The sequence below is a fragment of the Variovorax sp. HJSM1_2 genome (assembly GCF_049316285.1).
In the GTDB taxonomy this organism is placed as follows: Bacteria; Pseudomonadota; Gammaproteobacteria; order Burkholderiales; family Burkholderiaceae_C; genus Rhodoferax_B.
Map to the genome: position 1 here is coordinate 1 of NZ_JBMOXA010000022.1, position 56,901 is coordinate 56,901.

Below are 56,901 nucleotides of genomic sequence, written 5' to 3' on the forward strand. Positions count from 1 at the left end.
AACGCCGGATCCGATCTGAAAGCAGCAGAACACACCTATAAAAACAAGGAAAAAGCCCTCATCTTTAAAATGGTTTCCTTCAAAACAACTTTAGGGCGCGCTTTATGCACTTGGCGCCCTTGCCATGGAAATAGCCATACTCTTCGCCCTCATCTGTCTCAACGGCCTGTTTGCCATGTCGGAAATCGCCCTGGTGACCGCACGCAAGGCGCGTTTGCAAAAGCTGCTCGATGAGGGCGACCACGGGGCCGCCGCAGCGGTCAAACTGGGGGAAGACCCGACGCGTTTTCTCTCCACCATTCAAATCGGCATCACCTCCATTGGTGTGCTCAACGGTATCGTAGGTGAGGCCGCCCTGGCCGCACCGCTGGCGCTGTGGCTCGAATCGCTGGGCGTGCCGCGCACCTACGGCGAGTATGCTGCCACCGGCCTGGTGGTGGTGTTGATCACCTACTTCTCCATTGTGGTGGGCGAGTTGGTGCCCAAGCGTATTGGCCAGTCGTACCCCGAAACCTTTGCACGCCTGGTGGCCCGGCCCATCAACTTCCTGGCGCTGGCGACCAAGCCTTTCGTGTTGCTGCTGTCCGCGTCCACGCGCACCTTGTTGCGCATCCTGGGCGTGAAGGAAACCAGCGGCAGCCCGGTCACCGAAGAAGAGATACACGCCATGCTGGTCGAAGGCACCACGGCTGGTGTGATCGAGTCGCACGAACACACCATGGTGCGCAACGTGTTCCGTCTGGACGACCGGCAAATCGGCTCGCTGATGGTGCCGCGTGGCGACGTGGTGTGTATAGACATTGATGCACCGTTTGCCGACAACCTGCAGCGCATTGAAAGCTCGGACCACGCGCGCTTCCCCGTGGTGCGCGGCAGCATGGACGAGATTTTGGGCGTGATCAACGCGCGCCAATGGCTGTCGCGCACGCTGCGCGACCCGGCCCACAGCCTGGCCCAGCAGTCGCTGCAAACCGTGCTTTACGTGCCCGAAACCATCACCGGCATGGAGTTGCTGGACAACTTCAAGCTGTCCGATGTGCACATGGCGTTTGTCATCGACGAATACGGCGAGGTGCAAGGCATCGTGACGCTGCAGGATTTGATTGAAGCCATCACTGGCGAGTTTCAGCCGCGCGACCCCGCCACTTCGTGGGCGGTGCAGCGCGACGACGGCAGTTGGCTGCTGGACGGCCACATTCCCGTGCCCGAATTGAAAGACCGGCTGGAGCTCAATGCCGTGCCCGAAGAAGAGCGCGGCCGCTACCACACGCTCAGCGGCATGATCATGCTGCTCACCGGCAAGCTGCCCAAGGTGGCCGACACCGTGCAATGGGAGAACTGGAAGCTCGAAGTGGTCGACATGGACGGCAAAACCATAGACAAGATCCTGGCCACCAAGATCGTTACCGCAGACACCGAGCAAACCAGCGAACCGGCTGCGCTGTGAGCCGGCTGACGTGATTCGCCTTAGGCCCGGCTCCTGAGCTGACGCCTGTGTAGCGGGGCCGCCAGCATAAAGAGCTTCTGTCTGCGGCCAAAGCTCGCCGTGTATGCCACGCGTGGTGGAGTACACCGGCTTGCGGTGCGAGCAGATGGTGCGGGCCGTCACCTAGGGTTGGGCGCTCATTTGTTTGCGCGAGTCCGCAGCGTTGGATGCGAGCGCAGGCGGAGCTTTCTGACGCCGTGTGTGTTCGTCTTGAGAGTCGTTGCTAAGCACACTTTGAATCTTTGATGTCAGCGGCCCGGACGGCAGCCGTTCCGCTATGATGCGCTCGTCTGGGTTGCTTGCTGCTGTGCTGCAGTGGCTTGGCAAGACGTGGTTGGCCTCTACCATCCGTGCCCGGTTATCTCTGGAATTTGACCCTTGTTAGTCACTCAGGAGGCATCTCATGACCGTGATAGTCGAGCTGGATTCCCAGCGTCAACTTAGCCAGATCAAGCCCCTGTTCGATTCAGCACTCGCGCCATAAGCTCGGCACCCCGGCCCGCCATGCGCTGCGAAAGCATGCCCAGTAAAAGACTCACGGGATTGGTTTGCGCCTGCATGTTGTTGCTCAGTGCCTGTACCACCCTGGGCCCTGATTTCAAATCGCCCCAGACACCAACCCTGGCGCCATGGGACGGTGGTTCACTGGCTCCTTTTGTTTCCGAGAAGCGCCCCCCCATGGCTGGACAGCAGCCGGATTGGTGGCGCAATTTCGGTGACCCGGTACTGAATGCTTTGGTGGATTCGGCGCAAAGAGTGAACCCGAACGTGCGCATTGCAGGCTTGCGCATCATGGAGGCGCGTGCGCAGTTGGGTATTGCCGACAGCAGCTACTTTCCGCAGGTCAAACAAGTCACGGCGGACGCTCTGAACGTGGGTGAGCGGCGTACAGGCGGTGGGCCAGACGTCAGCATGGGGAGCTTCAGTGCCGGTTTGCGCGCCAGCTGGGAGCTCGACTTCTGGGGAAAGTTTCGCCGAAGCATAGAAGCAGCCGATGCCGGTTACCAAGCCAGCATTGCGCAATACGACGACATGCAGGTATTGATGGCGGCGCAAACCGTGAGTTTCTATTGTGCGATTCGTACCCTGGAAGTGCGGTTGCGGATTGCGCATGAAAACGCCGCGCTGCAAAAACGCAGCCTGGACATTACTGAGCGCTTGTTCAAACACGGCAACGACTCCGAACTCGACGTGCAGCAAGCCAAAGCCCAGTATCTGGGAACACTCTCCACCATTCCCCAGTTGGCCATCAGCCTGCGGCAAACACAGAATGCGCTGAGCACGCTGTTGGGCCGGATCCCGGGGCCGCTGCCCGAGATGGATGCCGGAAAGGAGCAGATCCCGCAAGCGCCGCTCGCCGTGATTGCCGACATCCCGGCCGATCTGCTGCGCCGCCGTCCCGATGTGCGTGCAGCCGAGATGGCGATGGCGGCTCAATCGGCTTTGATTGGTGTGAGCGAGGCTGATTTATATCCATCGATCTCGCTGCTCGGATCGATTGGCCTCTCCGCCACCACGGCCAGCGGTGCGCCGCGTGTACTGAGTTGGGGCGTGGGTCCCAGCCTGGTCTGGAACGTGTTTGACCAGGGCCGTTTGAAGAATACCGTGCTCATCCAGGACGTGAAATTTCAGCAGGCGCACGAGGTCTACCAAGACGCGGTGTTGCGGGCCGCACGGGAGGTGGACGATGCCGCCGTGACCTTTGCCAAAACGGGTGAACAAATTGTGTTGCTCACCGATGCCGTCAAGGCCGCGCAACGCTCGCTCGCTATTGCCAACTTGCAATACCGTGAGGGCCTGGTCGACTTTCAGCGCGTGCTCGATTCTCAGCAAACGTTTTTTGCGCAACAAGAGCGCTTGATTTCCAGCCGTGGCACCCTGGCACAAGGGCTGATTGCCATCTACAAAGCCATGGGCGGTGGTTGGGAACAGGGGCGAAGGCGGCCGATTCTCGATGACACGCTGCGTACCAGCCTGGAGCAGCGCCAGGATTGGAAAGGCATGCTGGCCGAGCCACTGCCTCTACCCGGCGAAAACATGGTATCTCCCAGCATGAATGGCACAAAACATGAGTAATGAAACGGTTGCACCTGCACCTGCACCTGCACCTGCACCTGCACCTGCACCTGCACCTGCACCTGCACCTGCAGCGCCGCCCACATCCGCGCCAGGCAAGGGCAGCCGGGTGGGGGCAATCGTGGTGCTGTTGGTGATTGTGCTCAGCCTGGTCTGGCATTTCGTGGCCGACCGCGTCACGCCTTACACCTCGCAGGCCAGAGTGCAGTCATTTGTGGTGCCCGTGGCCGCCGAGGTGGCCGGGCAGGTGCTGAAGGTTTATGTCAAAGACAACGACGAGGTGCAAACCGGACAAGTCTTGTTCGACATCGATGCCAGCCAGTACCAGATCGCCTTGCAGCGCAGCCGCTCTGACTACGAATCTGTGCGGCGCTCGGTGAATGCGTCAACGGCGACTGTGGCCGCGGCGAGTGCCGCGCTGCAGGTTGCCATCGCCAACCATGCACATGCCAAGCAGGATGCCGAGCGACTGGAGCAAATTTACGCGGAAGACCCGGGCGCGATATCACTGCGGCGTGTGCAGTCCGCGCAGACCAGCCGTATTACCAGCTTGAGCCAGGTCAAAGCCGCGGAGGCCGATTTGGTTCGCGCCCAGGAGGGCGCGGGTGACAAGGGGGAAAAGAATGCGCAACTGCTGAGCGCCCGCGCAGCCATTGAAAAGGCCGAGCTGGACCTGCAGCGCACGAAAGTGTTGTCACCGACACGTGGCATGGTGGCAGACCTGCGCACCGACGTGGGGAAGTTTGCCCAACCCGGTGCTGCGGCCATGACCGTGATTGCCAACCACGACCTGTGGATCTCGGCCGACATGACGGAAAACAACCTGGGCAATATCAAACCCGGTGACCCGGTTGCCGTGGTGCTGGACGTGATGCCCGGGGAGGTTTTGCGCGGCAGGGTGCGCAGCCTGGGCAGTGGGGTCAGCTCGGGCCAACAGGCGCAAGCCGGCACGCTGCCAACCATAGAAAACAGCCGCGATTGGCTACGCCAGGCGCAGCGTTTTCCCGTGGCGGTGGAGTTTGATGCGTCTGAAATGGAACGTTTGCGCGGAGCGCGGGTAGGTGGGCAGGCTGAAGTGTTGGTCTACACCGGCGACCATGCGGTGATGAACCTGCTGGGAGGCTGGTTCATCGGGCTGATGAGTTATCTGTCGTATCTCTATTGACGGCCATGCTGCACCCCGCCGACAAAGCCGTCTTGCGCCTGACGCTCAGTCTGGGGCTGGCCGCCTCGCTGGCCTATGGGTTTGCCATGCCCGCGCCTTTCCTCGTCTGTGTGATGGCGGCAATGGTGGCATGCAAACCCGGGCCGCCGATTCCCTTGGGGCGCGGAGTGGTCGTGTCCGTGGTGATGGCGCTGCTGCTGAGCGCGGGCATTCTGATGGTGCCGCTGCTTGAGTATTACGCCACCGCGGGCGTGATGCTCACGGCGGCCATGCTCTACCTGGTGTTCTTCACGGGGGCATACCGTGCCAACCCTTTGGTGACGATGATTCTGGTGATCGCCGTGGCGGTGATTCCCGTGGTGGGCACGGCCGAGCAAATATTGGCCCCGTTGATCAGTGTGACCTTGGCTGTGGGGCTTGCGGTGGGCATTTTGGTCAGCGGCATCTCTCACGCTTTTTTTCCCGATGCTGCGCGGCCAAGTCCAGCCAAGTCCATCGGCTCGCCACGCCCCAGTCGGCAGGCGGCCGCATGGTTTGCGTTGCGGGCGACTCTCATCATGATGCCGGTTTTTGTGCTGGCCCTCACCAATCCGTCGTTTTACCTGGCGGCCGTGATCAAAACCATCACGCTGGCGCAGCAGTCGGGGACCACCACAGCACGCACCGCCGGGCGTGAACTGGTGGGCTCGACCGCCATGGGGGCCTGGATGGCGGTGTTGGCCTGGGGTGGTTTGTCGTTGTGGCCAAATTTGTGGATGCTGGTGTTGTGGTTGATGGCCGCTGGCTTGTGGAGCGGGGTGCGTCTGTTCCGTCTTAAAAACTCTTCCTTCCCGCCCAGCTTCTGGAGCAACGCCCTGGTCACCATGCTGATCTTGCTGGGGCCAGCCATCGAAGACAGCGCGAATGGCAAGGACGTCTACCAAGCACTGGTCGTTCGGGTGTTTTTGTTCATAGGCGTTGCGCTCTACGCGTGGGCCACGGTGTGGGTGTTGGAGCGCGTGCGTGTGTTGTGGCCGCTCGGTGTACGAGGCCGAGGTGGTGTCAGAGGGCTGTCGAGAACTGGTTAAATTTTGTAATCGTGGGTATAACGGGCTAGAGGGCCGGAGGCATAGCAGGGTTAAAAAATCGCGCGCCGCCAGTTGAAAAGTGGTTCGTCTTGCAATTCCAGTCGCGGGGCTTTGGCCCCGCTCTTAACCGATAAGAGAGGTCACATTCATGAGCAGTAAAGCCATCATGCCGGTGTTGGCGGAGCCGCCGTCGAACAAGCAGCGGCTCTTCATTCGCTACTTTTCAGGGTTTCTGATCGACTTGGTGGTGCTGAATCTCTTCGAGGAGTATTCGCCGAATGTCACCATTGACTCGTTCACCACGTCGTTGTTTGCTGCCGTGGTTTTGCAGTTGCTTGTGCAGTTGACCTTGGCTATCGAGCATAAGGTTGCGGCCTTTTTTGAAGGCAAACCCGGTGGGCTGATGACCTTTCTTAGGTTTTTCTTCGCCTGGCTGGTGTTGTTTGGATCGAAGTTTGTGATCCTGGAGGCGCTCAGCTTTGCCTTTGGTGAAAACGTGCGTTTCGGCGGCCCTTTTAACGGCATCGTCATTCTGATCATCATCATCGTTGTGATGTTAGTGGCCGAAGAAACCCTGGTTCGGCTTTATCGCAAGCTGGCAGACTAGCCGCCGCGCCAAGTCTGCAAGCCCGCTGTGTCAACACGAATCGAATGTACCGGGCTTCAGTTCCTTGGCGGGTTCAGCCTAGCTTAGGGTCAGGTGATCAAGCCGACTCAGATTGCCGTGGTCCCGCGGCACGATAGATTGCCGCTATCAAATCTCGCCCGGTGAATGGCTTCAAAAGCAACTCCGCTCCAAAGGCTGTCACCGATTGACGCGATTTCGACTCATCATGCGCGGTAATAAAAATCACCGGAAAAAACTGTCCTTTGTCGTGCATCTGGCGATAGGCCTCAATGCCGGTGCAACCGGGTAGGAAAATGTCTATCACCACACAGTAGGTTTTCTGCTCAACCGACATTGACGTCAAGGATTCACCATCCGGCAGCGCGATGCACTCGAATCCATAGGCCTCAAGAAGCTGCTGCAAAGCGTTTCTCATGTCGATGTCATCGTCAACAACGATCACAAGAGGAGCACTTTTTTCGGTGTTCACCATGGCCTCTGTATAAGTGATAACGAGGATGACATATGAGATGCACTCGTCTCGCCAAATCTAGGCCTTATTTGCTTTCGAGTAAATTCGATCTTGGGGAAATATGGGTTTCCCTTTTGGGAAATTTTGCTGACGCTTGCGCCGCCAAAAACTGCACCGCATCAGGGAAAGCATTCTGCGCAGAGCCAGGATCCCCAGGTTTGGGATGTGTGGCCGCTTCCATCATTCCAACCCGCTGGGCTGGCCGGTTTCAACCGGTCCCCTTGGATATGCTCAGGCGGGGGCTTTGTCCGGCCCCACCAACTTCCATTGGCCAGCGGGCTTCTCACAATACCGATAAACACCCGAACCGGTCTGTTGACGATAGTGATTCACAACACGCAGCCTGCGGCAGGCAAGGCCGTTTGCCTGAAAACGCGCTAGCGGGGTGACCTGGCCGCTGGCTCCGGTTTTTTCATTTTTCCAGTCAAGCTTCTCGCCATCCTTGTCGGCCTTCAAGGCCTGGTCGACTGTAGCCGTCATCAGCGCGAGATCGGACTCGTTGAACTTTGCGATCACCGAATCGGTTAACACCTTGCCAACAGCGGCCATCGCGCCGCCGGTGAACACGCCAAAGAGTAGTGTGAGGGCCATCAGTTTTTTCACATTGAACTCCACAAATCGGGGCGCGGGTCGCGCTCAAGGCAGAAACGATCAACCCGTCCCTCCGCTGATCTACGCCTCACAGGCTGCTGGGCTTGCGGCACAAGGAAGCGCATCACGAGGTTGGCGCTAACCATCTAGCCTGGGCTTGGCCGGATGCTGCCGACCAAGTTGTTAGCCCGTCAGCAGGCTGTACCTGCGCGTGTTTGGGACATTGGTGATCCCTGGCCCGATCTGCCAAGACGTGGCGGTGAACACACTACGCCACAGCGGCGCCGCGCCAACCGCCAGTCCGATTCACGACTTGATGGGGGTGGACTTCGCGGAAGGGTACTTCTTCTTGATCTCGGCCCTTGCGGTATCACGTTCCTTTTTGAGGCCCTTCAGTTTGCTATCGTAGTCGGCCTTGGTGGCGGACTTGACCTTGGCCTCGGCATTGCGTCGGGCCACTCCCTCCTCAGTGCCCTTGGCCTTGGCATCGGCAGCGGCTTTGTCACCAGCGGCATCGAGCTTGACCTTGCGCTCTTGGTCGAGCACCTTTTTCTTTTCTGAATAAACCTTGTCAACGGCGTCCCATTCGGTGCGCATCTGCACGATAGGGTCGGATGGGGCTGGAGCCTGCGCCTGCACCGAACCGCACAGCGCTGCCACAAGAGTGGCGATCAGGAGAGTGAACTTCTTCATCGGGTGCTTTCATTGAGTAAGAACGAAACTACAGCGTAGTGAGCACAGATTTGCTTTCGTCTGGCCCGGCTGCCTTAACCGAATCAGACCGAAGGGCTGGTCACAACGATTCAAGACCAATCGATGCCCGCCAATCAGCATAGCGCCGATCCGACTCGTCGAATAGCGGTTGTTGCGCTAAGGCCTCAGGTTCGTCAAGCGGGGTGACCAGCGAGGCATCTTCCGGTGCGGCTCACCACCCACTTAGTCAACTCTGAAAATCCTTCACAAGCCGAATGAAGGCCATTGAAGATTTTTCCGCCTCCATCTGTTGCTGCTGGCTTTGGACCGGCTATGGCAGGCAAATTGCGGCGTTGGCGGCACATCTGTTCGGTGGACGGTAGCTGCCGGAAAAAAGCGGCCTGGTTGGCGTTTCAGCAGCATGGCTTAGTTAAGTTCAGTGAAGCGAGATGAGGAGGGTGGCGTGACACACCGCAGCACCTCGACCAACTGGGCGACATTGTGGGAGGCCAGTTTCTGCATGGCGTGAGCCCTATAGATCTTCACCATTCTTTCCGAGACGTCCAGATCACCCGCGATCTGTTTGTTCAGCCGTCCAGCCACAACCCCCTCTACGACAATCCTTTCTCTGTCCGAGAGTAGGCTGAAGCGTCGCGCTATTTCGTCCCTGTGGACGCGCTCGCGATCACCTTGGCTATCGACAAAAAAAGCTTCGTTTACGGCAGAAAACAAATCATTTGCCGCAATCGGCTTGGTCAAGAAATTGATGGCTCCGGACCTTAAGGCTTGCACGCAGTGGGAAACGTTGCCAACTCCGCTGATAAAGACCACGGGCAATGAGCAACCCCGGGACAATAAGCCTCTTTGTAAATCCAGGCCGCCGACATCGGGCATGCTGAGATCCAGCAAAAGACATCCTCGAGCAGAGCTCAAGTCCATCATCAGAAACTCGCCGGCACTTGAGTATGTGTTCACTTCATATTCTTTGGCTCTGAGTAAATTCGCCAGACTTTCTCGCACGAGAACATCATCATCAATGATGTGCACACGCTGTACGACGTCGCCATTCATATGAGATCTCCTTTGTCGGGATCTTGATTTGTGTATGAAGTCATCAAGGTGAAGCGAACCACCGCACCTCCTTTTGCCGCATTGCCGATGTGAATGCTGCCGCCGTGCTGCGACACGATGGATTTCGCAATCGCGAGTCCCAAGCCCATGCCATCCTCTTTGGTCGAGAAAAAGGATTCAAACGAGTGCCTCAGGCCTTCTTCACTAAAACCTGGGCCGTTGTCGTCTATCCTCACTTCGACAAAGCTGTGATCCAGTCTTCGGGTCGTGATCAAAATGCGCCGATTTGAAATCTCAGCGCTATTGACGGCGTCAATCGAGTTCAGCAGTAGATTGAGGAGTACTTGTTCTATCTGTGTCTGATTTGCCAGAACTTTTGGCAGGTCAGTGGCTAGCCGAGTCGTACAAGTGGACCTTGAGCGTTCAAGATTGTCGACGCTCCACCCCACGACTTTGCCTATGACTGCGTTGATATCCAGCAAGGCTTTTTCCGTTGCCTGGTTTCTCACCAGCGAGCGAACTTTGTGAACCACATCGCTGGCGCGGATATCCGCATCTCTGATGTTCGAGATGATCCTCATGGCTCCACGGACATCTGGAGGGTTCTTCATCAACAGCATTTCAGCGGCATCCACGTTGCTGAGAATTGCGCTCAGCGGTTGACTGACTTCATGCGCAATGCTGGCGGTCATTTCTCCCAGAGCAGTCAGCTTTGAAGCGCGGTCTAGCGCTATGCGCTGCTGGCGTGTCGCTTTCTCCGCACGGAGTGCTCGTCGACGCTCCAGCAGCAGTCCTATCATCAAAGCAGTCTGAATTCCAACAACAATAGCCTTATTGAAACCTGGCATGGCTCCCCTCATGGATACGCTGCATTAACGGAAGTGCAAAACCTGTAGCCTCACGCGCTACCGTTTTCATACATTCAATTTCGCCCGACTCACTCGCGCTTTAGCCATGCATGCCCCTTGACAGTTGGGGCCCATGAGGATGAACGTACTTCTACAAATACTCAGCCGCAATACAAAACACGTTCAATCCAAAAAACTAAAGCTTGCCTTTTGGGGCAGCGATTCCATGGCGATAGAAAAAATCGAAAAAATACGTATGAACAAATACTATTGATCGCAATCTACCTGGCTTTAGGACTTATAGATTCTTCGCCGAGACACGGATGCTCTACTGGAGCATGGCGGTTGTTCTAAAGCTAAGCTAGCTTATCGATTAATGTTAAGTTGGGCAATATTCGGCTGTATTTGTTTTTTGATCACTCCGTGCGCGCTTTGATTTTCATCAAGCCCAGGGCGATTACATCGCCCATGGCTAATACCAGGCGTACCACGTTGAGAACTTGAAGTAGCCGTCATCCAACATTCGGCGCAGTCATCAGAATGCTTTGGATGCAGCACAAACATCCCAAGTCATGTGCCTGACATTCGGGAGCGGTTCAATTTACTTTTCTTGTTCGTTGGCGAGCAAAGCAATATTGTCTTGTCCGAGCACAACATTCTGTACCGTGCCGTATAGATCGCCAGATTGCAGCGCCGCTTGACCGGATGCGGACACACGTACTTCGACGGTCACTGAGTCAAAACGCGACAACGGTCGGTCGGACGTCATGGCGAGGCTGTCGTCGAGAACAAAGCGCGCCGGCAAGTCCTTGGCCGTCAGGCGCAGCACCGCCACCGGCATGCGCCCGCCTGAAGTTGCGCGCGCCAGCACAAACACGGTGGCCTGTGGTCCGACGCGGTTGCGCAGTTCCGGCGCGATCGCCACCGTGCCGCTGATGTGTGACGCGGCCATCGGAGGACTCGGCGTGGCCGGAGCGTCCAGTTGCGCCAAATTGGCCTCGATGTCACGCCGCCCCTCCGAGTCCGGCGGCAGCAGGTTGCGCACCGTCTCCCAACGCGAGCGCGCCTGGGCCGTATCGCCGCGCTGGTAGGCCAGCATGCCTGCCAGCGCGAGTGCCTTGGGGTGCTGAGGATCCAGCGCCAAGGCCGCATCAATCGCCTCTTGCGCCGGGCCACCAAGGTCGCCCTGGCGGGCCGAGCCGAGCGCATCGGCGTAGTCGGCCAGCAATTGTGCCTGGTCTGGCGCCAATGCAATCGCCTTGCGGTAGGCCAGTACCGCATCGTCATAACGCTGCATGACTTCGTAGGAACGTGCCAGCACCATCCAGCCTTCGAGGTCGGCGGGCTGGGCCTGCAATCGCGTTGCCAGGCGTGCCACGATCACGTCCATGTCGTCGCGCGTTTGTTCGTGCGAGCCCGGCGGGGCTGCGGCCAGCACGGCTGCGGCGCGTGGATCGCCCACCTGCTGGTAGAGCAAAAGTGCCGCCGTCGGCAATGCTAGGCTTAAACCAAGCGCCACACCCCAGCACATCCACGGCTTGACGGAGTGCGTCGCAGCCGCAGGCTGCGACGTTTCTTCCAGCAAGTCACGCTGCAGCTCTTCTATGGCCTGGGCCCGGTCTGGGGCATTTAGTGCCTGTGCATCCTGGTCGCGCTCGAGCTGGGCCAGTTGATCGGCGTAGAGGCGACGCGCTAACGCCTGCTGGCTCATGCCCGGCGCGCTGTGGCGGGTGAACAGCGGCGGCAGAATCAGTGCCAACGCCAGGGCGATGAGGGCGACCACCGTCAACCACAGGGCCGTCATGTCTGCTCGCCCTCCAGCAAGGCCTGGGCGCGTGAGCGCTCCGCTGGTGTCAAAGGCGGCAGCGGTGCTTGCTGGCGGCGGCGTACAAGGCGCGCCAACAGGACCAGGCCTAGCCCCAGAAGTACAAACGGACCCAGCCATAACAGCCAGGTGGAGGGTTTGAAGGGTGGGTCGTAGCGAACAAAGGAACCATAACGTTCCTCGAAGTAGTCGCGGATCTGGGCCTCGGTGCGCCCATTGGCCAACTGCTCGAGAATCTGCCGCCGCATGTCCAGCGCCAGGGGGGCATTCGATTCTGCGAGGGTCTGGTTCTGGCACACCATACAACGCAGGCTGGCGGCCAGAGCGGCCTCGCGTTCCGCGAGGTCGGGTGAGGTGGCGGGGGCGGCTTGGACCAGCCGCAAGGCGGCGAACAAGGCCAACCCGATCAGACCGCAGCGCATCATTGCAGACTCCGCACAAACGGAAGCAGTTCGTTTTTCCAGATGTCCTGCGTCACCGGTCCTGGATGGCGCAAGCGGATCATGCCCTCGCGGTCGATCACAAAAGTCTCCGGCACGCCATAAACACCGTAGTCGATGCCGATGCGGCCATCATGGTCCACCGCTGTGGCCCGGTAGGGATTGCCAAGGCGACGCAGCATGCTGCGCGCGGCCTCGGTCTTGTCCTTGTAGTTCAAGCCATAAAGCATGACACCATCGCGGCGAGCGGCCTCATGCAGCACCGGCAGCTCTTCCTGGCAAGGTGCACACCAAGAAGCCCAGACATTGAGCAACCAGACTTGGCCGCGCAAGCTACTGGTCTGCAGGCGACGCTGGGGGTCTTCCAGCAGCGGCAGGTCTATGGCCGGGGCGGGTTTGCCCACCAGCGCCGAAGGCAGGCGGCGGGGATCGCGGCTCAAGCCCGCCGCCAGCAGGATTGCCAGCACCAGAAAAATCGCCAGCGGCAGCTTGAAGCGCATCAGACGGTCTCCCGTGGCAGCGGTTGCAAAGGAAGCGGCTCGGGTGCCCTGCGCGGGGTGCGGACCAAGCGGTAGCGGCGATCGGTGGCGGCCAGCAATCCGCCTAGCGCCATCATCAGGCAACCGGCCCAGATCCAGGCCATATAAGGTTTCACATGCAGGCGCATGGTCCAGGCGGCAGTGCCTGCCGGTTCACCCAGCGCAACAAACAGGTCGCGTGTAGCGCTCACGTCGATTGCGGCCTGGGTCAGCGGCATTTGCTGCGCCCGGTAGTTTCGTTTTTCCGGATAAAGCGCCGCAACTTCGCGTCCGCCCTGGCTCACCACAACATGGGCCTGCAGCGCATCGTAGTTCGGGCCGCGCACCGGCCCTATGCTGGCGAAACGAAAGTCGTAGCCGGCCAGGGATACGCTCTCGCCGATGCGCACACTCAACTCGCGTTTGCTTTCAAAGCCATTGGCCAAGGTGGCGCCGAAGATGAAGATGCCAATGCCGGCATGGGCCAGCAACATGCCCCACCAGCCTCTGGGCTGACGACGTGCGCGTGTGCGCCAGTCGCCATCACCCTCATGCAGGCGCTGCCAGGCATGCACGCCCGCACTGCCCAGCGCCCAGCCGGCCAGAAGCAAGGCGAAGGTAGAGACCGGCGACCAGGCGCGCTGTTCAGCCGGCAGGGCAAACGGCCACAACAGTGCAGCCGCGCCGGCCACGGCAAGTGCCCAGCGCAGGCGTCGCGCGAGTTCGGGCATCTGGGCGTTCTTCCAACGTGCCACCGGGCCCACACCCATCAAAAAGATGGCCGGCGCCATCAGTGGCACAAACACCGCTTCGAAGTAAGGCGGGCCGACCGAAATCTTCTCGCCGCGCAGCACGTCCAGCGCCAGCGGGTAGAGTGTGCCCAGCAGCACGGCCATGGTGGCTGCCGTCAGCACCACGTTGTTGGCCAGGAGCAGCGACTCGCGTGACAGCAGCCCGAAGCTGCCCCCCATGCCTATGCGCGGTGCACGCATGCCAAACAGCAATAACGAGCCACCCACCACCGCCACCATGAAGGCCAGGATGTACAGCCCACGGCCCGGATCAACGGCAAACGCGTGCACCGAGGTCAGCACTCCCGAACGGACCAGAAAGGTGCCCAACAGGCTCAGCGAGAAAGCCAGAATCGCCAGCAGCACTGACCAACTGCGAAAGGCGCCGCGCTTCTCGGTCACGGCCAAGGAATGCAGCAGCGCGGTACCCGCCAGCCAGGGCATGAAGGAAGCGTTTTCTACCGGGTCCCAGAACCACCAGCCGCCCCAGCCGAGCACGTAGTAAGCCCAGGCGCTGCCGAGCAGAATGCCCAGGGTGAGAAACATCCAGGCTGCCGCCGTCCAGGGGCGCGACCAGCGCGCCCAGGCGGCATTTAATTCGCCCGACAGCAGCGCCGCGATGGCAAAGGCAAACGCTACCGAAAAGCCCACATAACCCATGTAGAGCATGGGGGGATGAATCACCATGCCCGGATCTTGCAACAGCGGATTCAAGTCGCGTCCTTCCAGCGCCGGTGGCATCAGGCGCTGGAACGGATTGGACAAGAACAAGATGAAGAGCAGAAAGCCCACACTGAGCCAAGCCATGACCGCCAGCACACGCGCCACGAAAGGCAGCGGTAGCTGGCGGCTGAAGCAGGCCACGGCCAGCGTCCAGCCCGACAGCATGCAAAGCCACAACAGCACCGAGCCCTCATGCCCGCCCCACACGGCGGAAAAGCGGTAGGCGGTGGGCAACTCGGTGTGCGAATTGGAGGCGACATAAAGCACGGAGAAGTCATTCTGCAAGAACGACGTCGCCAAGCAGGCAAAGGCCAGCATGGCCATGGCGAACTGGCCCATGGCGGCCGGACGCGCCACAGCCATCCAGCCGCTAACCCCCCAGTGTGCACCGGCTAGCGGCAGGCTGCCCTGGACCAGTGCCAACAGCAGCGCCAGCACCAGGGCGAAGACACCAAGTTCAGGAATCATGGTGCATCTCCCGCTGCCATGGGCCGCGCCTGTTCGAGCGCCGCTGCGGCCTCGGGCGGCATGTAGTTTTCGTCATGTTTGGCCAGCACCGTGTTGGCCATGAAGCTGCCATCCTCCTGCAGATGGCCGGCCACCACTACACCCTTGCCTTCACGAAACAGGTCGGGCAGCAGGCCCCGGTAGTGCACCGATACCCGTTGTGCCCGGTCGGTCACCACAAAGCGCAATGCCAAGCCGTCCGCGGCCTTTTGCACGGATCCTTCCTCCACCAGTCCGCCAAGCCGGAAGGCGCCACTGCGTGGTGCGGCATGGGTCGCGACCTGGCTAGGCGTGAAGAAAAACACCAGGTTGGACTGCAGCGCATTGAGCACCAGCCAGGTTGCCATGCTCAGCACCAGCAAACCGGCAACAACGAAAGCCAGGCGGCGGTTCCTAGGCTTCATGCTCTGCCTCCTCGGCGCGCGTTTGCCCTCTGCTGCGTCGCGCCAGTTGCCAGACCTCGAATGCCAACAACAGCGCCGGCACGGCGTAGGCCGCGAGAATGAAGAAGAAATGGCTATCGGCCTTGCTCATACACGCCTCGCCAATGTATCGCGCTCCGTGATCAGGCAGCGTACCCGCGCCAGGGCGACCGCTATCGAATAGGCCCAGCACGCAAACACCATCAGCAGCATGCCAAGCACCATGGTGCGCGCCATCGTCGGCGCTGCAGTGAAGCTGATCGAGGCGCCCTGGTGCAGCGTGCTCCACCATTGCACCGAGAAATAGATGATGGGAATATTGACCACCCCGGCCAACAGCAGGATTGCACCGGCCCGGTCGGCACGCCGCGGATCGTCTATGGCCGAGACCAGGCCGAGGTAGCCCAGGTATAGGAAGAGCAGAATCAATTCGGACGTGAGGCGAGCGTCCCAGACCCACCAGGTACCCCAGGTCGGTTTGCCCCAGGTCATGCCGGTCCACAGCGCAATCACGGTGAAGAGCGCGCCCGTTGGTGCCAGGGCGCGCGCCAACAGCGGTGACAGGCGGGTATTAAAGACCAGGCCCAGGGCCGCATGCAAGGCCGCGATCAGGTAGATGAACATCGACATCCATGCGGCCGGTACATGAATGAAGATGATGCGATAGACCTCGCCTTGCTGGTGGTCGGTTGGTGCCTCGACGAAGCCGACGTACAGCCCGGCAACTGCCAGCAGCGCCGCCAGCGCCGCAAACCAGGGCAGTGCGCGCCCGGCCCACTGATGAAAGACTGGCGGCGAAGCCAGGCGTCGCCAGCGATTGCGCAGGCTGCCAACCGTCTCGTGTGGCAGCGTGGTGTTGAGAGGGCGCAGGCCATCCATCGTGCGGCCTTTCATTCCAGTGCGAGCCGCAGCGCGGCCGCAGCCGCCCACGGGCAGAACAAGGCCGCCAGCAGCAGCCAGGCCGCCAGAATCGACAGGTGTGGACTTGCCGGCATGCCTTGCTGGCTGGCACTGACTGCGCCACTGCCAAACACCAACACCGGCACACACAAAGGCAACATGACCAGCGCCAACAAGGCATTGCCGCGCAGACCCAGGGTCAGCGCAGCCCCCAGTGCGCCCAGCAGTGACAAGGTTGGTGTACCCAGCAGCAACGAACACAACAAAATGCCTATGGACGATGCCGACAGTTCGAACTGCAGACCCAGCAGGGGCGCCACCAGCAGCAGTGGCAAACAGGTCACCAGCCAGTGCGCTGTAATTTTGGCCCAGACCAGCCCGAGCAAGGAGCGCGGGGACAACAACAACTGCTCCAGCACGCCATCTTCCAGTTCGGGCTGAAAAAGCCTATGCAGTGAAATCAGTAGCGCCAGCAGCGCCGCCACCCAGACCACCCCCGGGCCAATGGCGCGCAGCAGCGCCGGATCGGGCTCGATGGCCAGTGCGAACAGGGTTCCCACCACGACAAAAAAGAGCAGCGCGCCGAGCGCGTCCATAGGTCGCCGCGCCGCAGTGCGCAGTTCACGGCCAATGATGGGAAGCACGGCGAGTGGCATCTTAAAGTTCGTCCATGTCCAAGGTATAACCATCGCCGGCCCGGTGCGTCGCCACCACCGCCAGGCCGCCACTTTGCGCATGTTCGGCCAGGCAGTCCTGCAAAACATCTTCGCCGTCGGCATCCAGGCCGGCCTGCGGCTCATCCAGCAGCCACAGGGGGCGCTGGCTCAACAGCACACGCGCCAGTGCGAGACGGCGGCGTTGGCCTTGCGACAGAAGCCGCACCTGATCGTTCTCGCGTCCGGCCAATTGCAGGCGTGTCAGCACCTTGCGGGTAGCGGCCGTATCGGGGCGAATTCCGGCGACGTGCAGTGAAAAATCGAGGTTTTCGCGCAGGGTGAGCTCCCCGCGCAGGCCATCAGCGTGACCAAGGTAAGCCAGCTGGCGGGTGAAGCCGGCACCTTGCTGCGCAATCGAACGGCCTTGCCAGAGAACCTCGCCGCGCGCAGGTTGCAACAGACCGCACAACAGGCGCAGCAGGCTGCTTTTGCCGCTGCCGTTGGTGCCACGCACCTGCATGACCTGGCCGGCCTGGGCCGAGAAGTTGAGCTCCGAAAAAATGACGCGCCCGGCGCGGGTACACGCCAAGTCAAGACCGGACAGTAGGGACGGCAAGACTTCAGCCACCCTTCTTTTCATCGCCCGGCTGAGTCGCCGGTGCCAGCGCCTCGTCGCCTTGCTTGGGCACGACTTGCCCGGGAGAATCGGATGGACCTTGACCCGGTGGAATGTTTGGCAAGTGGTGCGCAATGCCCTTGTGGCAGTCGATACAGGTCTTCTCTTTATTGGCCAGGTAAGTCGTGTGCATGTTCTGCGCGCGCACGCTCTGGCGCGTGAAATCCATGGACTCGTAATTGTGGCAATTGCGGCATTCCAGCGAGTCGTTCGCCTTGAAGCGGGCCCACTCGTGCTGGGCCAATTCGAGACGCTTGTCGCGGAATTTCTCCTGGGTCGAGATGGTGCCAAAGATCTTGCCCCAGACCTCCTTGGAGGCCTGCATCTTGCGCGCGATCTTGTCCGTCCAGTTGTGCGGCACGTGGCAGTCGGAACAGACCGCACGCACACCGGAACGGTTGGTGTAGTGGATGGTGGTTTTGAGTTCGACGAAAACGTTGTCGCGCATTTCGTGACAACCGGTGCAGAACTTCTCGGTGTTGGTCAACTCCATCGCCGTATTGAAGGCACCCCAGAAGATGATGCCGCCAATAAAACCGCCGAGTGTCAGAAAGCCCAGGCTGTAATGCACGCTGGGGCGGCGGATGATGGTCCAGTAGCGCTTGAGGCGTTCAATCATGCTGGCCTACCTCTCATTTTCCGGTCGGCACAGCGACGCCTTCGAAGGCATTGCCGACGATGGGCTGCACCGGTTCCTGCGGCACGTGGCACTGCATGCAGAAATAGCGCCGTGTCGAGACCTGCGGCAGCACCTTGCCAGCGCGGTCCAGGTAATGCGTGGGACTGGCGGGAATGGCCAGGCTGAACTCCGTCTTGGTGCGCGCATGGCAGTCCAGGCACTTGTTGAAGTTCTTGTCGATCTGGTAGCCGTCCACCCGGTGCGGGATGGTTGGCGGCTGCATGTCGTAATTGCGCGGGCGGCGCACGTCGTCGTTGACCGCGTTGGTGAGCCGAGGCGGATGGCTGGGCTTTTCCACCGGCACCGGGCCGCGCGCCGGGTCCGACAGGCCAGTGCTGGGTTGTGCAATCGCCGCTAAGGCCAGCAGGCCCAGCAGGGGAAGGAGTTTGAGCAGCTTCATGGTGGCTTCGCGCTCGTCAAACCTTGGTGATCTTCACGGCGCACTTCTTGAAGTCCGTCTGGAAGGAGATCGGGTCGGTGGCGTCGAGCGTGACCTTGTTGATCAACTGGCTGGCATCGAACCAGGGCACGAACACCAGGCCCTGTGGCGGCTTGTTGCGGCCGCGCGTCTCGACCCGTGTGCGCATGCTGCCGCGCCGTGAAGAGATCTCCACCTCTATGCCGCGCCGCACACCCAGCGCCTTGGCATCCTCGGGATGCATGTAACACACAGCGTTGGGCACGGCCTTGTGTAATTCGGGCACACGGCGCGTCATGGAGCCCGAGTGCCAATGCTCCAGCACGCGGCCGGTCGAGAGCCAGAAGGGGAAATCCTTGTCGGGAACCTCCGGCGGCGGCTCATAGGGCAGAGCAAAAATCAGCGCCTTGCCGTCGGCGTTGCCGTAGAACTCGTAGCCCGTGCCGGCCTTGACATAGGGATCGAGCCCTTCCTTGTAGCGCCACCGGGTTTCCTTGCCGTCCACCACCGGCCAGCGCATGCCGCGGCTCTGGTGGTAGGCATCGAAAGGCGCCAGGTCGTGGCCGTGGCCGCGGCCAAAACCGGCGTATTCCTCGAACAGGCCTTTCTGCACGTAGAAACCGCAATCCTTCGCCTCGGTGTTCACATAACCCGCCTCGATCTGCGAGTTGGGATATTTGTCGACGTTGCCGTTGCGGAACAGCACCTCAAACAGCGTCTTGCCGCGCAGCTCGGGCTTTTTGTCGATCAGCTCTTGCGGCCACACTTCCTCGACCTTGAAGCGCTTGGAAAACTCCATCAGTTGCCACAGGTCGGACTTCGCCTCGCCCGGTGCGTCCACCAGTTGGTGCCACATGTGGGTGCGGCGCTCGGCATTGCCGTAGCAGCCTTCCTTTTCGACCCACATGGCGGCCGGCAGGATCAGGTCCGCCGTCAGAGCGGTCACGGTGGGGTAGGCATCGGAGACAACGATGAAGTTGTCCGGGTTGCGGTAACCGGGGTAGCCCTCGTTCATCAGGTTGGCGCCAGCCTGCATATTGTTGTTGACCATCACCCAGTAGGCATTGAGCTTGCCGTCCTTGAGCATGCGGTTTTGCAGCACCGCGTGGTAACCCACCTTGTCGGGGATGGTGCCCGGTGGAATCTTCCAGATCTCTTCGGTCTTTGCGCGGTGCTTGGGATTGGTGACCACCATGTCGGCCGGCAGCCGGTGTGCAAAGGTCCCCACCTCACGCGCCGTGCCACAGGCCGAGGGCTGGCCGGTGAGTGAGAACGGGCTGTTGCCGGGTGTGGAAATCTTGCCGGTCAGCAAATGGATGTTGTAGACCATGTTGTTGGCCCACACACCACGTGTGTGCTGGTTGAAGCCCATGGTCCAGAAGGACGTGACCTTGATCTTCGGATCCGCGTACAACTCGGCCAGCGCCTCGAGCCGGTTTTTCGGAACGCCGCTGAGCTTGGCGGTGTAGTCCAGGTCGTAGGTAGAGACAAACTTGGCGAATTCGTCAAAAGTGATGGGCTTGGCGCCGCCGGCATCGCCCGCATTTTTGGCGGCCTTCTGCAGCGGATGGTCGGGCCGCAGGCCGTAGCCAATATCCGCATTGCCCAGGCGAAAGGCCGTGTGTTTGTCGACGAACTCGCGGTTCACCCGGTTGGTCTTGATGATGTGGTTGGCGATGTAGTTGAGGATCGCCAGATCGGTTTGCGGCGTGAAGGTCAGTTCAATATCGGCCAGTTCGTAGCTGCGGTGCTCGAAGGTCGAAAGCACGGCCACCTTGACGTCGGGTTTGGACAGGCGCCGGTCTGTGACCCGGGTCCACAGAATCGGGTGCATCTCGGCCATGTTGGAGCCCCACAGCACAAAGGCATCGGCTGCCTCGATGTCGTCGTAGCAGCCCATGGGTTCATCCATGCCGAAGGTGCGCATGAAGCCGACCGCAGCCGAGGCCATGCAGTGCCGTGCGTTGGGGTCCAGGTTGTTGGAACGGAAACCCCCCTTCATCAACTTCAGCGCGGCATAACCTTCCCACACCGTCCACTGGCCTGAGCCGAACATGCCCACGGCAGTCGGCCCTTTTTCCTTCAGTACACGCTTGAACTGCTCGGCCATCACGTCGAAGGCCCGGTCCCAGGACACGCTGGTGAACTCGCCGTCCTTGGCGTACTTGCCGTTCTTCAAGCGCAGCAGGGGCTTGAGCAGGCGGTCTTCGCCATACATGATCTTCGAGAGGAAGTAGCCCTTGACGCAGTTGAGGCCGCGATTCACTTCGGCCTGGGGGTCGCCGTGTGTGGCCACCACGCGGTTGTCTTTGACTCCCACGGTGACGCCACAGCCGGTGCCGCAGAAGCGGCACGGCGCCTTGGACCACTTGATGCCGGGCGGGTGCGGATCCATGGTCGGCCCAGGCTGGCTCAGGCCGGGCAGGGGCACTCCCGCCACAGCTCCTGCCGTTGCGGCGGCGGTCTGGCGGATGAAGTCGCGTCGATCAATAGGCATCGGGCAGCTCCTCGTTCATTGCTTCCTCGGTGTCGGCGTATTGGTAGACCAGCGCGGCGGCGAGCACACCGTCGGTGCGCTGGATGTCAGCCACACGGTTATGCATTTCATCGGCGCTATCGGCATCCAGTGTGATCACCAGCTTGCCCGCGGGTGAGCTGCCGTGCACACGTGCGCCAGGCATACGCGCAATGGCCTCGGACACGCTCTGCATACGACGCGGTGTCGAATGCACAACCAGGCTGCTGATGTGAACTTCTGGTGACATGGTGGCTTCCCGTTGTATGGGTGGCTGTTGTCTAGGCACTCAGCTGCCGGGTGGGCCGGCGAGCAACTGGAACATCCAGACCATGAAGCCATAGCCTCCGACGATCATCACCGCAAGTACGGGGGCCATCACCACAGACAGGAAAAGGAAGCTGCGCAGCTCTTCTCCTTTGGTGAAAGACTTTATCGGTTCAATCGGACTTTTCACAGAGTACTCCGGTGAAAGGCAGACAGTCGGCGACGCAGGGCTCGGTATGAGGAACTGAATTGAATGATAGATACCGACCGATGTCAACAATTTGTAGGTGCTGTTGCGCTCTGCTAAATCGAACGTCATCGTACGGTCATGCAATCAACAAACGGCTGGCCAAGCCGTAGGCCTCACTCCCAAAGCGAATGGCGCGGCAAAAAACGGACACGCTGGTGGTGTTGCCAGCATCTGACACATGCAGCTGGATGTGCCGTTGCGTGCTTGCACCAGCGGTTCGGCCAAGTATCTGCCCAGGCCGCTGCCATCCTGTTTGATCAGGATCAGATGTTTGTCAAAAAGGCGCTCGTGCAGGGCTGGAGGCACAGCACCAGAAGTGGATAGTTGGCTGCACCAAGGGCAGGTGCGCCAACCGTTCTGTGGCGATTTGCCCCCAGCTTAGTGGGCAGCCGCCACATGCACTCCTGGCCGCTGCCCCGCATTCCACTGGCCGCCAATCGCCCGCTCAATCTGCGCCGCCAATTGCAGCAGCAGGCCATCGTTGGCTTGCCGTGCCTGCGCCTGAATGCCTAGTGGCAAGCCGTTTTCCTGCGCGGCCAGGGGCAGCGAGATACCGGGCATGCCGCAGAGGTTGGCCAGCGGCGTGTAGGCGAAGTTTTGCCAGAGGTTGTTGAACCAGTCGTAGACCGAGGGGTTGCTGCTGGTGGTGAGGTACTCGGCCGTGCCAACCTTGGGTGTGGGCTTGGCGGTGATGGGGGTGAGGATGATGTCCCAGTCCTCAAAGAACTGGCCGAAAGCGCGTGAGGTGGTGTTGAACACGGCTTGCATCTTGGCGCGCTCGGTGTACGAGGTGTGCAGGCCGGCTTCCCAGATCTTGATGTTGATGGGCTCGAGCAATTCAGCCGGTGGACGGGTGTGCCCCAGGCGGGCGATCTGGTTGGCGATGACCTGCGCAAAGTTGCTGATGTAGCAGGTGGTTTGGGCGGCAAAGGCGCCCTGGAAATCGAGCTGGGGCAGCGCCCATTCGACGTGGTGGCCCAGGCCTTCGAGGAAACGGCCTACGCGTTCCAGCTCGGCCACAAAATGCGGCGTGGCCTTGAAGTCGCCCCACTCGTGGGACAGCGCGATGCGCAGCTTGCCGGGGTCGCGCTTGATCAATTCGCTGTACGGCTCGGCGGGCGACCAGAAAGGCATGAACTCGCCGGGCGCGCCGCCACGGCATTGGTCGACAAAGGCCGCCGTGTCGCGCACCGTGCGGCTGTGGCAGCCCTGGATGGACACCAGGCCAGACAGGTCGGACAAACCGGGCGCCAGGGAAAACACGCCGCGCGAAACCTTGAGTCCTATGTTGCCGTTCACGCCCGCAGGAATGCGGATGGAGCCGCCGCCATCGGTGGCGTGCGACAGTGGCAATACACCGGCCGCCACGATGGCCGCCGTGCCGGCCGATGAACCACAGGTGGTGTAGGCCAGGTCCCAGGGGTTGCGTGTGAGGTGCAGGCTGTTTTCTGCCGAACTGCAGACGCCGAACTCGGGCGTGGTGGTGCGGCCCATGATGTTCAGGCCGGCCTGGCGGATCTGGCTGGTGAGGAAGCTGTCTTCGGCCGGTCGGTGGCCTTGCATCAGCAGCGAGCCAAACTCCTGCAGGCGGCCCTTGAGTGTGGGCCCCAGGTCTTTCATCAGATAGGGCACACCGGCAAAAAAGCCGTCGGTGTTGGTGCCGTTTTGTACCGGGTCGACCACGGCGTCGTCGAACACTTCGACCACGGCGTCGAGGCTGGGGTTGACCATGGTGATGGCGGCTTTGGCTTGTGTGGCCAGTTCTGCAGGCGTGACGTCGCCCTGGCGCACACGTTCCGCCAAGGCCACACCATCGTGGCTCGCCCATTCTTCCCAGTTCATCACCAGCGTCATTTCAAGCTTTCGTTTCGGTTAATAGAGGTGTAAAGGAGTAAATGCAAAACGGCCGACTTCTCAAGAGAAATCGGCCGTCTAGGCAACTAGAAGTAGCGTGAGCAGCTACTGAAAAGTGAGTGCCTGAACATCAGAGCAGTTGGCCCAGGTCGGGGCCAACGATGGGGAACGCACTCTCGTAGGCACGGGCCGCGCGCAGCACCAGCGCATCGCCAAACATCGGGCCGACGATTTGCAGGCCTATGGGCAGGCCGTCGCTGGTCAGGCCGCAGGGCATGCTGCAGGCGGGTTGCTGCGTCAGGTTGAAGGGGTAGCTGAAGGGCGTCCAGCCGAGCATGGCTTCGGGCGTCATGGCGCTGTGGCCGGCGGGCTTGGCGTCGAACGCCGGCACAGCAACGGCGGGTGTGATCAGCAGGTCGTAGCCTTGCATGAACTGGCGCATGTGGCTGCCTAACGCGCCACGGCGTTGGTGCAGGGCTTGCACGTCCTGCGCGGTGAGCTTGTTGCCCAGCGCAGCTTCGGCGCGGAAGTCGGGGTCGGTCACGGCCTGTTGGGCGGGCGTGAGGCCGTTCCACACGGTGGCCGCGCCCAGGAACCACAGGCCGGTGGTGATGTCCAGCGGGTCTGCAAAACCGGGGTCGACCTCTTCAACCACCGCGCCCATGTCTTGCAGCGCCACGGCGGCGGCCAGCACGGCGGCGGCCACTTCGGGGTGCACGTTCTTGGCGTAGCCCAAGGTGGGCGAGTAGGCGATGCGCAGGCCGAGCACGCCGTCGTTCAGTCCGACCATGTAGTCGCGTGGGTCGTAGGGCAGCGAAGTCCAGTCGCGCGCGTCGGGTTGCTTGAGCACGTTCATCACCAGCGCGGCGTCGATCACGCTGCGGGTGTGCGGGCCGAGGTGGGCCACGGTGCCGAAGGGCGACAGCGGATAGGCGGGGATGCGGCCAAAGCTGGGCTTCAAGCCAAAGTTGCCGCAGAAGGCCGCGGGGATGCGCACCGAGCCTGCACCATCGGTGCCCAGCGCGATCGCACCCATGCCGGCGCTCACGGCGGCGGATGCGCCACCGGACGAGCCGCCCGGCGTTTTGCTGGGGTTCCAAGGGTTGCGGGTGATGCCGCTGCGTGGCGAATTGGTTTCGCCTTTGCAGCCAAATTCAGGCGTGGTGGTTTTGCCAATGATCACGGCACCGGCGGCGCGCAGGCGGGCGGTGGCGGGCGCATCCACGTCCCACGGCTGGTTGGCATCCACCGTGTGGCTGCCGCGCAGCGTGGGCATGCCTTTGGTGAGGATGATGTCCTTGATGGAGACCGGCACACCGTCCAGCGGGCCTATCGGCGTGCCTTGTTTCCAGCGGGCCTCGCTGTCGCGTGCGGCCTGGGCCGCACCTTCGGGGTCCATGTGGCAGAACGCGTTGAGCTTGCCGTCCACGCGGTCCATGCGGCCAAACACGGCGCTGGCCGCTTCCAGCGGCGAAGCCTGGCCGGTGCGGTAGAGCTGGACCAGTTCGTGGGCGGTGCAATCGGCGAGTTCGTAGCGGCTGCTGCTATGAGAGGACATGGTGTCTCCAGGTTAAACGTGGCCTATTCTTAGACGAAAAGGCCTCGGACAATGGCTGGTAGTGAAGGGTTTGTGGCGGGCTGTTCAGGGCTTGGTACGCACGCCGGGATCCAGGTGCCTCCACGGCAGATCTGCCGGGTCGGCGGCCATGGGGCCAGCGGCTTTGGCGACGATGATTTGCGCCGCAATCGGCGTGAAGTCGGCGCGGAAGTGGTTCGAGCTTTTCACGGCGATGAGTTTCATGGCCTCGGGCTGTATGCCCACCATGCGCAGCAGTTCGCGGTCTAGCAATTGCTTCTTGCCGCTGGTCACGGCGATCAGCACACCGTCTATCTCCAGGCAGGCCGTGGGGCCCAGGTGCACGGTCAGGCCGGTCATCATCGGCCCCTTGAGCGTGACGGTGCCATCGCTCAGTGCGCGCACGCTGAAGCGGCCTTGCACCGGCGCATCACTCAAGCTGCCGGTGAAGGTGGGCACGGCGGTGCCGAGCGCAATTTCTATGCTGTTGCCCACGCCGGCCGCATGCGCGGCAGCGGCGGCGTGGCTGTCGAACATCAGCCCAAAAGCCACCTGGCCGGGAAAGCGTTTGCCCGCGCCGTGCTGCAGCAGCGCATGCAGCAGGCCGGTGGTGTTGCTGTCGCCACCGGCGCCAGGGTTGTCCTGCGTGTCGGCCAATACAACGGGGCGGCTGGCGCTGTCGGCCACGGCCAAGGCCCGGGCCACGGCGGGGCCGGCGTCCAGGTAGTCGGGACGCCATTGCGCGGGGGCGCTCACCAGGTCGTAGAGCGCACGCACGGCGACTTCAGCTTGGGCACCGTAGCCCCACACCATGGGCGCACATTCGTTGAAGTCGGCGGCGGGAAAACCCATGCAAAAACTCAGCACCGTGCCATAACGTTGGTCGAATTCGCGCAGCGCTTCGTAGAGACCTTTGGCTGGCTCCATCCAGGTGCTTTGCGCGTTCAGCGGAATCAGGAACGGCAGGCGCATGGCCTGTTGCGGCTCGCGCCGGCCGGCCTTCAGGCGGCGCGCCAGCAGCTCGGCGGCCAGCACGCCGGTGTCGGCCATGTCCACGTGTGGGTAGCTGCGGTAGGCCACCAACGCATCGGCCTCGCGCAGCATGCGGCGCGTGACGTTGGCATGCAAATCCAGGCTGGCAACAATCGGCACATCGGCCCCGACCACGGCGCGGATGCGGGCGATCAATTCACCTTCGCTGTCGAGTGCGTTCTCGGCCACACCGGCGCCGTGCAGATCAAGGTAGACGGCGTCAAAACCACCGGCGCGCACATCGCTGAGGATGCTGGCGCAGATGCGTTCGAACGCGTCCTCGGTCACAAAAGACGACGGGATGGCGCCGCACCAGCTGCTGGGCAGCAACTGCCAGCCGTGGGTGCGCGCCGCGTCTATGAAGCCGCCAATCGGCAGGTTCACCCCTGTGAGCTGGGCCAGCATGGCCGCGCCATGCACAAACGCCGGGAACGAGTCGCCCCGGTTGAAGGCGGCCCAGTCGGCGCGTGTGGGGGCGAAGGTATTGGTTTCGTGTTGGTAACCGGCGACGAGGACTTTGATCATGATGAACGAGCCGTGTATTGGGTTTCGGTCTTATGCGATGAACACCGTGGAACTGGCTTTGCCAGGCCACAGGTGTTGCCCCCTGCAAGGGGGAAGGCGTTGCGACACGCAGTGCGCGAAAACTGGGGGTGTTTCACAGATTTGGGGGAGCTGCGGCGAACAAGCTTTGGGTGTAGGCGTGTTGCGGGTTGGCGTACAACTCGGCGGTTCGGCCTTGCTCGACGATTTCACCCTGGTGCATCACGATCACGTAGTCGCACAGTTGGGCGGCCACGCGCAGGTCGTGGGTGATGAACAGCAGGCCCAGGCCCAACTCGTCGCGGATGTCGCGCAGCAGTGTGAGGATTTGCGCTTGCACACTCACATCGAGTGCGCTCACGGCTTCATCGGCCACCAGCACACGCGGCTTGCAGGCCAAGGCCCGGGCGATGGCGATGCGCTGGCGCTGGCCGCCGGAGAACTGGCGCGGGTAACGCTCCAGGCCTTCGCGCGGCAGGCGCACCTTGTCCATGAAATCGGCCGCCATGCGTTCTGCATCGGCGCGGCTGGCACCAAAATTCATCGCGCCTTCGATGATGGAGTCGCCCACTTTGCGGCGTGGGTTGAGCGAGCGGTTCGGGTCCTGGAACACCACCTGCACCTGCGAGCGCAGCGGACGCAAATGGCCTTCGCTGAAGTTGGCCACATCGGTGTCGCCCCACCACACCTCACCGCCACTGGGGTCTATCATGCGGATCAGGCAGCGTGCCAGGGTGGACTTGCCCGAGCCGGATTCACCCACCACACCCACGGTTTCGCCCGCGCGCACGGCCAGTGCGGCACCACGCAGCGCCTGGGTTTCGCGGCTGCGGCCCAGCCAGTCGCGGCTGGTGTAGGTCTTGACCACGTTATTGCCACGCAGCAGCGGTGCGCCCGTGGGCTCGGCACGTGCGGGTGGCGGCGTCATGCTGGGCACGGCGTCTAGCAGCATGCGGGTGTAGGCCTCAGCGGGGCGGTGCAGCACTTGGTCGGCCGGGCCGCATTCGACCACCTGGCCCTGGTTCATCACCAGCACCTGGTCGGCGATCTCGGCCACCACACCCATGTCGTGGGTGATGAACAACACGCCGCTTTGCAGACCGTCGGCCGAGCCACTGGCCTGCAGTTCGGCAATCAGTTTGAGGATTTCTTTTTGCGTGGTGACGTCTAGCGCGGTGGTCGGCTCGTCGCAGATCAACAGCGCCGGTCGCAGTATCACCGCCATGGCGATGACGATGCGCTGGCGCTGGCCGCCCGAGAGCTGGTGCGGGTAGCTGCGCACCATGCGTGCCGGGTCGGGCAGCTTCACACGCGCCAGGATGTCGAGGATTTCTTTCTGCCGCCGCGCGCCGTTCCAGTCGGTGTGTTCGCGCAGCAGTTCGTCGATTTGTTCGCCGCAGGTCATCACCGGATTCAGCGCGGTCATGGGTTCCTGGAACACCATGCCCATGGTTTTGCCACGCAGTTGGCGCAGGCGCGCGGGCGAGGCGTCGAGCAGCGATTCGCCTTGTAGTACCACGCGGCCTTGCGAGGGCTTGAGTTCCTTCGGCAGCAGGCCCATCACCGTGGTGGCCATCACCGATTTACCCGAGCCGGATTCACCCACCACACACACGGTTTCGCCGGGGGCGATGCGCAGGCTTACGCTGCGCACGGCGTGGCTGCGGTCGCCGCCTGCGGGCAGGGCGACGTGCAGGTCTTCGATCAACAGTACCGGCGGGCGGGCTGGGGTCTGGCTGGAGACCTGGCCGTTGGAGGCCATGAGCACTTCGCGGGCCGGGGCGACGGTGGCGATTTCGGCTTCGGCTTCCAGTTCGGTGGTATCAAGGGTGTTGATCAGGGCAGCGGGCGCGATGGCGGTGCTGAATGCAGTCTCTTCTGCCCGCACTGCTTCAACCGCGGCCTGTGTGGCAGCGGCGGCGTCTTCGCGGCGCTGCATGGCGCGCACCAGGCTGGAGGTTTTTTCGTCGTCGGTCATGCTGCGGCCTTCTTGGCAAATTTGGGGTCAAGCACGTCGCGCAGGCCGTCACCCAGCAGGTTGATGGCGAGCACGGTGGGCACCAAGAACAGGGCGGGGAACAACACGTTGCCGGGGTACTGGCTGAACTGCACCCGCCCTTCGGCCATGATGTTGCCCCAGGTCGGCACGTCGGCCGGCAGGCCCAGGCCGAGGAAGCTCAGAATGGCTTCGGTCAGCACCGCAGAGGCGGCGATGAAGGTGCCCTGGACTATCAGCGGCGCGAGTGCGTTGGGCAAGATGTGGCGCCACAAGATCACCGGTGTGGGTGTAGCCAGCGCACGTGCGGCCTCGACAAAGGGTTCTTCACGCAGGCTCAGCACCAGCGCACGCACCAGCCGCGTCACGCGCGGAATTTCAGGAATGGCAATCGCCACCACCACCGTCCACAGCTGTGCACCCAGGGCCGACACCAAGGCGATGGCCAGCAGAATTGCCGGGATGGCCATCAGGCCGTCCATCACGCGCATCAGCAGCGCATCGACGAGGCGGAAGTAACCCGCGAGCATGCCCAGTACGGCGCCAATTGCCACCGCCACCACGCCGGTGCACACGGCCACCATGAGGGAGGTGCGTGTGCCGTAGAGCACACGGCTGTAGATGTCGCGGCCGAAGTTGTCGCTGCCCATCCAGAACTTGTGGGCCACGCTGCTGCCGTCGAGCAAGGCAAAGTTGCCGCTGGTGCCGGCGGCGATGTTGACGTTGGCGTAGTCCATGGCGGCCGGGTCTACCGTGCCGAGATACGGGGCAATGCCGGCGATGAGCAGCAGCAGGGCCAGCACCACGGTGCCGAACTTGAAGGCGCTGTTGGCCCAGAGTTTTTTGAGTTGGCGCATGTGTGCAATAACCTCAATACCGAATCCGCGGGTCTAAGAAAAGGTAGCTCACGTCCACCAGCAAGTTCACCAGCACATACAACACGCTGAACACCAGCACCACACCCTGGATCACCGGGAAGTCGCGGTTCAGCACCGCATCCACCGTGAGCGAGCCCAGGCCGGGAATGGAGAAAACGGTCTCGGTGACGACCACACCGCCGATCAGCAGGGCAACACCGATGCCAATGACGGTGGCAATCGGCACGGCTGCGTTGGCCAGCGCGTGGTGCAGCAGCACGGCACGCTCTTTGAGGCCCTTGGCGCGCGCGGTGCGGATGTAGTCTTCGGTCAACGCCTCGGAAACGCTGGCGCGTGTGACGCGTGCAATCAGCGCCACGTAGATGGTGGCCAGCGACACCCATGGCAACACCAGTTGGTAGGCCCAGGCGCCGAGGTTCAGACCGTCGGGCCCCATGATGCGTTTGTAGCCTTGCACCGGCAGCCATTGCAGCTTGATGGAGAAGATGTAGATCAGCACGTAGCCGATCACAAACACCGGTATCGAGAAGCCCGCCACCGAGAAGCCCGAGAGCAGGCGGTCGAGCCAGCCGCCCATGCGCCAGGCGGCCAGGGTGCCCAGCGGCACCGCCACCAGCACGGCGATACACATGGTGCCTGCGGCCAGCGACAGCGTGGGTTCTATACGTTGGGCGATCAGCGAGGTGACCGATTTGTTCATGAAGAACGAGTAGCCCAGGTCGCCCTGCAGCACGCCGCTGAACCAGATCCAGAACTGCATCAGCAGCGGTTTGGTCAGGCCGAGCTGTTCGCGGATGCGGTCTATGTCTTCGTTGGTGGCGCTGTTGCCGGCGATCACCGCCGCAGGGTCGCCAGGGGTGAGGCGCAAGATGAGGAACACGATCACCGCCACCACCAGCAAAACCGGAATGACGGCTAAAAGCCTCTGAAGCAGGAAACGGAGCATGGTGGCGAGATCACTTACTTCTTAAAGAAAATAGGCCGCTTGAACAGATGAATGATGTGGCGGCAGCTATGGAAGTCATAGCATGGCAAAAGCAGAAGGCACGCCCGTGCACCGGGGTGGGGTGCAGCGGGCGAGAGTCCAAGCCGGTGGCTTAGTTCTTTTTCACGTTCCAGTAGACCTGCGCGCCGCCAGGCACGATGCCCGAGACGTTGTTGCGCACGGCGGCTGGGTTGTTGTATTGGCCCAGCGGCACGTGGGTCACGGTTTCAAAGGCACGCAGTTGGATGTCTTCTGCGATCTTTTTCTTTTCAGCATCGGTGCCGGCCTGGGCGAACTTGCCCTTCATCTCTTCTATGGTCTTGTCGTCTTGCCAGCCAAACCAGCCGTTGTCGCCCTTGGTGTTGAGCATGGACATGGTCAGCGGGTTCAAGATGTCGCCAGCGGTCCAGGCGGTCATGAAGGCGTTCCAGCCGCCCTTGTCGGGTGCGTCCTTCTTGGCGCGGCGGGCCACCAGGGTGGACCAGTCCATCTGCTGCATGTCGACCTTGAAGCCGGCGGCTTCAAGCTGCTGCTTGGCCACCAGGGGCAGCTTGGCGATGGAGGCCAGGTCTGTCGGGCGCATCAGCACCACGGGTGTGCCGTTGTAGCCGGCTTCCTTCAGCATCTGCGCGGCCTTCTGCGGATTCGCCGTGCCGGTGAAGATGCCGGTTTTTTCGCTGGCGAAAGGTGTGCCGCAAGGGAACATGCTCTTGCAGAACTTGTACATGCCAGGTGCGCCCACCTGGGTGCGCAGGAAGGCCTCCTGGCCCATGGCCACCATGGCGGCTTCGCGGATCTTCACGTTGTTGAAGGGCGCGTGTAAGTGGTTGAAGCGGAAGATGTATTGCAGGCCGTCCGGCTGTGCATCAACCAGCTTCACATTCGGCGTGGCCTTGAGCGTGGCGTATTGTTCAAACGTCGGTTGTTCAATGATGTCGACTTCACCCGCCACCAGTGCATTGAACTGGGTTTGCGGGTCGCGGATGATGACCCACTCGACGCGGTCTAGGTAGACGTTCTTGCCGCCGGTGGTGCCGTCTGGCGCTTCAGCGCGCGGTTTGTATTTCTCGTTCTTCACATACACCAGGCGCTCGCCCGGCTTGTATTCGGCGGTGACGAACTTGTAGGGGCCGGAGCCGATGTTCTCTTTGACCTGCTCGCTGCCAGGTGTGGCGGCAATACGTGCGGGCATGATGAAAGGCACGTTGGAAGAGGGTTTGCCCAGTGCTTCCAGCATCACACCGAAAGGTTTGTTGAGCTTGATGACAAAGGTCTTGGCATCGGTGGCGGTGTAGCTTTCCACGCTGGCGGCGAGCACGCCGCCAAAGGCATCGCGGCTGGCCCAGCGCTTGAGCGAGGCGATCACGTCTTCGCTGGTGACGGGTTTGCCGTCATGGAACTCCAGGCCGTCGCGCAGCGTGAAGGTCCAGCTCAGGTTGTCTTTGGAGACGCTCCACTTGTCAACCATCTGCGGCTTGACCTTGCCGGCCAAATCGGTGCCGAACAAGGTGTCGTAAATCATGTAGCCGTGGTTGCGCGTGACGAAGGCCGTGGTCCAGATCGGGTCCAGGATGGTGATGTTCGCGTGCGGCACGACCCGCAGCGTTTTATTGTCCTGGGCCTGACTCGCAAATGGTGCGAACAAGGCGGTTGCCAAAGTTGCGGCCATTGCGGCCTGGGCGATAAGGGAACGACGCTTCATCACTAAACTCCTCGGAAAAATTTCGAATGAGATAACCGTGAACCAACGGGACCAACCATTGCGCAATATAAAGGTAAACATGTCTATACCAAATGCCCCAATGCTGTGTTTACCCGCACATGCTGTATCAGCTGCGCTTCACTCAAAGCAGTTTTCATGCCGCGAACTCATGCAAGCCACTCTGGCGCGCATCGATGAGGTCAATCCGGCGGTCAATGCCATCGTCAGCCTGCGTGACGCGCAGCAACTGCTCGCAGAGGCAGATACACACGATGCCATGCTTGCGCGCGGGGCCTCCAAAGGCTGGCTGCATGGCATTCCGCAGGCCATCAAAGACCTATCGCCCACCGAGGGTTTACGCACCACCTTGGGGTCTCCGCTGATGCGCGATTTTGTGCCCAAGGCCGATGGCCTGATGGTGCAGCGCATGAAGGCGGCGGGCGCCATCGTCATCGGCAAAACCAATGTGCCCGAGTTTGGTTTGGGCTCACACTCCTTCAACGAAGTGTTTGGCGTGACGCGTAATGCGTATGACCTCACGCGCTCCGCAGGTGGCAGCAGCGGCGGTGCGGCCGTGGCGCTGGCCACGCATATGCTTTGTGTGGCCGACGGCAGCGACTTCATGGGCAGCCTGCGCAACCCTGCGGCTTGGAACAACGTGTTTGGCATGCGCCCCAGCCAGGGGCGTGTGCCGATGTGGCCCACCAGCGACGTGTGGGTCAACCAGCTCAGCACCGAGGGGCCGATGGCGCGCAGCGTGCGCGATCTGGCGTTGCTGCTCGACACCCAGGCGGGGCACGATCCGCGCCTGCCGCTTTCGCTCAACGATGGTGCACGTTTCAACGGTGAACTGGGCGGCTTTGACCCACGCGGCCAACGCATAGGCTGGCTCGGTGATTTGAATGGCTACCTGCCCATGGCACCGGGCATTCTGCAGGTCTGTGAAGAGGCGCTGGCGCGGCTCGCCGGTCAAGGATGTGGGGTGGACGCGATTGCGCTGGGCACTGCGCCCGAGCCCGTGTGGCAGGCCTGGCTGGTGTGGCGCCGCGCGTTGGTGGCCTCACGCATAGAACCGTTTTTGCTGCAGCCCAAGAACCGCGCGTTGATCAAGCCCGAAGCCTTGTGGGAATACGACCAGGCGCAGCAGTTGAGCGGCCACGAGTTCACGCGGGCTTCGGTGCAGCGCAGCCATTTCCATCAGCACATGCTGAGCCTGTTTGAGCACCACGATGTGCTGGCCTTGCCCACCGCGCAGGTCTGGCCGTTTGACGCGGCCGAGCGTTGGCCGCAGCATATTGGCAGCAAGGCCATGGACACCTATCACCGCTGGATGGAAGTGGTGATCTACGCCACGTTTGCGGGCTTGCCGAGCATCAGTGTGCCGGCCGGTTTCAGTGCCGACGGCTTGCCTATGGGGCTGCAGCTGATTGGCCGGCCGGGCGGTGATTGGGCGCTGCTGCAGTTGGCGCACGCCTATGAGCAGGCGGCGCAGCAGGTGCTTCGCAGAGCCCCGGCCTAGACGTCATGGGCTGGGGTCACAGCGCGCCTATCCAGCACGCGCGCTGTATGGCCGCCATCTTGTTGTCGGCGCGCAGTTTGCCCATGGCATTGGCCAGGTGAAAGTTCACCGTGCGCTCCGAGCAGCCGAGCTTTTGGGCGCTGGCCTGGGCCGTCATGCCTTCGAAGGCCAGCGACAGACACTGCACTTCGCGCGCAGTCAATGGGCTGTGCTGGCGCGTGATGGCCGCGCGCATGCTGGGCCAAATACTCAGCGCCGACCAACTCAGCAAGGCGGCTTCCTGGCGGTCATGCAATTCGTGGGGGCTGAACATATAGACTTCGAAAGCGCGTTGCCCCGGCAGTGGAAAAGCCACGCGCACCATGCTTTGAAAGCCGCGCCGCAACCACTGCGTGCGCCAGTTTTCGCTGCCCTGCGGATCTGACTTGCCAAGATGTTGCCACGCAACAAGTGAGGCATTCGATTGCCGCCAGGTCGCCCCAAAGTCATCACTTCGTGCCAGACTGTGTGCAGCATCCAAGATCGCCGCCGGGGCGGCTGCCAGGACGCGGCGATCATCAGCGCCGCCGAGGGGATTGGGGCCCAGCACCACAATGGCTGTGACCGCGTATCCTTCTATGGCCTCTAGCCAATCTTCGAGTAGGGTCGAGAGTTCAGCGCTGTCAGTTCTAGCAGGAGAAGACATGCGAAAACGCTCCTGTTGAACTGACAATGTGAACGTAATTTCTTCGAAACTTTGTATGCAATGAGTATCTCCCTGTTTCAGTGTCCTGGCTCCATCGTTGTCTTGGATGACGATCCGGACTATCTGTCCATGCTCTCCCTCGTGATACCGAAAGACTGGCACGTTCGTTTCTATGTAAACCCAAACGCCTGTTTGCATCAACTACAGCAAGAGCCGCCGTTGTGGGAAGCCGACGCCTGGGCCCAACAAGAGTTGGTGGACCGTTGGCGCCAATCTGGCACGCCGTTGATTCCACAGATTCTCGACTATTGGACCAAGCATTCGCGCAGACGTTATGGCTTGACGCAAGTTTGTGTTGTTGATTATTCAATGCCGGGAATGAATGGGCTTGAAATGCTGAGTGAACTGGTCGACTGGCCAGGCATGCGGGTGTTGCTCACGGGCCAGGCTGACGAACAGATTGCCGTGCAGGCGTTCAACCGCGGCCTGATCGAGCAGTTCATTCCCAAGCAGGCGACGGACGTTTCCAAACGTGTGGTCGATGCGCTGGTGCGCTTGCAGCGCCTGGCCTCCGGCCAGTATGCGCAGGTCTGGCGCAGTACCCTCACACCGATGCAAAACGCCTTGTTGCGCATGCCTTCCATCGCCCGCGCGTTGAGCCAATTGGTGCACGCGCATTGGGTCGAATACGTGGTGATTGGCGCGCCGTTTGGCATTCTGGGGCGGGACGAAAATGGGCGCGTTGCGTGGTTGCAGTTGGAGCCTTCGACGGGGCTGGATGAACTGGCGGACCTGGCAGAGTCAACAGGTGCGTCAGCGAAACAACTGTCTGATATTCGCCAAGGCAGTGCCTTGATGGACCTGGAGTTGGGCCAATCCCTGGGGCGCACCCGTGGCCCTAGCATCGCGCGGGCGTTTCCTGTGGGCAATGACAGCACCTTGCTGGGCGCGTTTTTCTCGGTCGACCAGGATGCGCCGTTTGAGGCTGGCGGTTACAAACAGTGGCTGCAGAAGCAGCCTGCGCGCTTGGTGACCAAGTAATCTTTAGTTTTGCCGCCAAGGCAAACCTTGGCGACGCCAGCCGCCAAGATTGCCGCGATGGGCGTCGGCGTCGGCATTGCCCTCAAATCCTTCGAGGATGTTGTAGGCCTCGAATCCCAGTTCGGTAGCACGTTTGGCTGCGGCAATGGAGCGCACGCCGCTGCGGCACAGCAACACGGCGCGGCGTCCTCCGGCCGCATCGGACAAAGCGGCCCGAATCGCGGCATCAAAATCCGGATTCAAGGCCATGCCCGGCCATTGCTTCCAGGCCACGGCCACTGCACCGGGCACGAATCCCACCCACTCTCTTTCGGCATCGGTACGCACATCGATCAGCACGGCCTCCCCGGCTTGCCACCATTGGCAGGCGAGCGCTGGCGTGACGTCGCCGGCATAACCATCGGCTGGGGTGGGCGAGGCGGGTGGGGTGGTGCTCATGGTGGACTCCAGATGTTGCGATCAAAGGCATGGAGTTTAAAAGCCTGCGACAACCGTGGGCGGAATGCGCTACAAAGGACTTGTTGTGGCCATAGGCTCAGGCCCGCGAACACCTTACAAGGAGTTTTCATGTCCCATTCTTCTTCAGATGCCGATGTCGCCTGGGCCGCCTGGCAGCCCGGTTCAACCGAGTCTGGCAAGCCGTGCCCGCTGGCCAAGTTCGACCCCAGCGCCAAACCGTTCTCAACCGGCACCAAGTCTCAAGACAAGTTGGTGGTGGAAGCACTTGCCACCGAGTTGGACGCCTTGCAAGAAGTTTTCTTTGCCGACAAACGTTTCAAGCTGCTGATTCTGTTGCAAGGCACCGACGCTGCCGGCAAAGACGGCACCGTGCGCGGCGTGTTTGGGCACATGAGTCCCTTGGGTGTGCACACCGTGGGCTGGAAGGCGCCCACCGAAGCCGAGCGCGCGCACGATTTTCTGTGGCGCATTCACCAACAAATGCCGGGTGCCGGTGAAATCATGGTGTTCAACCGCAGCCACTATGAGGATGTATTGGTGCCAGTGGTGAACGGCTGGATCAGCCCCGAGCAAACACAGCAGCGTTACCGGCAGATCAATGATTTCGAGCGCATGCTTTGTGAGACCGGCACCATCGTGCTGAAGTTTCTGCTGCACATCAGCGCCGAAGAACAACGCGAGCGCCTGCAGGAACGCATAGACGACCCCACCAAACATTGGAAGTTCAGCGTGGATGACCTGGTCGTGCGCAAGCAGTGGAAGGAGTATCAGCAGGCTTACGAGGCCTTGCTGGGCGCGACCAGTACCGACTGGGCGCCCTGGACGGTGGTGCCGGCCAACTCCAAGACACACCGCAATCTGATGATCGCCACGGTGCTGCGCGACAGCCTGCTGAAACTGAAGCTGCGCTACCCTCCGGCCAAGCCCGAGCTGACCGCTGTAAAGGTAGTATGAAATGCTGAAAACACCGTCCTGAGCGGCTCTGGCATTGGGGTTTGAGCCGAGGCGGAAAAAACATGGGGGTGGCACGATAACTTCTGCACCGTAGCAGAAGGAGACAAAACAGTGGCCACGCTGACCCCCGAAGACATTGCCCAATACCAAACGCAAGGTTATGTGATCCCGCAGTTCACACTGCCCAAAGAACGCATCGACCGCATGCGCAACACCCTTGACCAACTGATTCGCGACAACCCCGGCGTACGCCCCGAAAAGCTGGTCAGTGCCCACGTCGTGGGGCGGGCCGGTGGGCGCAATGACGAAGGGGTGAAGGGCAGCAAAGACTTCCTGGACCTGGCGATGGAGCCCGAGATTCTGGACATGGTGGAGCAGATCATCGGCCCCGACATTGTCCTGTGGGGCTGTCACGTGTTTTGCAAACCGGCCGGTGACGGCCAGGAAACACCCTGGCACCAAGACGGCCACTACTGGCCGATCCGCCCGCTGGCCACCTGCACCGTGTGGGTGGCGCTAGACCCCTCGACCACCGAGAACGGATGTTTGCGCGTGATTCCCGGCTCACATGCGGCGCAGGTCACCCATGGGCATTTGAAAGAAGACCGCGAGGACCTGGTGCTGTCGCAGCGCACCGATGACAAAGCCTTCAACGAAGCCGAGGCCGTGGACCTGCAGCTGCAGCCCGGCCAGATGTCTATGCACGACGTCTACATGATCCACGGCGCCAAGGTGAACACTTCGACCCAGCGGCGCGCGGGTGTGGCCCTGCGCTATATGCCCGGCAGTTCGGTGTTTGAGCGCAACCTGAACCCGGCCGATGGGCAGTCGGGTGTGCCGGTGTCGTTCGCCACGCGGCCGCTGTGGCTGCTGCGTGGGCAGGACCGCACCGGACGCAACGACTTCAAGGTCGGCTTTGAGTAACTGACACGGCCGAGCTTGCGCTCAGCACGGCTGCGTCACTTTCGTCTTTCAACGCCACGCCGCTGAGGCTGCGGCGCGTGGCTTCGCGCAGCAGCCAGGCGAGTTTGAAGGCCGCTGCCGCATAAGACAAACCTTGGGGTCGCACGTTGGAAATGCAGTTGCGTTCGGCATCGGTTCTGCCTCGCTGCGGGCCATAGGTCAGATAAAGGCCCAGGCTGTCGGGGGCGCTCAGGCCGGGGCGTTCGCCAATCAGCACCACCAGCACCTTGGCGCGAAAGATCTCACCCACTTCGTCGCCCAGCGCCACACGCGCTTGTGTGGCAATGGTCAGCGGTGTGTAGCGTGTGTCTGCGGGCAGGTGCTGGCGTAAAGCCGCCAGCAAGGGCACTGCGTGGCGTGCCACGGCCAGCGCCGACAGGCCATCACCCAGCACTACACACACCTCGCCCGCAGCCTGGCTTTCCCGTAGGCGCTGTGCATCTGCGGGGTGCACCTGGCGACCCAGGTCCGGGCGGCGCAGGAAGGTGGCGCGGTCTTCGGCGCGGCTGCGGACCTGCTCCACCCGCCAGCCCTGGGCCTGCAGTTGTGTGCTGAGGTCGGCAGTGTCCAGTGGCGTGTGGATGGCGTCGCGCGCCATGGCGTGCGCCCAGCCGAAGCGCAGGGTTTCGTCGGTGGGCAAACCGGCGCCGGCGCGGCCCAAGGCCAGGCGTGCCGGGGTGGCCGCGCGCCAGTCCTGCCAGGGATTGGGGGTGACGGCCGGGTTCATGGGGCCAAGGCCTTCAGTTGCTGCATGCCTTGGCGTAGCAGCGCACCGCTGTCCTGGTGCAGTTGGCCCTGCGGGTTGGTGATGGCCATGCGCTGCAGCCAGGCCTCGAACTCGGGCGCGCGCTGCAGGCCCAGGGTCTGGCGCAGGAACAGCGCGTCATGGAACGAGGTGCTTTGGTAGCCCAGCATCACGTCGTCGGCGCCGGGCACGCCCATCATGAAGTTCAGCCCGGCGCTGGCCAGCAGCACCAGCAGGGTGTCCATGTCGTCCTGGTCGGCCTCGGCGTGGTTGGTGTAGCAGACATCACAACCCAGCGGCAGGCCCAGCAGCTTGCCGCAGAAATGGTCTTCCAGTCCGGCGCGGATGATTTGTTTGCCGTCGAACAAATACTCGGGCCCTATGAAGCCGACCACGGTGTTGATCAGCAGCGGTTTGTAGCGCCGTGCCAGGGCATAGGCGCGGGCCTCGCAGGTTTGCTGGTCCACGCCGAAGTTGGCGTTGGCCGACAAGGCGCTGCCTTGGCCGGTCTCGAAGTACATGACGTTCTGGCCCACGCTGCCGCGCCCCAGCGACAGGGCAGCGGCGTAGGCTTCATCCAGAATTTCGGGCGTGACGCCAAACGACAGGTTGGCCTTTTCGGTGCCCGCAATCGACTGGAACACCAGGTCCACCGGCGTGCCGCGTTCCATCAACTGCAGTGTGTTGGTCACATGCGTGAGCACACAGGTCTGCGTGGGGATTTCAAAGCGCTGCACTACCTCGTCTAGCATGCGCAGCAGGCGGTCGAGCACGGGCAGGCTATCGGAGGCCGGGTTGACGCCAATCACCGCATCGCCCGCGCCATACAGCAGGCCGTCCAGCGTCGACGCCGCAATGCCGCGCAAGTCGTCCGTCGGGTGGTTGGGCTGCAGGCGCACGGCCAAGTGTCCGGGCAGGCCAATGGTGTTGCGAAAGCGGGTGACGACCACGCACTTGCGCGCCACGGCAATCAAGTCCTGGTTGCGCATGAGTTTGGACACGGCCGCGACCATCTCTGGTGTCAGGCCCGGGGCCAGCGCGTGCAGTGCCTCGGTGCTGGCCAGGTCCGAGAGCAACCAGTTGCGAAAGTCGCCCACCGTGAGATGGGCCACGGGCGCGAAGGCCTGGGCATCGTGGCTGTCTATGATCAAGCGGGTGATGTTGTCACTCTCGTAGGGGATCAGCGCTTCAACCAGAAACTGGCGCAGCGGGGTTTCCGCCAGGACGTAGCGTGCGGCCATGCGCTGCTGCGCTGTGGCCGCACCAATGCCCGCCAGATAGTCGCCCGAGCGCGCCGGACTGGCTGCCGCCATGACGTGGCGCAGATCGTCAAATACGAAGGTCAGGCCGTGAAGCGTGGTGCGGTAGAGCATGGTGGGCGGCGAGCAAAAGTAGTGCCACCTCGCCGCATGATGCCACGGTGCTCAGAACCCCGGCTCAACTCTTTTGCGCTATCACTAGGTTGTCGACGAAGTCTTTGATCGCTTGCTGCGCCTTGGGCTCAATAGAGGTGAACTCCACCGGGCATTTGTAGACGCCATTGGATTCGGTGCAGCGCAGCACCTTGGCGTAGATTTCGGTCAACTCGCGGCCCATGAGCGACAGTGCCAGGCTGATCTTGATGTCGCTGAACGGCTCCAGCGGCACCGGGCTCAGCACAAACATGCCGCCGTAGCTGATGTCCACCACTTCGCCCAGGTGTTCGGTGGGCAGCACCGATTTTCCTTCGAGCACATGAAAGGCCAGCGGCATGTTCACCTCAACCCGCGGGCTGTTGCGAATCTCGCGTTTCGGTGCCACCAGCGGCGGCGTGTGCAGCGGCAGCGCCAGCAGTTCGTACATCCTGACCGAAGCCTTCTTGCCTTTGACGTTGACTTCGTTGATGGCGCCGATCTCTATGAACGAAGCCGCCTGTTGGTAGATGCTTTCGCTGAGCAGGATCTGTCCGCGCAGGCTATGGGCCTCGACGCGCGAGGTCAGGTTCACCTGGTCACCTATCACCGTGTATTCGCGGTGCAGGCGCGAACCCAGGTGCACGGCCACCACTTCACCGGTGTTCAAGCCAATGCCCATGTGCAGCGGCGACATGCCGAACTCGGCGTTGACCTGGTTGATGCGCTCCATGGCCATCTGCATTTCAATCGCGCAGGCCAGTGCGGCTTCTACGTCGTTGGCCAGCGGCGCGGGCACGCCAAACAAGGCCATGATGGCGTCGCCCATGAACTTGTCTATGGTGCCACCGTGGCGCACGATGATTTCGGTCATCTCGGCCAGGTAACGGTTGAGTGCGTTGACCATCTCCAGGGCCGAAAACCGCTCGGCGATGGCCGTGAAACCGCGCAAGTCTGACAACAGGATGGTGACGCGCCGGTTTTCAATCGGCGGCGCATCCTCGGGCGCGGCGGCCTCCACGGCTTTGTCCACCGCCGCGCGGATCTGGCCCGGCGCCATGCGCGTGGCACCGGGCTGAAGCTGGCTCTCCAGCAGATGCAGCAAATGGTCGGTGAGCTGTTGTCGGTCAACGTATTTCATGAAGCAATCAAGTCAGGCGCGCGCAAACAATGAGTTACAAGAATAGCAGAGCGCACAACTTTGGCGATCCCCTGTGCAGCAACAGTGTTTTTGTGCACCGTGTGCGGGCGTAATCATTCCGGCGGGCTGCGCCAGACCGCCAGCAGGGCCTTGCCTTTTTGCCACAAACTGGTGCGTTCATCTGACAACACATCCAAAAAGTCCGACAGGCGTTTGGACTTCATCATGGTGTAGATGGTCAGCACCGTGGTCAGGGTGAAGGTGATGGCAAACACCACCAGCTTGCGGGTCATGGACTCTTCGGCCTCGGCCAGCAGGTTCATGCCCAGAAAGCCGGTGGTCACGGTGCCCACCAGGCCGAAGATGGTGACCACCGTCAGGCGCACCACGGTATTGGCCTGGCGGCGCAGGCTGTCGGCCTCGAGGTAGGAGTTCATCTCGGCGATGCGCTCCTTCACCTCGTCATACAGCGGGTCCACACCCAGGTGGCCGGTACTCATTTTGAACAAGGCGCGTACATGGGCTTGCTCTGACACCTCGTGAAACCAGTAGCGGTGGGTGAAGCGCAGGAAGCTGGCAAAACAGTCGCGTATGGTGCGCTTGAAACGGCGGATGCTCACAGGGTCGGTGATGTTCAGGTTCTTCAGCGCTTCGGCCAGCCGGTCGGAGAACATCAACAATGCGGCCTTCTGGAAGTGTGCGATCAGGAACACCAGAAAGTGCTGATGCCGGAACTGCGCCAGCACACCCCGGTCGCGGCAACTGAAGAACTGGCTGCGCGCATCTCCCACCACCACCAGCGAATGGCCGCTGGCCAGGTAACGCGTGCGCGGAGCGGCGCCGCCATCGGTCCAGAAACGGTCGTAACAGTACTGCTGCTCGAAGCTCTGCAGATGGCTGTCGGCATAGGGTGCGCACGGCGAATCGGCGTTGTTGTGGTCGTCAAAGTTGCCGCTCTCCGTGCGCGAGGGTTCGGCCGCCATGCCCGTGACCAGGCCCAGGCGGACGAAGTCGTTGCGCGTGAGTTTGCGCGGATCGTCCATGGCCAGAAAACCCATCACCGGCATGCGGTAGTACTCGATCTGGCGGTAGCGCAGCGTGCCTTCTTGCTCCGAATGGTCGCTGACCAGCGGGTTCAGCAACCAGGCCCAGTGGGCCGATATACGCGGCGCGCGGTGGGTGCTGACAAACGACATGAAGGCCTCGCGATTTTGCGCGTCCGATTTGGCGAGCACACGGCCATCGGCCGCCAGCCACTCGGTGCTGGCCAGGCAGTGCAGCGCGTGTCCTTCAGGGTCCCAGCCAGCGGGGTAGCCACGGCCGAAGCGGTGCAGCAGGTCTTGCGCCTGGTCTAGCGACAAGTGGTCTACGCTGACCTCCACGTTGAGCAGCACCAGGTCGAGGTCGAGAAAGAAATAAAGGTCCACATGCACGATGTCCAGCAGCAGTGGCGCCGCGCCTATGCGTGTGACCGCGCGCACCTGGGCCACATCGTGGCGGCGGAAGACGCGCATGGGCGAACCACGTGCGCTGTGGTCCTGGCTGCCCGTTTGCCCGGGGGCGCGGCGCCCCTCGCCAAACAGAAAGCGCTGTACATAGGGAAGAAAGGTGACGAATTCGTTGTAGTGCCGCTCGTGGAAGGCCGAGGCGCTGCCGTTGTATTCGTCGACCACTTCCTGCCACGGTGAGCGGTCGCCCATGGCGGCCAGCAGTTCCCAGGGTTTGGCGTGCCGGCCTTCGGAGCCACGCACCGGCATGAGCCGCAGCGGCCAGAGCAGGATCTGGCGTAAATGGTTGACCTGTGGTGCCGCCGTGGAGGCTTGGTCTTGTGACATCGTGCGGGGCCGGGAGTCTGCGTAAAAGCCAGTGTAGATGAAGCCGGCGCCGTGTGCATGGGCTTTGCAGGGGCGCCACAAGCCAGGCGGAAAAAGGTCTTCTCTTGCGCTGCGAGGTCTGCGCTGATCGCGGTCACCAGCGCAAACCACGTGTCCTGTGCCGGGTGCCGGACGCTGTGGATTCCGGCCTTGTCCGGCGTCTTGTACCGTCAGCGCAAACGCAGGAGATTGGCCAGCACAATTTCACGCCACACCCGGATCGGGCTGACCCATTGTTCCGGGTCCTGGTATTGGCCCGAGAAGGTGACGGCGACGAGGTGGGCATCGGGCAGCAGCCACAGCCTTTGGCCGCCCAGGCCTATCCCCGCAACCCAGGACGGCGTGCCCGGCAAGGCTGGCACGCGGGCATTGGCGCCGCTGTACCAAAGCCGGCCGTAACGCAGGCCGTCGCCCGTGGCGATCACGGGTTTGAAGGACTCCGTGATCCACTCGGCCGGCACAAGCTGCTGGTCGTTGTAGCGGCCCTTGTCGAGCAGCATGCGGCCTATCTTCAAAAGGTCACGAGCGCGCAGGCGCAAGCCCGAGGCGGCCGATGCCACGCCGTCGCGGCCCGCAGCCCATTCAAACCTGGTGATGCCCAGCGGGCCAAACAAGGCCTCGCGCGCGAACTCGGGCAGGGTTTTGCCACTGCCGCGTGTAATCAGTGCGCCTATCAAGGCCACGTTGCCGCCCGAGTAAATCCAGCGTGTGCCGGGCTCGGCGATGACCGGCCGGTCTAGCGCATAGCGGTAACGGTCGGGCGCGTTCTCCATGGCGATTTCGCTGTTCTCGGCGCTGTTGTAGAGGGCTTGCTGGCCTTGCTCCTTCCACTCCAGGCCCAGGGTCATGTTCAGTGCGTGGCGCACCGTGAGACGGGCACGCTGCGGGTCGGCGGCCAGGTCGGGGTATTCGGGGAACTGCGCCAGCAGCGGCGCGTCTATGGGCGGCACCAGGCGGCGTTCCAGCGCAATGCCGTACAGAATGCCGACTATGCTTTTGGTGACGGAGCGTACGTCGTGCAGTGTGTCTTCGCCAAACGTGACCTCACCCAAGGGGCGCCCCCAGGCTTGGTCCACACCCTTGCCGTAGTACTCCAGCACCAGCGCGCTGTGGCGCGACACCAGCACCGCATGCAGGTCGCGCAGCAGGCCGGACTGTAATCCCGCAGAGAAACGTGTCTCCAGATCGGCCGCAAAGCCGGCATCGGCAGCGGCGGTGGTCAACCAATCGCAGGCGGTTTTGCAGTTGTTGGTGATGGCGGGTGCAGCTTCGGCGCCGGTGGCGTGAGCGGCCGGCATGGCCAGACCGGCGACGGCGCTGCCCAGAAAGCTGCGGCGTTGCATCAGTCCTCCAGCAAACGTACACGCACGCTGCGGCCTTTCACGCGACCGGTGGCAAGCTTGTGTTCGGCTTGTTTGGCGATACGCCGGTCCACGGCGACGTAGGTCGAGAATTCGTTGACGTTGATCTTGCCCACTTGTTCGCGGGTGAAGCCGGCGTCGCCGGTCAATGCGCCCAGCACATCGCCGGCGCGTATCTTCTCCTTGCGGCCGCCGACGATTTGCAGTGTGGCCATCGGTGGCACCAAGGGTTCATCGCTGGCGGGCGTCAAGGTGTCGAGCTTGTGCCACTCGGATTCGCGGCCCTGCAGTTGCTCGATGCGGCCGACAAAGCCCATTTCGGGCAGGCTGGCGAGATTCAGCGCCAGACCTTCCTTGTCACCCCGGCCAGTGCGGCCGATGCGGTGAATGTGCACTTCGGAGTCAGGCGTCACGTCGACGTTGATCACCGCTTCCAGGTCCGAAATGTCCAGCCCGCGCGCGGCCACGTCGGTGGCTACCATCACCGAGCAACTGCGGTTGGCAAAACGCACCAGCACCTGGTCGCGCTCGCGTTGATCGAGTTCGCCGTACAGCGCCAGCGCGCTGAAACCTTCGGCGGTCAGCACTTCGGCCAGATCGCGGCATTGCTGTTTGGTATTGCAGAAAGCGATGGTGCTGGTGGGGCGGTAGTGGTTCAGCAGCAGGCCCACGGCGTGCAGGCGGTTGTTGTCGGTCACCTCATACCAGCGCTGGCGAATCTTGTGTTCTTCGTGTTGCGACTGCACGGTGATCTGCTGTGGCGTGCGCATGAACTGCTGGCTGATCTTCGCAATGCCTTCGGGGTAGGTAGCCGAGAACAGCAGCGTCTGGCGCTCGGCCGGGCACTGGCGTGCCACGGTGGCGATGTCGTCGAAGAAGCCCATGTCCAGCATGCGGTCGGCTTCATCGAGCACCAGGGTGTTGAGCGCGCTCAGGTCGAGGTAACCGCGCTCCAGATGGTCCATGATGCGCCCGGGTGTGCCCACCACGATGTGGGCGCCGTGCTCCAGGCTGGCGATCTGGCCACGCATGGCCACACCGCCGCAGAGTGTGACGACCTTGATGTTGTCCGCAGCACGCGCCAGGCGGCGGATTTCGGTGGTCACCTGGTCGGCGAGTTCACGCGTGGGGCACAGCACCATGCTTTGCACGGCAAAGCGGCGTGGATTCAGGTTGGCCAGCAGCGCCAGGCCAAAGGCGGCGGTTTTGCCGCTGCCGGTTTTGGCCTGGGCGATCAAATCTTTGCCCAGCAGGGCCGGCGGCAGGCTGGCGGCCTGTATAGGCGTCATCTGCAAGTAACCCAGCTGCGTCAGGTTGGCCAGGGTTTCGGGACTCAGCGGCAGGCTGGCGAAACTGGTGGCCGAATCTGGCGCGGTGGGCTTTGGGGTGGGGGTATTCATCGGCCGATTATCCCAGGCGGGGCTTTTCAGCGCATCCGTAAGGGCGCATGCTGCGCCCTGGCGTGCTCACCCACTGTCATGGTTTTGACATGGTGCCGCCATAAAAATCGTCTGTTTCAACATCCACAACGAGGGACTGCAACATGATCAAAAGCTTTTCGCTGGCGCTGGTCGCAACTGCCGTGCTGGCCGCTTGCGCCACCGGTCCGAGCAGCCCGCGCTACAACACCCTGGACGGCAGCCGTCCGCTGGTGATTGGCCACCGTGGCCTGGCCGGCTACATGCCCGACCACACGCTGGAAGGCTACGCCCGTGCGATTGCCCTGGGCGCCGATTTCATTGAGCCCGACGTGGTGGCCACCAAGGACGGCGAGCTCATCGCCCGCCACGAACCCAACATCACCGCCACGACGGATGTGGCCACACGCGCCGAATTCGCCAGCCGCAAAACCACACGTGTGGTCGACGGCGTGAGCGAAACCGGCTGGTTTGCCTCTGACTTCACGCTGGCCGAGATCAAGACCATGCGCGCCATCCAGCCGCTGCCCGAGCGCAGCAAGGAGTTCGACGGCAAGTTCAGCGTGCCCACCCTCAAGGAAGTGCTGGACCTGGCCAAAACCGAGGGCGCCAAGGCCGGCCGCACGGTGGGTGTGTACATCGAAACCAAACACCCCACGTACCACGACAAACTGGGCTTGAAGCTGGAAGACCGCCTGCTCGCCATGCTGGCCGGTTATGGCTACACCGAGAAAACCTCGCCGGTCTTTTTGCAGTCGTTCGAGGTCAGCAACCTCAAATACCTGCGCACCAAAACCAAGCTGCGCCTGGTGCAACTGATTGACGGCGACGGCGTGAGCCTGGCCGGCCAGGTGACATTGGCGCCGCCGTTCGACAAGCCTTACGACTTTGCCGTGGCCGGTGACCCACGAACCTTTGCCAGCATGGTGACGGCGGCCGGCCTGGCCGAAATCAAGACCTATGCCGATGGCGTAGGCCCTTGGAAGGCCTACATCGTGGCCTCTAAAGGTGTCGATGCCAACGGTGATGGCAAGCCTGACGACGTGAATGGCGACGGTGTTGTGGATGAGCGCGATCGCACCCTGACCCCTGCCACCAACGTGGTGCGGGACGCGCATGCCGTGGGCCTGGTGGTGCACCCATTTACCTTCCGTAGCGAAGCCAAGCGGCTGACGTCCGACTACAAGGGCGACCCGGCAGCGGAATATCTGCTTTTCTACAAGCTGGGTGTGGATGGCGTGTTCAGCGACTTCACCGATGTGGCGGTGAAGGCACGCGAAAGCCTGTGAGCACAGCGCTGATTGTTTAAATTTGTAAAAGTGCCCGGCGCCCACCCATCCGCGGGCGCCGGATTTCAGAGGGAAGACGACGGCAAGCCGACGAATGGCGGGTGTTGCCCAGGTTTTCCGAGCTTTTCGAGATGTCAGAATTCGCCACAATGGTGTGTGAAGGAGGCGTCCATGGACTTGCAGTACGAATTAAAAGCCGGTAACTATTACCTGTATGACATGGCGACGCCTGCAAGTCCCGCCACCGGCGAGCGCCGTTACCGCCTGTGCACCGCCTTGGTGGCACTGGCTTTTGATGCCAGCACCGGCGAGTTGCACCAACACGGCAGCCCCACCCGTATCCAATCCTGGGCCACCTGTGCCCGCCGCCGCCTGCGCGCCGCTGGCGCGGTAGACATCGCCAACGACATCGTGGTGGTCTCCGGCCCCTTGCCCGTGGATGAACTCAACAAATGCATAGGCATTGCGGGTTATTGCGGCCGTATGTTCAGCCGCTTGGCGACCTTGCCACACGGCAAGCTGCAGGCCGCCAAGCCCGCAGCTTCAGCCACCCGCCACTAAGCAGCTCTGCTTAGAAGTCCACCAGGCTCAGGCCGATCAGGAATACGTTGCGGCGTTTGTTGTAGTCGATCAGGCTGTCGCCATAACCGCTGAAGAACTGCGTGTGCAGGCGTAGCGCGCTGTCGGGGTTGGTGCCGGTGCCCAGGGCCTTGAGCCACTCCAGACGGAACGAGCCGCGTGCGTCGCTGCGCAACGAATGGCGCAGCGTCACGCCCAAGGTGTTGTCACGGTTCGGGTTCCAGAAAGCGGAGAGCTCGGCGCGGCCAATGTAGTCGCTGATGCCGGGGTTGTCGTCGTCCTCGGGGCTTTCCGAGAAGCGGTGCCAGTAGCGCCCGGTGATGCGCACGCGGCTGCTGTTTTCCATGCCGGCCATGATGTATGCGCGGTTCCAGCTGCGTGACAGCGGCTTGCTTTGCCCGTTCGACTGGTGCACCAGCCCCAGGCCGGTGTAGCGCAGTTTCATGCTGCCAAACAGATCCAGGGTGGTGGGGTAGACATAGATCGCTTCGGGCTCGTGGTCGGTGGTGCGAAACGGCCGCGACAGCTCGGAGTTGAACACCTGCCAGTTCGACTGCTGCGAGTAGGCAAACCACAGCGAGTCGCGCTTGGCCGCATCGTCGCTGGTGAAGATGCTCTGCGCCATCTTCGTGCGCACTGAGAGCTGGATACGCGCTTCGGCGCGCTGGTAGTCGGTGGCCGTGGTGGCGTTGCGGTCAGGGGTTTCAGATGTTGGCTGGGTGTTCACCCCATCGGCCATGGACAGCGATACGTTGAGTGGACGGAAGCCGCGTATGCCGTAGACGCCGCAGTCGGTGCTCGACTCAAGCTCCCAGAAACGTGACAAATCCGAGTAGTCCATGTTGCGGCAACCCGTGAGGCCGCTGCCGGCGCCGATGATGCGTGTGGCGGGCAGGGCGGTGTCCACCGGCGGTGTTTCCTTGGGCGTGGCCGAGGCCAATGCCGCTGCGCTGACGGCTGGCACCACGGGCGCGGGTGTACCAGGGGCTGGCGCGGCTGCGGTGGCCCGGGGAAGGGTGACCGCGGCGGCGGCCTTTTGCTGCTCCTTGGCCCAGAGGTCGAAACAGGCCAGACGCGCAGTGTTGTCGCTGGTCATGTTGGTGCAGATTTCCCAGGGCGCCTGGGTGGCAGAACTGGAGGTTTGCGCCGCCGCCGGTGTGGCGCAGACCAGCCAGGCGGAGCCGCAGGCCAAACCCGCCAGGCTGGTCAAGCCAGCCAACCGGGGCCGCTTGGCTACCACCCCGGCTGCTTGCGCAGGACGAAGGCGCGCGCGCTGTTGCTGTCGTTTTCTTGGGTCCATGTTCCCGTGATTTCCTTGCCGCAAGAGTTGGGCTCAACCTGGCCCAGCCAGGTGGCGTTGATGCGTTGGCCGTCGAGTGACTCTTCCAGGGTGAAGTCCCCGTGGTCGACGTCGCCGGCGATGTGTGCGCGGATGCCCGCTCGCTCCAGTGTGCCTGAGACACTGCCGGCGAATTCCGGATGCTTGGTAAAGAGTATGCGTATTTGTTCCGGCTGACCCTGGATCTGGCCGGTCCAGCTGCCAAACAGATGCTGTGGAAGAATGTCTTCGGGCGCGGGGCAGGCCGGCGCGGTTTGGCTCCAGGCGTAGGGTGTGGCCGCCATCAGCAGCAGCATACAGCCGTGCCGCAAGCCACGTCCCGTCATGCGGCGTTGGCCGCAGCGGCGGCCTGTGCAGCGGCAGTGTCCTGTGCACGCTTGGCAAATTCGGCGCGCAGAGCCTTGAGTTTTTCGCGCGGATCTTCTTTCGCCGTATGGGCGTCCAGGGCCATCTCGGCAATGAAGCGGCTGGGTTGCGCGGCCACCATCTCGCGGCCTTTTTTCTTGCGTTTGGTCCAGCTCACGCCCAGGCTGCGCTGCGCGCGGGTGATGCCCACGTACATCAGGCGGCGTTCTTCCTGCAAGCGCTGGGTGGTCTCCTCGCTCACGACTTTTTGGCGGCCATCGTCATCGTCGAGCTTGAACGGCAGCATGCCTTCGGTGACGCCGGCCAGAATCACGTGTGGCCATTCCAGCCCCTTGGAGGCGTGCAGCGTGGAGAGTGTGATCACGTCCTGGTCTTTTTCGCGCTCGCTGATGGTGGAGAGCAGCGAAATGGTTTGCGCCACTTCCATCAGGGTCTTGGTCTCGGCGATGGTCGATACCCCGGCCGCGTCGTCGATCTGCCCGCCGCAGCGGGCGCTCATCCAGTCGCAGAAGTCCATCACGTTGGACCAGCGCGAGGCCGCCACCTTTTCGCTTTCTTCGCTCTCGTAGATGTGTTTTTCGTAGTCGATCTCTTTGAGCCACTCGGTCATGAAGGCGCGTGCATCTTCGGCCCCTACGGTCTGGCGTGCACGGTATTCCAGGTCGTTCATGTAGCGGCCAAACTCGTGCAGGCTCTCGAGCGCCCGTTTGGGCACCACGCTGGCCAGCGAGGAACTGAACAGCGCTTCAAACATGCTCAGTTTGTATTGGCTGGCGAAGTTGCCCAAGGCGCCGAGTGTGGTGTGGCCTATGCCGCGTTTCGGTGTGGTGATGGCGCGCAGAAAAGCCGGGTCGTCGTTGTTGTTCACCCATAGGCGAAACCACGAACACAGGTCTTTGATTTCGGCGCGGTCAAAGAAGCTTTGGCCGCCCGAAACCTTGTAGGGCAGGGCGGCTTTGCGCAGTGCCTTTTCAAACGGCTTGGCCTGGTGGTTGGCGCGGTACAGGATGGCGAAGTGGCGAAACTCCTTCCACTGCGAGGTGGCGCGCAGGCTTTGGATGCGGGCCACGGCGCGCTCGGCTTCGTTTTCTTCGCTTTCGGCATCGATCACACGCACCGGCTCGCCTTCGCCCAGCTCGCTGAAAAGGGTCTTGGGGAACAGCTTGGGATTGGGGCCGATGACGTTGTTGGCGGCGCGCAGGATGGCGCTGGTGGAGCGGTAGTTCTGCTCCAGCTTGATCACCTTGAGCTGCGGGAAATCGATCGGCAGCTTGCGCAGGTTGTCCAGCGTGGCGCCGCGCCAGCCGTAGATGGATTGGTCGTCGTCGCCCACGGCGGTGAAGTGGGCACGCGAGCCCACCAGGTGCTTGAGCACTTCGTATTGCGTGGCGTTGGTGTCCTGGTATTCATCGACCAGCACGTGGCCCAGCATGTTCTGCCATTTGGTGCGCACCTCTTCATAGTCGCGCAGCAGGCGCAGCGGCAGGCTGATGAGGTCGTCGAAGTCGACACTCTGGTAGGCCTTCAAGCGCTCTTCGTAATGCCCCATGATGGTGGCGGTGATGCGCTCGTTGTCGTCCACCGCCTGGGCCATGGCCTGCTCGGCGCTCAGCCCCATGTTCTTCCACTTGCTGATGGTCCACTGGTAGGTGCGTGCGGTGGCGATGTCTATGGTGCCGCCGGCTTCCTTGATGATGCCGGTCACGTCGTCGGCATCCAGAATGCTGAACTGGGGCTTCAAGCCCAGCACCGCGCCGTCTTCGCGCATCATGCGCACGCCCAGCGCATGGAAGGTACATACCGCCACGTCCTTGGCCGGGCGGCCTATCAGGTGTTTGGCACGCTCGCGCATTTCGGCGGCGGCCTTGTTGGTGAAGGTGATGGCGGCGATGCGGCGTGGCTCCAGGCCGGCCTGGATCAAACGGCCGATCTTGTGTGTGATCACCCGTGTCTTGCCCGAGCCGGCACCGGCGAGAACGAGGCAAGGGCCGTGCATGTAATTCACGGCTTCCTGCTGGGCAATATTCATTCCGGCGGACATGGCAACCTATCAATTTTCACAAAACGGTCGATCATACAGAGTCACCTTTTCGCCATTCGGTTTGGCCGAAGCCATGTGGCCAGATAGGCCTTCTGCGCTTACCAATTAAGCGCAGACTGCTATGGAATTGAATTGTTCAAGCGGCGGACATGGCCTGTTGTGCCATGGCGGCGCTGCGTTGCAGCTCGCGCGCCATGGCCACGGCCAGCGTCAGGCGGCGCAGCAGCCAGGGTGTGAGGTCTTCCGAGACCAGGTGGTCGGGCACCTGTTGATAGGGTTGCCCCGCGACCTGAGGCTGGTCTGCGGGCGGCGGCGCGACAGCCACGCTCTGGGATGCTGGCGTGGTGGGCCCGGCCGGTGTGTGCCCGGCCGGGCCGCCCTCGGGCAGGCTGCCGCCAAGCGCCTGTGTGATCTGTTGTTCAGCCAGCGCCAATGCAGGCATGGCCAGCGCCATGTTGAGCTGGCTGCGGCGCAGCGTCAGCAGCGACTTCACGGCCGTGAGCTGGGCCAGCAATTGGTAGCTGCGGGCCTGAAGGGATTCCAGCGGCACCAGTGGCGGGCGCACTTGGCGCGGCTCGGCCAGGCTGCGTTGTGTGGCCAGGGTCAGGGCCGAGAGGCTGTCGTAGGCCTCTTTGCGCGCCAGTCGCCAGGCCAGGTCGGTGGTGTGCAGCACCTTTTGTGGCGTGCCATCGGGTTCGGCCAGTTTCAGCGAGCCTTTGGCATGTTGCAGTTGCGCGCGCACGCTGCGCTGCACCAGCCCGGGCAACTGGCCGCGCTCCCAGGTGGGCAATACATAACTGAACAACCAGGCCAGCAGCGCGCCCAGCAAGGTGTCGCCTAGGCGCTCTGCAATGGCAAAAGTCGGGGCTGCGCCGACCAACAGCAAATGGGCCTGCAACAGCCCGGCCAGGGTGCCGAAGATGGAAGTGAACAGGTAACGCCGCAGCGCAAAGGCGTGCGCCAACCCCATGCCCAGGGCCACCACCACAAACAGCAGCGCTGCCTCCGGGTGCAGCGACAGCAATCCCATCACCAGCATGCAGCCTATGAGGGTGCCCAGCACGCGGTCGTTGCGCCGCTGCATGGTCTGCGCCAGGTTGCCGCGCATCACCACCAGGATGGTGGTCAAGATCCAGTACTTGTGTGCCGCCCAGGGCAGGTGCAACGACACCCAGTACCCCACGCCCACGGCCAGGGTCGCGCGCAGCGCATAACGCAGCACCGGGGCCTGCCAGGCCAGTTGCTTGAGCAGCGGGGCCAGCGCCCAGCGTGTGGGGCTCACGAACAACTGCCACTGGGTGCGCACGGCGGCGAGTTCCGCCTGTTCGTCGCCACGCGCCAGCGCGGCCATACGCACGGCTTCGTCGTTGATGTGGCCCACGCGGTCGGCGATGTTGTGCAGCAGCGCGGCGTCGTCCGGCTCGCCCAGGTGCACAGGTGGTGGCACCAGCGGCGGGCGCCGGTCTGGCCGCGCGGGCAAGGCGCCCACCAGCAGTGCGCGCTGGTTGGCAATCGGCGCAATCGCCTGGGGTGGGCGGCCCAGCAGCAGGGACATGCTCAGCCGCTCCAACTGGGTGGCGGTGGTGTTGAGCACTTGTTGCAGGGTTGGCAAAGCCTGGGTATCGCCGGCCTGAAGTTGCAGGGTGTCGAGGTCGAGGTCGCAGGCCAGCAAGTGGTCGCGCGCCTCCAGCACACTCAGCAGCAAACCGGCCAGGCAGGTGCGCCGTGCATTCGTTGGCGATTCGAGCACCACGTCGCGTGTGTCTTGCAGCCGGTCGGCCAGCGCGGCTTGTTGCTCCAGCATGGTGGCCAGCAAGGCCTGGGCATCGGCTTCGGGGGCGAAGCGCTCCGATTGTGTGCGCAGCAGCTGCGCCAGCAGGTGCATACATTCGGCCAGCATCTGGGTGCGGTAGCGCGCGTTCAGCAGGTGGGTGGTCAACACGGCCCACAGCAGATACAGCAGGGCGCCCAGACAGAACCAGGCCACGTGCACCAACACCGCTGCAAATGTCGGCGGTGGTGGTGCTGCCATGGAGAACAGCATGGAAAATAGCAGCGAGAACGTGATGGGGCCGCCGCGTTTGCCCCAGGCCATCATCATCACGGCGCCAAACGTGCCGGCCACCAGCAGCAAGCCGAGCAGGGCGTCGTCCGTGCGCAGCAGCTGCGTGAGCATGAACAGCGGTACGCCCAGCAGCGGCGCAGGCAGCATCTGCATGATTTTGCGGCGCCGCGGCGCGGCTACGTCGGGCAGGCTGGTGATCATCACGCCCACGGCGGCACTGGCGGCGCCGGCCACACCGGCGACGGCAAACACCAGCAACATGATCAACACCAGGCCGACGGTGACCGACAGGCCGTTGGTGACGTAGTGGCTCAAGGCCACGCGCAGCCACTGGTCGCCGGTGGCGAGCAGGCGCTGGCTCCAGGCGCGCCGTGTTGCCGGACCGGGTGGCGCTGCAGGGGTGGGCAAAGCACTCATTGCAGGCAATTTAGCAGACTGGCGCGTGGCGGCGGTGCACGGCTCGACTGCCCCAACAAAAACGCCCAACGCTCCAGTCAAGAGTGTTGGGCGTTGGGCGCGCTGGCCAGTGGCGCGGCTCAGCGGGACGGCAAGGCCAGCCGGTGATGTGTGGACGGCGGCGCCAGCGACGCCACCCTGGCCGTTGTTGCAGACTCGTCACCCAGCTGGAACACACGGATCACCTCCGCCAGTTTCACCGCCTGCTCTTGCAGGCTGGACGCGGCAGCGGCGCTTTGCTCCACCAGCGCAGCGTTTTGCTGGGTCATCTGGTCGAGTTGGCTGACCGAGGTGTTGACGTTGCCAATGCCATCGGACTGCTCGCTGGCGGCCATGGTGATGTCGCCAATCATGTTGTTGACGTTGTGTACCGCGCTGACGATGTCCTGCATGGTGCTGCCGGTGCGCTGCACCAGCTCCGAACCGGCCGTGACCTGGCCCACCGAGGTGTCGATCAAGGCCTTGATCTCCTTGGCGGCCTGGGCCGAGCGTTGCGCCAGGCTGCGCACTTCGGAGGCGACCACGGCAAAACCGCGGCCTTGTTCGCCAGCGCGCGCGGCTTCGACCGCGGCGTTCAGCGCCAGGATATTGGTCTGGAAGGCAATGCTGTCGATCACGCCGGTGATGTCGGCGATTTGGCGCGAGCTTTGGTTGATGGCGTTCATGGTGGAGACCACCTGACCTATCATGCTGCCGCCGCGTCCGGCCACCTCGCTGGCCGAGCCCGCGAGGTGGTTGGCCTGCTGCGCCGATTCGGCGGATTGTTTGACGGTTGCGGTCAGCAGTTCCAGGCTTTGCGCGGTGTCTTGCAGGTTGTTGGCGGTTTGTTCGGTGCGCTGGCTCAGGTCGTGGTTGCCGGTGGCAATTTCGCGGCTGGCGGTGGCGATGCTGTGGGTACTGCTGCGCACCTGCGTCACCAGCCGATGCAGGCCCGATTGCATGCGTTCTATGCTGCGCAACAGCTGGCCGATCTCGTCGCCACGGCGGGTGTCGAGTTTGGAGCTGAGGTCGCCTTCGGCAATACGTTCGGCCACCTCAATGGCCTCGGCCAGCGGCCGGGTGACCGAGCGCGGCAGCACGATGGCGCAGACCAGGCTGACCAGAATGGCTAGCAGGCCAATGGTCCACAGCAGCACGGTGGCCGAAGCTTGCTGCGCTTGCGCACTTTGGAACTGGGTTTCGTTGCGCGTGGTCTTCAGCGTCACCAGCGCTTGCACGTGGCTGCGCCATTCGCGCAGGCTGGGGCGGATGGTGCTGGTGATCATGTTGGCGGCTTCTGGTGTGGCGCCATCAAGGCCTAGGTCGGCGGCTTCCATGATGGCGGGCTGTATCTTGGTGCGCACGGCCTTCATGGCGGCGAAGATGCGGTCTTCATCTGCCGTGCGGCCTTCGGCGCTGGAGAGCGCACGCTCCACCTCGTCGTAGTGCGCGAAGCTGCTTTTCAGGCTGGCCATTTCTTCGTCCAGATCTTTGTTGATCTGCAGCAGGGCCATGTCGCGGATCGACTGGCCAATGCTGTTCACGTCTTGCATCAAGGTTTGCGCTTGCAGCATCTGGCGGTTGTTCACCTCCACCACTTCTTGAAGGGTGGATTGCATGGCGCGCAGTTGCCAGGCGGCGACCAGCACAACGGCCAGCAGTAGCAGACAGACGAGGCCGAAGCCGCCGCCGAGCTTGCGGCCCAGGGTCAGGGAGGTAGTTGTTTTCATCGTGTGCTCACGCAAGATCGGGGCCCGTTCAAGCAAAGCTTAATCGCGAGTGAGAGCCGGAAAGTGACCGGCTTGGTCGGCTTGACCCACCGGGCCAAGCTTGAAGAACTTGATGACTTCAGCCAGGCGTGCAGCCTGGTCTTGCAGGCTGGCCGCAGCGGCGGCGCTTTCTTCCACCAGTGCGGCGTTCTGCTGCGTCATCTGGTCGAGTGTGTTGACGGCGTGGTTGACGTTGCCAATGCCGTCAGACTGTTCGCTGGCGGCCATGGTGATGTCGCCAATCATGCTGTTGACGTTTTGCACCGCGCTGACGATGTCCTGCATGGTGCTGCCGGTGCGCTGCACCAGCTCCGAGCCGGCCGTGACCTGGCCCACCGAGGTGTCGATCAAGGCCTTGATCTCCTTGGCGGCCTGGGCCGAACGCTGCGCCAGGCTGCGCACTTCGGAGGCGACCACGGCAAAACCGCGACCCTGCTCGCCAGCGCGCGCGGCTTCGACCGCGGCGTTCAGGGCCAGGATATTGGTCTGGAAGGCAATGCCGTCGATCACGCTGGTGATGTCGGCGATCTGGCGCGAACTCTGGTTGATGCCATTCATGGTGTTGACCACGTCGCTGATCATGCTGCCGCCGCGTGCCGCCACCTCGCTGGCCGAGCCTGCGAGACGGTTGGCCTGCTGGGCCGATTCGGCCGACTGCTTTACCGTAGCGGTGAGTTCTTCCATGCTTTGTGCGGTGGTCTGCAGGTTGCTGGCGGTTTGTTCGGTGCGCAGGCTCAGGTCATGGTTGCCGGTGGCGATTTCCTGGCTGGCGGTGGAGACGCTGTCTACCGCCAGGCGCACCTGCTGCAGCATTTGCAGGTAACGCTGGCGCATGCCTTCGACTTCGTTGACCAAGGTGCCCAACTCGTCGCGCTGGGTGGTTTTAAAGGCCTGGGTCAGGTCGCCGTGGGCCACGGTGGTCAGCGCGCGGGTGAGGGCCTGCAGCGGCGTGCTTACCCGTTGGCGCAACACCAGGAACAGGCCCAGGCCCAGCACCACAATCGCGGCGATCAGCACGGCCCAAACCACACGCATGGTGCTGGCGTGTTCGGCCATGGCTTCGCCATCGGACACCTCGGCCACAACCAGCCAACCCGTGGCCTTGCTCTTGCGCACCACGGCCCAGGCGTCGTTCATGTTGCCACCCAGCATGTCGGCGGCTGGCGCGATGGGGTTGG

The 56,901-nt window shown here is 62.4% G+C and carries 53 protein-coding genes (1 of these 53 only partly in view); 12 read left to right on the forward strand and 41 right to left on the reverse strand.

Features of this window, described 5'->3' with window-relative positions; all coding sequences use genetic code 11:
* The 6 genes from ACFQ95_RS19790 to ACFQ95_RS19815 form a co-directional block, all read left to right on the forward strand.
* Positions 1-234 (forward strand): hypothetical protein (locus tag ACFQ95_RS19790; protein ID WP_422833855.1); only part of this gene is annotated, 234 nt, incomplete at its 5' end.
* A complete protein-coding gene (locus tag ACFQ95_RS19795) occupies positions 125-1,447 on the forward strand; it encodes a hemolysin family protein (RefSeq protein WP_422833721.1) in 1,323 nt (440 codons plus the stop codon). The genes ACFQ95_RS19790 and ACFQ95_RS19795, both read left to right, overlap by 110 nt.
* 597 nt (positions 1,448-2,044) lie before the next feature.
* On the forward strand, positions 2,045-3,562 hold the full coding sequence (locus ACFQ95_RS19800) for an efflux transporter outer membrane subunit (protein WP_422833722.1): 1,518 nt from the start codon (positions 2,045-2,047) through the stop codon (positions 3,560-3,562).
* Positions 3,555-4,727: an HlyD family secretion protein gene (locus tag ACFQ95_RS19805; protein ID WP_422833724.1), complete on the forward strand. Its 1,173-nt coding sequence runs from the start codon at positions 3,555-3,557 to the stop codon at positions 4,725-4,727. The genes ACFQ95_RS19800 and ACFQ95_RS19805 overlap by 8 nt, the downstream gene beginning before the upstream one ends.
* A gap of 5 nt (positions 4,728-4,732) precedes the next feature.
* Positions 4,733-5,794 (forward strand): hypothetical protein, encoded by a 1,062-nt coding sequence (locus ACFQ95_RS19810; protein WP_422833726.1) that lies wholly within the window; start codon positions 4,733-4,735, stop codon positions 5,792-5,794.
* Between the two features lie 166 nt (positions 5,795-5,960).
* A complete protein-coding gene (locus ACFQ95_RS19815) occupies positions 5,961-6,401 on the forward strand; it encodes a hypothetical protein (protein WP_422833728.1) in 441 nt (146 codons plus the stop codon).
* Positions 6,402-6,498: 97 nt separating this feature from the next.
* Here the strand turns inward: ACFQ95_RS19815 and ACFQ95_RS19820 are convergent, their stop codons facing one another.
* From ACFQ95_RS19820 to ACFQ95_RS19950, 27 genes are all read right to left on the reverse strand, one after another.
* Entirely contained in the window at positions 6,499-6,894 is a 396-nt protein-coding gene (locus ACFQ95_RS19820) for a response regulator transcription factor (RefSeq protein WP_422833730.1), read from the reverse strand.
* A 270-nt stretch (positions 6,895-7,164) separates the two neighbouring features.
* Positions 7,165-7,536: an RT0821/Lpp0805 family surface protein gene (locus ACFQ95_RS19825; protein WP_422833731.1), complete on the reverse strand. Its 372-nt coding sequence runs from the start codon at positions 7,534-7,536 to the stop codon at positions 7,165-7,167.
* Between the two features lie 294 nt (positions 7,537-7,830).
* Positions 7,831-8,217, reverse strand: coding sequence for a hypothetical protein (locus ACFQ95_RS19830; protein ID WP_422833733.1), 387 nt, complete (start codon positions 8,215-8,217; stop codon positions 7,831-7,833).
* Positions 8,218-8,643: 426 nt separating this feature from the next.
* A complete protein-coding gene (locus ACFQ95_RS19835; protein ID WP_422833734.1) occupies positions 8,644-9,288 on the reverse strand; it encodes a response regulator transcription factor in 645 nt (214 codons plus the stop codon).
* On the reverse strand, positions 9,285-10,136 hold the full coding sequence (locus tag ACFQ95_RS19840) for a sensor histidine kinase (protein WP_422833736.1): 852 nt from the start codon (positions 10,134-10,136) through the stop codon (positions 9,285-9,287). The genes ACFQ95_RS19835 and ACFQ95_RS19840 overlap by 4 nt, the downstream gene beginning before the upstream one ends.
* 601 nt (positions 10,137-10,737) lie before the next feature.
* The gene (ccmI, locus tag ACFQ95_RS19845; RefSeq protein WP_422833738.1) at positions 10,738-11,940 is read right to left on the reverse strand and encodes a c-type cytochrome biogenesis protein CcmI; all 1,203 of its coding nucleotides are present in this window, start codon (positions 11,938-11,940) and stop codon (positions 10,738-10,740) included.
* Positions 11,937-12,386 (reverse strand): cytochrome c-type biogenesis protein, encoded by a 450-nt coding sequence (locus tag ACFQ95_RS19850; RefSeq protein WP_422833740.1) that lies wholly within the window; start codon positions 12,384-12,386, stop codon positions 11,937-11,939. The genes ccmI and ACFQ95_RS19850 overlap by 4 nt, the downstream gene beginning before the upstream one ends.
* Positions 12,383-12,904, reverse strand: coding sequence for a DsbE family thiol:disulfide interchange protein (locus ACFQ95_RS19855; protein WP_422833846.1), 522 nt, complete (start codon positions 12,902-12,904; stop codon positions 12,383-12,385). Before ACFQ95_RS19855 ends, ACFQ95_RS19850 begins: the two co-directional genes overlap by 4 nt.
* Entirely contained in the window at positions 12,901-14,901 is a 2,001-nt protein-coding gene (locus tag ACFQ95_RS19860; protein ID WP_422833742.1) for a heme lyase CcmF/NrfE family subunit, read from the reverse strand. Before ACFQ95_RS19860 ends, ACFQ95_RS19855 begins: the two co-directional genes overlap by 4 nt.
* Positions 14,898-15,344 (reverse strand): cytochrome c maturation protein CcmE, encoded by a 447-nt coding sequence (gene ccmE, locus ACFQ95_RS19865; protein WP_422833744.1) that lies wholly within the window; start codon positions 15,342-15,344, stop codon positions 14,898-14,900. The genes ACFQ95_RS19860 and ccmE overlap by 4 nt, the downstream gene beginning before the upstream one ends.
* On the reverse strand, positions 15,334-15,474 hold the full coding sequence (gene ccmD / locus ACFQ95_RS19870) for a heme exporter protein CcmD (protein WP_422833746.1): 141 nt from the start codon (positions 15,472-15,474) through the stop codon (positions 15,334-15,336). Before ccmD ends, ccmE begins: the two co-directional genes overlap by 11 nt.
* A complete protein-coding gene (gene ccmC, locus ACFQ95_RS19875) occupies positions 15,471-16,241 on the reverse strand; it encodes a heme ABC transporter permease CcmC (protein ID WP_422833848.1) in 771 nt (256 codons plus the stop codon). The genes ccmD and ccmC overlap by 4 nt, the downstream gene beginning before the upstream one ends.
* Before the next feature lie 11 nt (positions 16,242-16,252).
* On the reverse strand, positions 16,253-16,918 hold the full coding sequence (gene ccmB, locus ACFQ95_RS19880; RefSeq protein WP_422833747.1) for a heme exporter protein CcmB: 666 nt from the start codon (positions 16,916-16,918) through the stop codon (positions 16,253-16,255).
* 1 nt (position 16,919) lies between these two features.
* Positions 16,920-17,534, reverse strand: coding sequence for a cytochrome c biogenesis heme-transporting ATPase CcmA (gene ccmA / locus ACFQ95_RS19885; protein WP_422833749.1), 615 nt, complete (start codon positions 17,532-17,534; stop codon positions 16,920-16,922).
* A 4-nt stretch (positions 17,535-17,538) separates the two neighbouring features.
* Positions 17,539-18,213 (reverse strand): cytochrome c3 family protein, encoded by a 675-nt coding sequence (locus ACFQ95_RS19890; protein ID WP_422833750.1) that lies wholly within the window; start codon positions 18,211-18,213, stop codon positions 17,539-17,541.
* Positions 18,214-18,226: 13 nt separating this feature from the next.
* Entirely contained in the window at positions 18,227-18,673 is a 447-nt protein-coding gene (locus ACFQ95_RS19895; protein ID WP_422833752.1) for a nitrate reductase cytochrome c-type subunit, read from the reverse strand.
* 16 nt (positions 18,674-18,689) lie between these two features.
* Positions 18,690-21,188, reverse strand: coding sequence for a periplasmic nitrate reductase subunit alpha (gene napA / locus ACFQ95_RS19900; RefSeq protein ID WP_422833753.1), 2,499 nt, complete (start codon positions 21,186-21,188; stop codon positions 18,690-18,692).
* Entirely contained in the window at positions 21,178-21,456 is a 279-nt protein-coding gene (locus ACFQ95_RS19905) for a chaperone NapD (protein ID WP_422833755.1), read from the reverse strand. Before ACFQ95_RS19905 ends, napA begins: the two co-directional genes overlap by 11 nt.
* A gap of 39 nt (positions 21,457-21,495) precedes the next feature.
* Positions 21,496-21,651: a periplasmic nitrate reductase, NapE protein gene (napE, locus tag ACFQ95_RS19910; RefSeq protein WP_422833850.1), complete on the reverse strand. Its 156-nt coding sequence runs from the start codon at positions 21,649-21,651 to the stop codon at positions 21,496-21,498.
* A 185-nt stretch (positions 21,652-21,836) separates the two neighbouring features.
* Positions 21,837-21,971 carry a zinc finger domain-containing protein gene (locus tag ACFQ95_RS19915; protein WP_422833757.1) on the reverse strand — a complete coding sequence of 45 codons (135 nt, stop codon included), beginning with the start codon at positions 21,969-21,971 and terminating at the stop codon, positions 21,837-21,839.
* A gap of 130 nt (positions 21,972-22,101) precedes the next feature.
* Positions 22,102-23,577 (reverse strand): amidase, encoded by a 1,476-nt coding sequence (locus ACFQ95_RS19920; protein WP_422833759.1) that lies wholly within the window; start codon positions 23,575-23,577, stop codon positions 22,102-22,104.
* 130 nt (positions 23,578-23,707) lie between these two features.
* Positions 23,708-25,135 (reverse strand): amidase, encoded by a 1,428-nt coding sequence (locus ACFQ95_RS19925; protein WP_422833761.1) that lies wholly within the window; start codon positions 25,133-25,135, stop codon positions 23,708-23,710.
* 84 nt (positions 25,136-25,219) lie between these two features.
* Positions 25,220-26,710: a M81 family metallopeptidase gene (locus tag ACFQ95_RS19930; RefSeq protein WP_422833763.1), complete on the reverse strand. Its 1,491-nt coding sequence runs from the start codon at positions 26,708-26,710 to the stop codon at positions 25,220-25,222.
* 133 nt (positions 26,711-26,843) lie between these two features.
* A complete protein-coding gene (locus ACFQ95_RS19935; protein WP_422833851.1) occupies positions 26,844-28,490 on the reverse strand; it encodes an ABC transporter ATP-binding protein in 1,647 nt (548 codons plus the stop codon).
* Between the two features lie 212 nt (positions 28,491-28,702).
* The gene (locus tag ACFQ95_RS19940) at positions 28,703-29,581 is read right to left on the reverse strand and encodes an ABC transporter permease (protein WP_422833765.1); all 879 of its coding nucleotides are present in this window, start codon (positions 29,579-29,581) and stop codon (positions 28,703-28,705) included.
* 13 nt (positions 29,582-29,594) lie between these two features.
* The gene (locus ACFQ95_RS19945) at positions 29,595-30,548 is read right to left on the reverse strand and encodes an ABC transporter permease (RefSeq protein WP_422833766.1); all 954 of its coding nucleotides are present in this window, start codon (positions 30,546-30,548) and stop codon (positions 29,595-29,597) included.
* A 151-nt stretch (positions 30,549-30,699) separates the two neighbouring features.
* Entirely contained in the window at positions 30,700-32,289 is a 1,590-nt protein-coding gene (locus tag ACFQ95_RS19950; RefSeq protein WP_422833768.1) for an ABC transporter substrate-binding protein, read from the reverse strand.
* 79 nt (positions 32,290-32,368) lie between these two features.
* On the opposite strand from ACFQ95_RS19950, the gene ACFQ95_RS19955 reads away from it, so the two are divergent.
* Entirely contained in the window at positions 32,369-33,808 is a 1,440-nt protein-coding gene (locus ACFQ95_RS19955; RefSeq protein WP_422833769.1) for an amidase, read from the forward strand.
* Between the two features lie 16 nt (positions 33,809-33,824).
* On the opposite strand, the gene ACFQ95_RS19960 is transcribed toward ACFQ95_RS19955, so the two are convergent.
* The gene (locus ACFQ95_RS19960; RefSeq protein ID WP_422833771.1) at positions 33,825-34,691 is read right to left on the reverse strand and encodes a LuxR C-terminal-related transcriptional regulator; all 867 of its coding nucleotides are present in this window, start codon (positions 34,689-34,691) and stop codon (positions 33,825-33,827) included.
* On the opposite strand from ACFQ95_RS19960, the gene ACFQ95_RS19965 reads away from it, so the two are divergent.
* Positions 34,686-35,534 carry a response regulator gene (locus tag ACFQ95_RS19965; RefSeq protein ID WP_422833773.1) on the forward strand — a complete coding sequence of 283 codons (849 nt, stop codon included), beginning with the start codon at positions 34,686-34,688 and terminating at the stop codon, positions 35,532-35,534. The genes ACFQ95_RS19960 and ACFQ95_RS19965 overlap by 6 nt on opposite strands.
* 3 nt (positions 35,535-35,537) lie before the next feature.
* Here ACFQ95_RS19965 and ACFQ95_RS19970 read toward each other — a convergent pair whose 3' ends face one another.
* Positions 35,538-35,972, reverse strand: a complete 435-nt coding sequence (locus ACFQ95_RS19970; protein ID WP_422833775.1) for a rhodanese-like domain-containing protein — start codon at positions 35,970-35,972, stop codon at positions 35,538-35,540.
* A gap of 129 nt (positions 35,973-36,101) precedes the next feature.
* On the opposite strand from ACFQ95_RS19970, the gene ACFQ95_RS19975 reads away from it, so the two are divergent.
* Together ACFQ95_RS19975 and ACFQ95_RS19980 are read left to right on the forward strand one after the other, a co-directional pair.
* Positions 36,102-36,947 (forward strand): PPK2 family polyphosphate kinase, encoded by an 846-nt coding sequence (locus ACFQ95_RS19975; protein WP_422833776.1) that lies wholly within the window; start codon positions 36,102-36,104, stop codon positions 36,945-36,947.
* A 111-nt stretch (positions 36,948-37,058) separates the two neighbouring features.
* On the forward strand, positions 37,059-37,871 hold the full coding sequence (locus tag ACFQ95_RS19980) for a phytanoyl-CoA dioxygenase family protein (RefSeq protein ID WP_422833778.1): 813 nt from the start codon (positions 37,059-37,061) through the stop codon (positions 37,869-37,871).
* On the opposite strand, the gene eutC is transcribed toward ACFQ95_RS19980, so the two are convergent.
* From eutC to dbpA, 6 genes are all read right to left on the reverse strand, one after another.
* Positions 37,852-38,637: an ethanolamine ammonia-lyase subunit EutC gene (gene eutC, locus ACFQ95_RS19985; protein ID WP_422833780.1), complete on the reverse strand. Its 786-nt coding sequence runs from the start codon at positions 38,635-38,637 to the stop codon at positions 37,852-37,854. The genes ACFQ95_RS19980 and eutC overlap by 20 nt on opposite strands.
* Entirely contained in the window at positions 38,634-40,028 is a 1,395-nt protein-coding gene (locus ACFQ95_RS19990; RefSeq protein WP_422833781.1) for an ethanolamine ammonia-lyase subunit EutB, read from the reverse strand. The genes eutC and ACFQ95_RS19990 overlap by 4 nt, the downstream gene beginning before the upstream one ends.
* 64 nt (positions 40,029-40,092) lie before the next feature.
* Positions 40,093-41,187: an adenylate/guanylate cyclase domain-containing protein gene (locus ACFQ95_RS19995; protein ID WP_422833782.1), complete on the reverse strand. Its 1,095-nt coding sequence runs from the start codon at positions 41,185-41,187 to the stop codon at positions 40,093-40,095.
* Positions 41,188-41,300: 113 nt separating this feature from the next.
* A complete protein-coding gene (locus ACFQ95_RS20000) occupies positions 41,301-43,022 on the reverse strand; it encodes a hypothetical protein (RefSeq protein WP_422833783.1) in 1,722 nt (573 codons plus the stop codon).
* A gap of 209 nt (positions 43,023-43,231) precedes the next feature.
* Complete coding sequence (locus tag ACFQ95_RS20005) at positions 43,232-44,404, reverse strand: serine hydrolase domain-containing protein (protein WP_422833785.1); 1,173 nt, start codon at positions 44,402-44,404, stop codon at positions 43,232-43,234.
* Positions 44,404-45,822 (reverse strand): ATP-dependent RNA helicase DbpA, encoded by a 1,419-nt coding sequence (gene dbpA, locus ACFQ95_RS20010; protein WP_422833787.1) that lies wholly within the window; start codon positions 45,820-45,822, stop codon positions 44,404-44,406. Before dbpA ends, ACFQ95_RS20005 begins: the two co-directional genes overlap by 1 nt.
* Before the next feature lie 143 nt (positions 45,823-45,965).
* Here dbpA and ACFQ95_RS20015 point away from each other — a divergent pair, with 143 nt between their 5' ends.
* Entirely contained in the window at positions 45,966-47,129 is a 1,164-nt protein-coding gene (locus ACFQ95_RS20015; protein ID WP_422833789.1) for a glycerophosphodiester phosphodiesterase, read from the forward strand.
* 171 nt (positions 47,130-47,300) lie between these two features.
* A complete protein-coding gene (locus tag ACFQ95_RS20020; protein ID WP_422833791.1) occupies positions 47,301-47,690 on the forward strand; it encodes a hypothetical protein in 390 nt (129 codons plus the stop codon).
* A gap of 10 nt (positions 47,691-47,700) precedes the next feature.
* Here the strand turns inward: ACFQ95_RS20020 and ACFQ95_RS20025 are convergent, their stop codons facing one another.
* The 6 genes from ACFQ95_RS20025 to ACFQ95_RS20050 all read right to left on the reverse strand — a co-directional run.
* Positions 47,701-48,927: a phospholipase A gene (locus tag ACFQ95_RS20025; protein ID WP_422833793.1), complete on the reverse strand. Its 1,227-nt coding sequence runs from the start codon at positions 48,925-48,927 to the stop codon at positions 47,701-47,703.
* Between the two features lie 14 nt (positions 48,928-48,941).
* Complete coding sequence (locus tag ACFQ95_RS20030; RefSeq protein WP_422833795.1) at positions 48,942-49,373, reverse strand: hypothetical protein; 432 nt, start codon at positions 49,371-49,373, stop codon at positions 48,942-48,944.
* Positions 49,370-51,454 carry an ATP-dependent helicase gene (locus ACFQ95_RS20035; RefSeq protein WP_422833797.1) on the reverse strand — a complete coding sequence of 695 codons (2,085 nt, stop codon included), beginning with the start codon at positions 51,452-51,454 and terminating at the stop codon, positions 49,370-49,372. The genes ACFQ95_RS20030 and ACFQ95_RS20035 overlap by 4 nt, the downstream gene beginning before the upstream one ends.
* 136 nt (positions 51,455-51,590) lie before the next feature.
* Positions 51,591-53,936 carry an FUSC family membrane protein gene (locus ACFQ95_RS20040; RefSeq protein ID WP_422833798.1) on the reverse strand — a complete coding sequence of 782 codons (2,346 nt, stop codon included), beginning with the start codon at positions 53,934-53,936 and terminating at the stop codon, positions 51,591-51,593.
* A gap of 119 nt (positions 53,937-54,055) precedes the next feature.
* A complete protein-coding gene (locus ACFQ95_RS20045; RefSeq protein WP_422833800.1) occupies positions 54,056-55,684 on the reverse strand; it encodes a methyl-accepting chemotaxis protein in 1,629 nt (542 codons plus the stop codon).
* A gap of 39 nt (positions 55,685-55,723) precedes the next feature.
* Positions 55,724-56,901 carry the 3' portion of a methyl-accepting chemotaxis protein gene (locus ACFQ95_RS20050; protein WP_422833802.1) on the reverse strand. Its footprint extends 802 nt past the window's final position, so the window shows 1,178 of its 1,980 coding nt (coding positions 803-1,980); the start codon falls outside the window, past its right edge — the gene reads right to left on this strand; its stop codon occupies positions 55,724-55,726.

Coding starts and splice junctions, on each gene's coding strand:
- ACFQ95_RS19950 (WP_422833768.1), bottom strand. CDS start 32,289: ATGAAGCGTCGTTCCCTTATCGCCCAGGCCGCAATGGCCGCAACTTTG.
- ACFQ95_RS19990 (WP_422833781.1), bottom strand. CDS start 40,028: ATGCTCTACCGCACCACGCTTCACGGCCTGACCTTCGTATTTGACGAT.
- ACFQ95_RS20015 (WP_422833789.1), top strand. CDS start 45,966: ATGATCAAAAGCTTTTCGCTGGCGCTGGTCGCAACTGCCGTGCTGGCC.
- ACFQ95_RS20005 (WP_422833785.1), bottom strand. CDS start 44,404: ATGCAACGCCGCAGCTTTCTGGGCAGCGCCGTCGCCGGTCTGGCCATG.
- ACFQ95_RS19850 (WP_422833740.1), bottom strand. CDS start 12,386: ATGATGCGCTGCGGTCTGATCGGGTTGGCCTTGTTCGCCGCCTTGCGG.
- ACFQ95_RS19810 (WP_422833726.1), top strand. CDS start 4,733: ATGCTGCACCCCGCCGACAAAGCCGTCTTGCGCCTGACGCTCAGTCTG.
- ACFQ95_RS19945 (WP_422833766.1), bottom strand. CDS start 30,548: ATGCTCCGTTTCCTGCTTCAGAGGCTTTTAGCCGTCATTCCGGTTTTG.
- ACFQ95_RS19935 (WP_422833851.1), bottom strand. CDS start 28,490: ATGGCCTCCAACGGCCAGGTCTCCAGCCAGACCCCAGCCCGCCCGCCG.
- ACFQ95_RS19800 (WP_422833722.1), top strand. CDS start 2,045: ATGTTGTTGCTCAGTGCCTGTACCACCCTGGGCCCTGATTTCAAATCG.
- ACFQ95_RS20040 (WP_422833798.1), bottom strand. CDS start 53,936: ATGAGTGCTTTGCCCACCCCTGCAGCGCCACCCGGTCCGGCAACACGG.
- ACFQ95_RS19925 (WP_422833761.1), bottom strand. CDS start 25,135: ATGTCCTCTCATAGCAGCAGCCGCTACGAACTCGCCGATTGCACCGCC.
- ACFQ95_RS19920 (WP_422833759.1), bottom strand. CDS start 23,577: ATGACGCTGGTGATGAACTGGGAAGAATGGGCGAGCCACGATGGTGTG.
- eutC (WP_422833780.1), bottom strand. CDS start 38,637: ATGAACCCGGCCGTCACCCCCAATCCCTGGCAGGACTGGCGCGCGGCC.
- ACFQ95_RS19805 (WP_422833724.1), top strand. CDS start 3,555: ATGAGTAATGAAACGGTTGCACCTGCACCTGCACCTGCACCTGCACCT.
- ACFQ95_RS19905 (WP_422833755.1), bottom strand. CDS start 21,456: ATGTCACCAGAAGTTCACATCAGCAGCCTGGTTGTGCATTCGACACCG.
- ACFQ95_RS20035 (WP_422833797.1), bottom strand. CDS start 51,454: ATGTCCGCCGGAATGAATATTGCCCAGCAGGAAGCCGTGAATTACATG.
- ACFQ95_RS20045 (WP_422833800.1), bottom strand. CDS start 55,684: ATGAAAACAACTACCTCCCTGACCCTGGGCCGCAAGCTCGGCGGCGGC.
- ACFQ95_RS19890 (WP_422833750.1), bottom strand. CDS start 18,213: ATGATTGAACGCCTCAAGCGCTACTGGACCATCATCCGCCGCCCCAGC.
- ACFQ95_RS20000 (WP_422833783.1), bottom strand. CDS start 43,022: ATGTCACAAGACCAAGCCTCCACGGCGGCACCACAGGTCAACCATTTA.
- ACFQ95_RS20030 (WP_422833795.1), bottom strand. CDS start 49,373: ATGACGGGACGTGGCTTGCGGCACGGCTGTATGCTGCTGCTGATGGCG.
- ACFQ95_RS19960 (WP_422833771.1), bottom strand. CDS start 34,691: ATGCAAACAGGCGTTTGGGTTTACATAGAAACGAACGTGCCAGTCTTT.
- ACFQ95_RS19820 (WP_422833730.1), bottom strand. CDS start 6,894: ATGGTGAACACCGAAAAAAGTGCTCCTCTTGTGATCGTTGTTGACGAT.
- ACFQ95_RS19930 (WP_422833763.1), bottom strand. CDS start 26,710: ATGATCAAAGTCCTCGTCGCCGGTTACCAACACGAAACCAATACCTTC.
- napA (WP_422833753.1), bottom strand. CDS start 21,188: ATGCCTATTGATCGACGCGACTTCATCCGCCAGACCGCCGCCGCAACG.
- ACFQ95_RS19895 (WP_422833752.1), bottom strand. CDS start 18,673: ATGAAGCTGCTCAAACTCCTTCCCCTGCTGGGCCTGCTGGCCTTAGCG.
- ACFQ95_RS19830 (WP_422833733.1), bottom strand. CDS start 8,217: ATGAAGAAGTTCACTCTCCTGATCGCCACTCTTGTGGCAGCGCTGTGC.
- ccmD (WP_422833746.1), bottom strand. CDS start 15,474: ATGAGCAAGGCCGATAGCCATTTCTTCTTCATTCTCGCGGCCTACGCC.
- ACFQ95_RS19815 (WP_422833728.1), top strand. CDS start 5,961: ATGCCGGTGTTGGCGGAGCCGCCGTCGAACAAGCAGCGGCTCTTCATT.
- ccmI (WP_422833738.1), bottom strand. CDS start 11,940: ATGACGGCCCTGTGGTTGACGGTGGTCGCCCTCATCGCCCTGGCGTTG.
- ACFQ95_RS19975 (WP_422833776.1), top strand. CDS start 36,102: ATGTCCCATTCTTCTTCAGATGCCGATGTCGCCTGGGCCGCCTGGCAG.
- ACFQ95_RS19860 (WP_422833742.1), bottom strand. CDS start 14,901: ATGATTCCTGAACTTGGTGTCTTCGCCCTGGTGCTGGCGCTGCTGTTG.
- ACFQ95_RS19795 (WP_422833721.1), top strand. CDS start 125: ATGGAAATAGCCATACTCTTCGCCCTCATCTGTCTCAACGGCCTGTTT.
- ACFQ95_RS19995 (WP_422833782.1), bottom strand. CDS start 41,187: ATGAAATACGTTGACCGACAACAGCTCACCGACCATTTGCTGCATCTG.
- ACFQ95_RS19840 (WP_422833736.1), bottom strand. CDS start 10,136: ATGCCAGGTTTCAATAAGGCTATTGTTGTTGGAATTCAGACTGCTTTG.
- ACFQ95_RS19970 (WP_422833775.1), bottom strand. CDS start 35,972: ATGAGCACCACCCCACCCGCCTCGCCCACCCCAGCCGATGGTTATGCC.
- ccmE (WP_422833744.1), bottom strand. CDS start 15,344: ATGAAGCCTAGGAACCGCCGCCTGGCTTTCGTTGTTGCCGGTTTGCTG.
- ccmC (WP_422833848.1), bottom strand. CDS start 16,241: ATGGATGGCCTGCGCCCTCTCAACACCACGCTGCCACACGAGACGGTT.
- ACFQ95_RS19940 (WP_422833765.1), bottom strand. CDS start 29,581: ATGCGCCAACTCAAAAAACTCTGGGCCAACAGCGCCTTCAAGTTCGGC.
- ACFQ95_RS19835 (WP_422833734.1), bottom strand. CDS start 9,288: ATGAATGGCGACGTCGTACAGCGTGTGCACATCATTGATGATGATGTT.
- ccmB (WP_422833747.1), bottom strand. CDS start 16,918: ATGCCACTCGCCGTGCTTCCCATCATTGGCCGTGAACTGCGCACTGCG.
- dbpA (WP_422833787.1), bottom strand. CDS start 45,822: ATGAATACCCCCACCCCAAAGCCCACCGCGCCAGATTCGGCCACCAGT.
- ACFQ95_RS19915 (WP_422833757.1), bottom strand. CDS start 21,971: ATGGCAGCGGCCTGGGCAGATACTTGGCCGAACCGCTGGTGCAAGCAC.
- ACFQ95_RS20020 (WP_422833791.1), top strand. CDS start 47,301: ATGGACTTGCAGTACGAATTAAAAGCCGGTAACTATTACCTGTATGAC.
- ACFQ95_RS19955 (WP_422833769.1), top strand. CDS start 32,369: ATGTCTATACCAAATGCCCCAATGCTGTGTTTACCCGCACATGCTGTA.